55 protein-coding genes and 2 other annotated features (1 of these 57 running past the window's edge) are annotated in these 57671 nt (G+C 36.7%); of the genes, 38 read left to right on the top strand and 17 right to left on the bottom strand.

Annotated elements, in window-relative coordinates; translation table 11 throughout:
* A protein-coding gene (qoxB, locus tag KI343_RS15115; protein ID WP_212927256.1) for a cytochrome aa3 quinol oxidase subunit I crosses the window boundary here: on the bottom strand, positions 1–724 show its beginning. 1226 nt of this gene lie to the left of the window's left edge; only the first 724 of its 1950 coding nucleotides appear in the window; it begins with the start codon at positions 722–724; its stop codon lies beyond the left edge, outside the window.
* A gap of 75 nt (positions 725–799) precedes the next feature.
* Positions 800–1687, bottom strand: coding sequence for a cytochrome aa3 quinol oxidase subunit II (gene qoxA / locus KI343_RS15110; RefSeq protein ID WP_212927255.1), 888 nt, complete (start codon positions 1685–1687; stop codon positions 800–802).
* 524 nt (positions 1688–2211) lie between these two features.
* Between qoxA and KI343_RS15105 the strand changes: the two genes are divergently transcribed.
* From KI343_RS15105 to KI343_RS15080, 6 genes are all read left to right on the top strand, one after another.
* Positions 2212–3426 carry an EAL domain-containing protein gene (locus KI343_RS15105; RefSeq protein WP_212927254.1) on the top strand — a complete coding sequence of 405 codons (1215 nt, stop codon included), beginning with the start codon at positions 2212–2214 and terminating at the stop codon, positions 3424–3426.
* A 29-nt stretch (positions 3427–3455) separates the two neighbouring features.
* Entirely contained in the window at positions 3456–4610 is a 1155-nt protein-coding gene (locus KI343_RS15100; protein ID WP_212927253.1) for an exonuclease SbcCD subunit D, read from the top strand.
* A gap of 28 nt (positions 4611–4638) precedes the next feature.
* Entirely contained in the window at positions 4639–7725 is a 3087-nt protein-coding gene (locus KI343_RS15095; protein WP_212927252.1) for an AAA family ATPase, read from the top strand.
* Between the two features lie 154 nt (positions 7726–7879).
* A complete protein-coding gene (locus KI343_RS15090) occupies positions 7880–9046 on the top strand; it encodes a hydroxymethylglutaryl-CoA synthase (RefSeq protein WP_212927251.1) in 1167 nt (388 codons plus the stop codon).
* 492 nt (positions 9047–9538) lie between these two features.
* Positions 9539–10588 carry an FUSC family protein gene (locus tag KI343_RS15085; RefSeq protein WP_212927250.1) on the top strand — a complete coding sequence of 350 codons (1050 nt, stop codon included), beginning with the start codon at positions 9539–9541 and terminating at the stop codon, positions 10586–10588.
* A gap of 255 nt (positions 10589–10843) precedes the next feature.
* Positions 10844–11032 (top strand): hypothetical protein, encoded by a 189-nt coding sequence (locus KI343_RS15080; protein ID WP_212927249.1) that lies wholly within the window; start codon positions 10844–10846, stop codon positions 11030–11032.
* Positions 11033–11122: 90 nt separating this feature from the next.
* Here the strand turns inward: KI343_RS15080 and KI343_RS15075 are convergent, their stop codons facing one another.
* Complete coding sequence (locus KI343_RS15075) at positions 11123–12598, bottom strand: sodium:solute symporter family protein (protein ID WP_212927248.1); 1476 nt, start codon at positions 12596–12598, stop codon at positions 11123–11125.
* Positions 12595–12777: a hypothetical protein gene (locus KI343_RS15070; protein WP_212927247.1), complete on the bottom strand. Its 183-nt coding sequence runs from the start codon at positions 12775–12777 to the stop codon at positions 12595–12597. Before KI343_RS15070 ends, KI343_RS15075 begins: the two co-directional genes overlap by 4 nt.
* 179 nt (positions 12778–12956) lie before the next feature.
* Here KI343_RS15070 and KI343_RS15065 point away from each other — a divergent pair, with 179 nt between their 5' ends.
* Positions 12957–13814, top strand: a complete 858-nt coding sequence (locus tag KI343_RS15065) for a YtnP family quorum-quenching lactonase (protein WP_212927246.1) — start codon at positions 12957–12959, stop codon at positions 13812–13814.
* 123 nt (positions 13815–13937) lie between these two features.
* On the opposite strand, the gene KI343_RS15060 is transcribed toward KI343_RS15065, so the two are convergent.
* Positions 13938–14252, bottom strand: coding sequence for a PepSY domain-containing protein (locus KI343_RS15060; RefSeq protein ID WP_212927245.1), 315 nt, complete (start codon positions 14250–14252; stop codon positions 13938–13940).
* A 178-nt stretch (positions 14253–14430) separates the two neighbouring features.
* Between KI343_RS15060 and KI343_RS15055 the strand changes: the two genes are divergently transcribed.
* Positions 14431–15495: a M42 family metallopeptidase gene (locus KI343_RS15055; protein ID WP_212927244.1), complete on the top strand. Its 1065-nt coding sequence runs from the start codon at positions 14431–14433 to the stop codon at positions 15493–15495.
* 3 nt (positions 15496–15498) lie between these two features.
* Positions 15499–16008, top strand: a complete 510-nt coding sequence (locus KI343_RS15050) for a DUF84 family protein (RefSeq protein WP_212927243.1) — start codon at positions 15499–15501, stop codon at positions 16006–16008.
* 62 nt (positions 16009–16070) lie between these two features.
* Here KI343_RS15050 and KI343_RS15045 read toward each other — a convergent pair whose 3' ends face one another.
* Positions 16071–16511 (bottom strand): YtoQ family protein, encoded by a 441-nt coding sequence (locus KI343_RS15045; RefSeq protein WP_212927242.1) that lies wholly within the window; start codon positions 16509–16511, stop codon positions 16071–16073.
* 150 nt (positions 16512–16661) lie between these two features.
* On the opposite strand from KI343_RS15045, the gene KI343_RS15040 reads away from it, so the two are divergent.
* The 9 genes from KI343_RS15040 to ccpA all read left to right on the top strand — a co-directional run bounded on the left by KI343_RS15040 (position 16662) and on the right by ccpA (position 27222).
* A complete protein-coding gene (locus KI343_RS15040; RefSeq protein WP_374705446.1) occupies positions 16662–17018 on the top strand; it encodes a thioredoxin family protein in 357 nt (118 codons plus the stop codon).
* A gap of 15 nt (positions 17019–17033) precedes the next feature.
* Positions 17034–17843 carry a DUF1444 domain-containing protein gene (locus tag KI343_RS15035; RefSeq protein ID WP_212927240.1) on the top strand — a complete coding sequence of 270 codons (810 nt, stop codon included), beginning with the start codon at positions 17034–17036 and terminating at the stop codon, positions 17841–17843.
* 11 nt (positions 17844–17854) lie between these two features.
* Entirely contained in the window at positions 17855–18460 is a 606-nt protein-coding gene (gene ytpR / locus KI343_RS15030; protein WP_212927239.1) for a YtpR family tRNA-binding protein, read from the top strand.
* A gap of 290 nt (positions 18461–18750) precedes the next feature.
* A complete protein-coding gene (locus KI343_RS15025; protein ID WP_244856991.1) occupies positions 18751–21255 on the top strand; it encodes a DNA translocase FtsK in 2505 nt (834 codons plus the stop codon).
* Positions 21256–21760: 505 nt separating this feature from the next.
* Entirely contained in the window at positions 21761–23056 is a 1296-nt protein-coding gene (murC, locus tag KI343_RS15020; RefSeq protein ID WP_212927238.1) for a UDP-N-acetylmuramate--L-alanine ligase, read from the top strand.
* Between the two features lie 573 nt (positions 23057–23629).
* On the top strand, positions 23630–24043 hold the full coding sequence (locus KI343_RS15015) for a DUF948 domain-containing protein (RefSeq protein WP_212927237.1): 414 nt from the start codon (positions 23630–23632) through the stop codon (positions 24041–24043).
* Positions 24044–24062: 19 nt separating this feature from the next.
* A complete protein-coding gene (locus KI343_RS15010; protein ID WP_212927236.1) occupies positions 24063–24602 on the top strand; it encodes a YtxH domain-containing protein in 540 nt (179 codons plus the stop codon).
* Between the two features lie 289 nt (positions 24603–24891).
* Complete coding sequence (locus tag KI343_RS15005; protein ID WP_212927235.1) at positions 24892–25968, top strand: bifunctional 3-deoxy-7-phosphoheptulonate synthase/chorismate mutase; 1077 nt, start codon at positions 24892–24894, stop codon at positions 25966–25968.
* Between the two features lie 258 nt (positions 25969–26226).
* The gene (gene ccpA / locus KI343_RS15000) at positions 26227–27222 is read left to right on the top strand and encodes a catabolite control protein A (RefSeq protein ID WP_212927234.1); all 996 of its coding nucleotides are present in this window, start codon (positions 26227–26229) and stop codon (positions 27220–27222) included.
* Positions 27223–27480: 258 nt separating this feature from the next.
* Here ccpA and KI343_RS14995 read toward each other — a convergent pair whose 3' ends face one another.
* From KI343_RS14995 to KI343_RS14980, 4 genes are all read right to left on the bottom strand, one after another.
* Entirely contained in the window at positions 27481–28635 is a 1155-nt protein-coding gene (locus tag KI343_RS14995) for an acetoin utilization protein AcuC (RefSeq protein WP_212927233.1), read from the bottom strand.
* On the bottom strand, positions 28632–29279 hold the full coding sequence (locus KI343_RS14990) for an acetoin utilization AcuB family protein (RefSeq protein ID WP_212927232.1): 648 nt from the start codon (positions 29277–29279) through the stop codon (positions 28632–28634). The genes KI343_RS14995 and KI343_RS14990 overlap by 4 nt, the downstream gene beginning before the upstream one ends.
* A 29-nt stretch (positions 29280–29308) precedes the next feature.
* A complete protein-coding gene (locus KI343_RS14985) occupies positions 29309–29941 on the bottom strand; it encodes a GNAT family N-acetyltransferase (protein WP_212927231.1) in 633 nt (210 codons plus the stop codon).
* A gap of 178 nt (positions 29942–30119) precedes the next feature.
* Positions 30120–32615: a transglycosylase domain-containing protein gene (locus KI343_RS14980; protein WP_212927230.1), complete on the bottom strand. Its 2496-nt coding sequence runs from the start codon at positions 32613–32615 to the stop codon at positions 30120–30122.
* 129 nt (positions 32616–32744) lie between these two features.
* Positions 32745–32977 (top strand) — a binding site (T-box leader).
* A 107-nt stretch (positions 32978–33084) separates the two neighbouring features.
* Between KI343_RS14980 and tyrS the strand changes: the two genes are divergently transcribed.
* A complete protein-coding gene (tyrS, locus tag KI343_RS14975) occupies positions 33085–34362 on the top strand; it encodes a tyrosine--tRNA ligase (protein WP_212927229.1) in 1278 nt (425 codons plus the stop codon).
* 146 nt (positions 34363–34508) lie between these two features.
* Here the strand turns inward: tyrS and KI343_RS14970 are convergent, their stop codons facing one another.
* Positions 34509–35366 carry a DegV family protein gene (locus KI343_RS14970; RefSeq protein ID WP_212927228.1) on the bottom strand — a complete coding sequence of 286 codons (858 nt, stop codon included), beginning with the start codon at positions 35364–35366 and terminating at the stop codon, positions 34509–34511.
* Positions 35367–35462: 96 nt separating this feature from the next.
* Between KI343_RS14970 and KI343_RS14965 the strand changes: the two genes are divergently transcribed.
* The 5 genes from KI343_RS14965 to KI343_RS14945 all read left to right on the top strand — a co-directional run bounded on the left by KI343_RS14965 (position 35463) and on the right by KI343_RS14945 (position 38159).
* Positions 35463–36305, top strand: a complete 843-nt coding sequence (locus tag KI343_RS14965) for a YitT family protein (protein ID WP_212927227.1) — start codon at positions 35463–35465, stop codon at positions 36303–36305.
* Positions 36306–36320: 15 nt separating this feature from the next.
* Entirely contained in the window at positions 36321–36752 is a 432-nt protein-coding gene (locus KI343_RS14960; RefSeq protein WP_212927226.1) for an LptM family lipoprotein, read from the top strand.
* A 117-nt stretch (positions 36753–36869) separates the two neighbouring features.
* Positions 36870–37520: a TetR/AcrR family transcriptional regulator gene (locus KI343_RS14955; RefSeq protein ID WP_212927225.1), complete on the top strand. Its 651-nt coding sequence runs from the start codon at positions 36870–36872 to the stop codon at positions 37518–37520.
* Complete coding sequence (locus KI343_RS14950) at positions 37513–37851, top strand: DMT family transporter (protein WP_244856982.1); 339 nt, start codon at positions 37513–37515, stop codon at positions 37849–37851. Before KI343_RS14955 ends, KI343_RS14950 begins: the two co-directional genes overlap by 8 nt.
* Complete coding sequence (locus tag KI343_RS14945; protein ID WP_212927223.1) at positions 37848–38159, top strand: DMT family transporter; 312 nt, start codon at positions 37848–37850, stop codon at positions 38157–38159. The genes KI343_RS14950 and KI343_RS14945 overlap by 4 nt, the downstream gene beginning before the upstream one ends.
* A 60-nt stretch (positions 38160–38219) precedes the next feature.
* On the opposite strand, the gene KI343_RS14940 is transcribed toward KI343_RS14945, so the two are convergent.
* Both KI343_RS14940 and KI343_RS14935 read right to left on the bottom strand, forming a co-directional pair.
* Positions 38220–38483 (bottom strand): NifU N-terminal domain-containing protein, encoded by a 264-nt coding sequence (locus KI343_RS14940; RefSeq protein WP_212927222.1) that lies wholly within the window; start codon positions 38481–38483, stop codon positions 38220–38222.
* 110 nt (positions 38484–38593) lie between these two features.
* Entirely contained in the window at positions 38594–39436 is an 843-nt protein-coding gene (locus tag KI343_RS14935) for an HAD family hydrolase (protein ID WP_212927221.1), read from the bottom strand.
* A gap of 151 nt (positions 39437–39587) precedes the next feature.
* Here KI343_RS14935 and yjfP point away from each other — a divergent pair, with 151 nt between their 5' ends.
* Both yjfP and KI343_RS14925 read left to right on the top strand, forming a co-directional pair.
* Complete coding sequence (gene yjfP / locus KI343_RS14930; protein ID WP_212927220.1) at positions 39588–40352, top strand: esterase; 765 nt, start codon at positions 39588–39590, stop codon at positions 40350–40352.
* A 59-nt stretch (positions 40353–40411) separates the two neighbouring features.
* Positions 40412–40723, top strand: coding sequence for a metal-sulfur cluster assembly factor (locus tag KI343_RS14925; RefSeq protein ID WP_212927219.1), 312 nt, complete (start codon positions 40412–40414; stop codon positions 40721–40723).
* 151 nt (positions 40724–40874) lie between these two features.
* Here KI343_RS14925 and KI343_RS14920 read toward each other — a convergent pair whose 3' ends face one another.
* Entirely contained in the window at positions 40875–41696 is an 822-nt protein-coding gene (locus tag KI343_RS14920; protein WP_212927218.1) for an undecaprenyl-diphosphate phosphatase, read from the bottom strand.
* A 311-nt stretch (positions 41697–42007) separates the two neighbouring features.
* A complete protein-coding gene (locus tag KI343_RS14915) occupies positions 42008–42184 on the bottom strand; it encodes a DUF2929 family protein (protein WP_212927217.1) in 177 nt (58 codons plus the stop codon).
* A gap of 148 nt (positions 42185–42332) precedes the next feature.
* On the opposite strand from KI343_RS14915, the gene KI343_RS14910 reads away from it, so the two are divergent.
* From KI343_RS14910 to KI343_RS14890, 6 genes are all read left to right on the top strand, one after another.
* Positions 42333–42941: a hypothetical protein gene (locus KI343_RS14910; protein WP_212927216.1), complete on the top strand. Its 609-nt coding sequence runs from the start codon at positions 42333–42335 to the stop codon at positions 42939–42941.
* A 19-nt stretch (positions 42942–42960) separates the two neighbouring features.
* Positions 42961–43917, top strand: a complete 957-nt coding sequence (locus tag KI343_RS14905; RefSeq protein WP_212927215.1) for a BMP family ABC transporter substrate-binding protein — start codon at positions 42961–42963, stop codon at positions 43915–43917.
* Between the two features lie 132 nt (positions 43918–44049).
* Positions 44050–44988 (top strand): beta-ketoacyl-ACP synthase III, encoded by a 939-nt coding sequence (locus KI343_RS14900; protein WP_212927214.1) that lies wholly within the window; start codon positions 44050–44052, stop codon positions 44986–44988.
* A gap of 30 nt (positions 44989–45018) precedes the next feature.
* Positions 45019–46257, top strand: coding sequence for a beta-ketoacyl-ACP synthase II (fabF, locus tag KI343_RS14895; protein WP_212927213.1), 1239 nt, complete (start codon positions 45019–45021; stop codon positions 46255–46257).
* A 116-nt stretch (positions 46258–46373) separates the two neighbouring features.
* Positions 46374–46616, top strand: a complete 243-nt coding sequence (locus KI343_RS20715) for a YuzI family membrane protein (protein WP_483874253.1) — start codon at positions 46374–46376, stop codon at positions 46614–46616.
* 213 nt (positions 46617–46829) lie between these two features.
* Complete coding sequence (locus KI343_RS14890; protein WP_212927212.1) at positions 46830–47591, top strand: YjbA family protein; 762 nt, start codon at positions 46830–46832, stop codon at positions 47589–47591.
* A 46-nt stretch (positions 47592–47637) separates the two neighbouring features.
* Here the strand turns inward: KI343_RS14890 and trpS are convergent, their stop codons facing one another.
* A complete protein-coding gene (gene trpS, locus KI343_RS14885) occupies positions 47638–48627 on the bottom strand; it encodes a tryptophan--tRNA ligase (protein ID WP_212927211.1) in 990 nt (329 codons plus the stop codon).
* A 229-nt stretch (positions 48628–48856) separates the two neighbouring features.
* Positions 48857–49034, bottom strand: a binding site (T-box leader).
* Positions 49035–49269: 235 nt separating this feature from the next.
* Between trpS and KI343_RS14880 the strand changes: the two genes are divergently transcribed.
* The 6 genes from KI343_RS14880 (at position 49270) to pepF (ending at position 56736) form a co-directional block, all read left to right on the top strand.
* Positions 49270–50493 carry a putative glycoside hydrolase gene (locus KI343_RS14880; RefSeq protein ID WP_212927210.1) on the top strand — a complete coding sequence of 408 codons (1224 nt, stop codon included), beginning with the start codon at positions 49270–49272 and terminating at the stop codon, positions 50491–50493.
* Between the two features lie 209 nt (positions 50494–50702).
* A complete protein-coding gene (locus KI343_RS14875; RefSeq protein ID WP_212927209.1) occupies positions 50703–51299 on the top strand; it encodes a GNAT family N-acetyltransferase in 597 nt (198 codons plus the stop codon).
* Between the two features lie 369 nt (positions 51300–51668).
* Positions 51669–52064, top strand: a complete 396-nt coding sequence (gene spxA / locus KI343_RS14870; RefSeq protein ID WP_040979700.1) for a transcriptional regulator SpxA — start codon at positions 51669–51671, stop codon at positions 52062–52064.
* A 665-nt stretch (positions 52065–52729) separates the two neighbouring features.
* Positions 52730–53422 (top strand): adaptor protein MecA, encoded by a 693-nt coding sequence (gene mecA / locus KI343_RS14865; protein WP_212927208.1) that lies wholly within the window; start codon positions 52730–52732, stop codon positions 53420–53422.
* A gap of 220 nt (positions 53423–53642) precedes the next feature.
* Positions 53643–54824, top strand: a complete 1182-nt coding sequence (locus KI343_RS14860; protein WP_212927207.1) for a competence protein CoiA family protein — start codon at positions 53643–53645, stop codon at positions 54822–54824.
* 100 nt (positions 54825–54924) lie between these two features.
* Positions 54925–56736 carry an oligoendopeptidase F gene (gene pepF / locus KI343_RS14855; protein WP_212927206.1) on the top strand — a complete coding sequence of 604 codons (1812 nt, stop codon included), beginning with the start codon at positions 54925–54927 and terminating at the stop codon, positions 56734–56736.
* A gap of 256 nt (positions 56737–56992) precedes the next feature.
* Here the strand turns inward: pepF and KI343_RS14850 are convergent, their stop codons facing one another.
* Positions 56993–57172, bottom strand: coding sequence for a hypothetical protein (locus KI343_RS14850; RefSeq protein ID WP_212927205.1), 180 nt, complete (start codon positions 57170–57172; stop codon positions 56993–56995).
* Positions 57173–57671 lie beyond the last annotated feature (499 nt).

The following is a 57671-nucleotide window of genomic DNA, read 5'->3' as shown; positions in this document are numbered from 1 at the left end:
CAGGGAACGCAAATACGATAATTAAGTTTGTAATTAATGCAGACCAAGTAAACATTGGCATTTTCATTAATTTCATACCAGGCGCACGCATTTTCATAATCGTGGCAATAAAGTTAATTCCTGTCATCAGTGTCCCGATACCGGAAATTTGCAGTGCCCAGTTATAGTAGTTTACACCAACGTGTTCACTGAAATCCGTACCTGCTAGTGGATAATAGTTCGTCCATCCAGCATCTGGAGATCCTCCGACAACGAAAGAAAGATTGAATAACATTGCTCCAGCAAAATATAACCAGAAGCTAAGTGCATTCAGACGAGGAAAAGCAACGTCTCTTGCACCGATTTGTAAAGGAACAACAAAGTTCATCATACCGATAATAAATGCCATTGCCATGAAAATAATCATAACAACACCATGTGTGGTAAAGACTTCATTGTAGTGCTGTGCATCTAAAAATGTATTATCAGGAACTGCGGTTTGTAATCGCATCATAACAGCGTCTGCGCCACCTCTGAAGAGCATGAGCAATGCTGAAATAATGTACATGATTCCAATTCGTTTGTGGTCAACAGTTGTTAACCATTCATTCCAAAGGTAGCCCCATTTCTTAAAATAGGTAAGGCCTACAACAATCGCAATACTTACAATAGCAATGGCCACGATAGACGCATAAAGCATTGGATCGTCATGGGGTGGAATAGAAAATCTATCGAAAAAATCCATAATGATAAAACTCCTTTCTAGAGCTGAAAAATGTTTAGGCATTTCTCCCAAAGTACATTTGCCCAAACGGCTTTATTAATGATGATGGTGTTCTCCGTCATCTTCAGAATCAGATGATCCGTGATGATGAGGGCTGTTTTCTCCTTCTGGTGCAGGCTTGAAATCTTGATGTGTACCAGTAAAAGTCATTCGGCCTAAATGTCCAGGCTCTAATAATTCTTCAAATTTTTCTTCTGTCAATGGTTCGGCAGTATTATGAATATCTTCTACCCAAGAATCAAATTCGCTTGGTGCCATGGCTGTTACAGTAAAATCATTTTCTGCAAAGCCTTCTCCATTAAAGTTAGAATTTCTTCCGACATATTCTCCAGGCTCTTCTGCTACAACGTTAAGGTAGTTTGTCATATCAGCCATTGCATATTTTTGTCCTGCGAGTTGCGGAACCCAAAAACTACTAATCGTTCCATGAGAATATAAACGGAACTCTACATTTTGATTTGTTGGAATGAAAACATAGTTGACTGTTTCAATATCTTGTTCTGGATAGCTAAAATGCCATTTCCAGTTAGACGATGAAGCATAAATAACGAGTGGTTCGTCTGCGTCATATCCTTCTGGAGGATTTTCCACTTGATGAGTTGACGTAGCGGAAACCACAGATAAAAAGGCAACAATGATAATTGGAATTCCAACAATAATACCTTCCAAATACTTATTTCCCTCAATATGCGGAGGCTCGTAATCTGGATCTTGCTTAGATGCTCTATATTTTAATAAAATAACTGTCAGCATTACTAGGACAACAATGACAATAACTGACATTGTAATAATTGAAATCCAAATCACATTTGCAGTCGTCTCTGCTTGAGGACCTTTTGGATTAAGTACGAGTAATGGTTCACAGCCTGCTAGTAAGCTAGCGATACCTGCTAAGAATGCTAAATAGGTCCACTTCAACTTCATATTGATACCCCTTCCTTGGATTGTGTATAAAAATGTTTGTTTCTATTAAGAGGTTGTTCAAACAAGCTCGAAAAGGACTTTTTCTTGTTTTTTGAACACACAATTAAATAGTATTATGTTATAGCAGAGATAATGTTAATACCGTTAGAAGAAAATTACAAGAGTTTGAGAAACACTTCACAAAATGTTCATGAAAACTTCTACATATTTTTGAATCCTGTTGAAAAATATGAAATGGCTATTGACAACATAGTTGAAAGGTAGTATGTATTTTCCAACGACTTGTTGATATTTTTTCACTATTTCATCTTGTATAGTTATAAGTGCTTTGATTTGATATTGAGGAATAGGAGAGAATAATTCAATTGTTTGAAAAAGACATCTCTACACAGCGTATTCAAAAATCAATATTTAATTTGTGAATTTTAGATTTTTGATAAGAACCGATTTATTATGATTGCCAACAGAAAGATCAAAAAGGCTTGAAATAGAATATGGTATAATAAAACTAAGGGGGAGTTAGTATGGATCCATTAGATATATTAATAGATTTGGAACAATTACTTCCTTATTATAAGCCGATTATCCGTGCGGATAACCAGTTGATCAGCGGCTATGAAGTGATTGCTTATTACCTCGATGAAAATAATAAAGAACAACGTTTGGATTGGCTCTTTGATGATACATCTATTCCCGACGAGTTTCGACTCGAAGTGAATAAATATATCCACCAAAATGCCATCGAAAAGAAATTAAAAGAAAATTATTCAGGTTGCCTTTCCTTTTACTACGATGCAGCATTATTAGTCCGTGATAATGGAGAAACCTTTATTAATTTATTACATGATTTTGAGGAACGGGGATTGGACTTACATACCATTATCCTGGAAATCAAAGATGTCAGTTTACCGAGCAATATGGATCGTTTAGGCCATATTATTAAATATTTAAAGACATTGGGTGTTAAAATTAGTATTGAATTAGCGTATCCAAACAGTGTCTTAAATCAATTAGCAATTTTACATCCTTCTTTTATCAAAGTAGACACCTCTTTTTTAAAGGACGATTTACTGCCGCATTTATATAAAGATGTTTATTTTGGGGTATCGATGTTATCAAGAAAAATAGGTGCCTCCTTATTATTTAAAGGGATTCGCTCTTATAATCAATTGAATTTTGCCTGGAGGAGCGGCGGTGAGTATTATCAAGGAAGCTATCTGGTTCATCCACAGCAGAATTTTATCGAGGAAGATTGCTGTAAGAACAAATTAACCGAGTATTTTAGAGAGTTTGTTAGTTATGAACAACAGAAAGCGAAGGCACAATTTGCATTATTAGATTCGATTCACGAGACAATAAATGGGCTGCTTTCCCATACAAAGCCTGCGAAGGATGACTCTTGGCTATTAAAACTGGCTAAGGGCTGTGAATCTTTTGTATTTCGAATATATATCTGTAACCATGTCGGGTTGCAAGTCTCTGCAAATGTGGAAAAAGATGACCAAGGGAATTGGGTATTAGTTCAAGAAAGCTTGTATAAAAATTGGAGCTGGCGTCCTTACTTTTTTGAAAATATCATGCGGATGGATATAGAGAAAAAAGGGATATTATCTGATTTGTATACAGATATTGAACGATCCGAACTCATCAGGACGTATGCTTACCCATTACCTCAGCAGCGTTATATATTTTTTGACATTCCATATAGTTATTTACTAGAAAAAGAGAGTTTACTATAAAGAAAGTAATTTAAAGAGGAGGGCACGAAATGAAATTAATTCATACAGCAGATTGGCATTTAGGTAAATTGGTTCAAGGAGTCTACATGACAGAAGATCAAGCATATATTCTAGATCAATTTGTGGAAAGGGTAGAACAAGAGAGCCCAGATGCTGTAATTATTGCAGGAGATTTATATGATCGGGCTGTCCCTCCCGTGGAAGCAGTTGATTTATTAGACAAAACATTAGACAGGATTATTCATCAATTAGGAATTCCGGTCATAGCTATCGCCGGTAATCATGATAGTCCCGGGAGAATTCACTTTGGAAGCCGATTAATGAAGGGAAAAGGATATCACATTGTTGGGCAGCTATCGAAAGAGCTGGAGCCGGTGGTTCTTTCAGATGATTTTGGCGAGGTTCATTTTCATCTTATACCTTACGCAGATCCAAGCGTAGTAAAAGCTTTATTTCAAGAAGAAGACATTCGGAATCATCAAGATGCAATGGCTTCCTTAGTTCATCAAATGAGAGAAAAAATGGACAAGCAGGCACGTCATGTATTTGTCGGACACGCGTTTGTAACGCCTTTTGGAGAAATAGAAGAAAATACAAGTGATTCCGAACGCCCACTGTCTATAGGTGGCGCGGAACATGTTGATGCGCATTTATTTAAAGATTTTCATTACACAGCTTTAGGACATTTACATCAAGCGCATCATGTGTTAAAAGAAAACATTCGCTACTCTGGATCGATTCTAAAATATTCTTTATCTGAGGAGCATCATCAAAAAGGTTATTTAGTAGTTGAATTGGATAAGAACGGGTCTGTCCAAGTGGAGAAAAAAAGACTTATCCCGAAACGTGAAATACGTTCGGTGAAAATGAAAATGGAAGATATTTATCAACAGCCGCGAAGCGAAGACTATGTATTTGTCCAATTGCTTGATGAAATGCCGATACTTTCTCCAATGGAAAAGGTCCGCTCTATTTTTCCAAATGCCATGCACGTAGAGAGAATGAGGACAACAACAGGGATAAATAACCGTGAAGAAAACCAAGCTCCAAAGACGAGTCTAAGTAAAATGGAGTTATTTGAATCCTTTTACCAAGAAATGACGGATCAGGAACCATCTGAAGAAGTCAATTTATTAATGAAAGAATTATTTCACGAAATCCAGAATGCAGCTCGTGAACGATAAGTATTAAGTGAAAGCAGGTGAAAAGAAAATGCAGCCATTACAATTAACATTAAATGCTTTTGGGCCGTATAAAGAAAAAGAAGTCATTGATTTCTCGGAACTCCAGGGGAATACACTCTTTGTGATTTCTGGAAAGACAGGTGCAGGGAAAACGACATTGTTTGATGGAATAGCATTTGCCTTATTTGGAAAAGCAAGCGGCTCTGACAGAGATGACCAGCGAATGCTACGCAGTGATTTCGCAGATGAAGATGTCCATACATCTGCTGAACTTGTCTTTCAAATACAGGATAAAACGTATCGGATTTTTCGCCAGCTTGGTCATGTTAAAAAAGGAAACAAGAGCAAAACAGGGGATAAATGTGAATTTTATGAAGTACGTGAAGAGGGAGAAGTCCCTTGTGTAGATAGGCAGATTGTGAGTGAAATTGACCAGAGAATAGAAGAGATTATTGGATTGACTCCTGACCAATTTAAGCAAATTGTTATGCTACCGCAGGGAGAATTTCGGAAATTACTTACCTCTGGAACGGAGAATAAAGAAGAAATTCTGAGGCGGTTATTCAAAACCGAGCATTATAAATATATGAATGATGTCCTTAGAGAAAAGAAATCTAAATTAGAAGCCGAAAATCAGCGTATTATAAATCGAATGGAACAGCTGCGTACGCAAATCTTCTCTTTAAATCTTCCAGATGATTCTTCTATACATGAATTAGCCAAAAGAGAGTATGTTAATACGAATCAAATTATAGAAGTTTTAGAAATAGAATTAAAAAAGAATGAACAAGCTATTTTAGAGATGGATGAATATTATAAAAAGGCAACAAAACAGCAAGAATCGACTCAAAATCAACTCTTTCAGGTCAAGCAGGTAAATGAACAATTTAGAGAATTAGAGATGTACCGGGACCGTTTATTAGAGTGGAAAGAACAAGCAAAGGAAATGGGCACGTTAAAAGAGGAGTTGTTTGCTGCAGAACAAGCAAAATTTATTATTCCTTATGAACAACAATTAAACGATGCACGTAAAGAATTTCAAGAAGGCAGCGAAGCATTGCGGCAGTTAGAAGCTCAACAAGAAAAGATGAAAAATCAGAAACAACAGGCAGAAGACGATTTTAAAAAGGAACAGGAAAATGCAGGGGAACGCGAGAAACTTTCCATAGAAGTAAACCGTTTAGAAGGATTCTTACCGGTTGTGAAAGAATTAGAGAAAAAAAGACAAGATATTCAGTTATTAGCCGGACAATTAAAGCAAGGGAAAGAACGTTTAGAAATAGCAAAGGTGCACCATGAAAAACGTAGTAGACATATTGATCAATTAGAGAAAGAAGAAAAGGTATTAGAAACAGATATAGAAAAGCTGGGTTCACTGAAAGATGAATTAAGAGTGCTCCGAGAACAAGCGATGTTAATGAAAAAATACGATACAAAATTAAAACAGATAAAAAAAGGGCAAGAAGAGCTCAGGCAAAAAGAAGCCATCTATCTGCAAGCCGAAGAAACGTATCGCCGGTTAGAACAAGCTTGGATGGCGAATCAGGCACATGTGCTGGCTGTACGCTTACACCAAGGAGAAGCATGTCCAGTCTGTGGGAGCTTCGAACATCCCTCTCCAGCAGTAACGAGGGAAGCAGAAGTTACAAAAGAGCAGTTAGAGCAAGCGAAGAAGTTTATGGAAGAGAAGGAATCTATTTGGCGCGAACAAAATGCAACAATTAAGTCTCACCAATCAGAAAGTAATGAATTAGAGCAGGAACTTATGCACCATCATCTTGAATTATCCAATCCAGAACAGAGCTATTCTGCAATGGTAGAAAAAGGGAAGAAGAAAAAAGCTGAAGAAGATCGTCTGGAGAAATCGAAAGTACGTTTAGCCGATTGTAAGAAAGAATTGGCGAAAGAGCGTGAAGAACAAAAGCAAAGTGACAAAGCACTTCAGGAACAAACGAACCAAGTCAGTCAACTCCAGTCCGATTATCAAAGTAACCAGGCAGTTTATCAGCAACAAATAATGCAGATACCTGAAAATTTACGTGTTCTTTCCGAACTAGAATCCGAAATTAACAAACTAATGGTGAAGAAACGACGTTTTGAACAGCGTTGGAATGATGTGCAAGAAAAGTACAGACAAGTGCATGAAGCATTTACAAAATGGACAACTGATTTACATCACCTGCGAGAAAATCAAGCAAAATCTAATCAAAAAGTGGAAGAATTACAGAAAATCTTTCAAGAAAAATTAGAGCAAGCAGCTTTTACCGAAAAAGGATATCAGGAAGCGAAATGGGACGAAGCAACTTACCAATCCGTAAAACAACAGCTGGTGGCCTATGAAAAACAAGGATATCAATTAGAGAAACAAATTGCTGAGCTGCAGAAAAAGCTAGAAAATAAGTCACAACAAGATGAATCACAAATAGAAGCAGCTTTGGATAAATGGAAGCAAGAAGTCAAAGAAAGTCTTGAAAAACTACAGCAGCTCCAGCAAGAGAAGAAGGATATGACTTTTTATTCAACGCAATTACAGGACTTTCATCTCCAATCTGCAGATATGGAGAAGAAGCGGATGGTGGTCACCGATTTATATGATACATTACGGGGGCAAAATCCAAGGAAAGTCTCTTTTGAACGATATTTGCAAATGGAGTATCTAGATCAAATTATTGAGGCGGCAAATCTCCGGTTAAATGATCTTTCCAATGGTCAATTTTACCTGACAAGAAGTGACCGCCAAGAAGCGCGAGGAAAACAGAGTGGTCTTGGATTAGACGTTTATGATCAATACACAGGGCAGGCAAGAGATGTTAAGACGATGTCTGGCGGTGAGAAATTTCATGCCTCTCTTTGCCTTGCGCTTGGTATGAGCGATGTCATTCAAAGCTTCCAAGGTAATATTGTAATTCAGACAATGTTTATTGATGAAGGTTTTGGTTCGCTGGACGAAGAGTCCCTGCGAAAAGCAATTGATGCACTTATTCAGTTGCAACGATCCGGAAGAATGATAGGCGTCATTTCTCACGTGCAAGAACTGAAAGATGTTTTCCCGGCAACAATCGAAGTTCATAAAACAAAGGAAGGTTATAGTAAAACAGAGATAGTGGTTAAATGATTGAGTTTTTAGCATGTCCTAGAGGTAATCTTAGATACACCGCTTTCTGGTTTGCTTTTTAAACGGCGTTTATATTAGTATTTAATTATTGTATTTTTCGACAGTATTCCTTTTTATATAGTTAATTATAGAAAGAAGAAGGGCAGGAATAATAGTGAAGATTGGAATTGACAAACTAGGATTTTACGCACCGCATCTTTATGTAGATATGAATGATTTAGCAATAGAACGAGGCATTGACCCAGGAAAATTTACAATTGGTCTTGGGCAAGATCAAATGGCTGTACCGCCGGTTACGCAAGACCCTGTTTCTTTAGCTGCTAATGCAGCGGCACAAATTTTAGATAACGAAGATAAGGATGCCATTGATTTAGTTATTTTTGGAACAGAATCTGGTGTCGATCATTCTAAATCAGCTGCTGTTTATGTACATCAATTATTAGAGCTAAATCCCAGAGCACGTTCTATCGAGTTAAAACAGGCATGTTATGGCGCGACAGCAGGAATACAAATGGCAAAAGGACATATTGCGCTGCACCCAGACAAGAAAGTACTGGTTTTAGCTTCGGATATTGCACGCTATGGTTTAAATACACCGGGCGAATCTACACAAGGGGCCGGTGCTGTTGCCATTTTACTAAGCGCTGATCCCAATTTAATAGAATTGGAAAGTGAAAGCACGTATTATACAGAAGATATTATGGATTTCTGGAGACCGGTATACTCTACAACAGCGTATGTAGATGGGAAATATTCAAATGAACAATATATCGCCTTCTTCCAAAAAGTATGGAAAGACTATCAAGAACAAACAGGTAGAAGCTTAGAAGATTTCGCTGCAATAGCCTTTCATTTACCATATACAAAAATGGGTTGGAAAGCGCTCCGCACGGTGATTGAAGATGCACCGGAGGAAGTACAGGAAAGACTAAAAAATAATTATCAAATTAGTACAATATATAACCGTAATGTAGGAAATATTTATACAGGTTCTCTTTATCTCAGCTTGCTCTCGCTGTTAGAGAATCAAGAGGAGTTAAAAGCAGGAGATAGAATTGGCTTGTATAGTTATGGATCTGGGGCGGTCGGCGAGTTTTTCTCTGGCAAGCTTCAGCCTGGATTTAAAAAACAGCTTCAAGTAACAGATCATAAAGCATTGTTTGAAAACAGAAAATGTATTCCTGTAGCAACTTATGAGAAAGTATTTGAAGAATCGTTACCTACAGATGGCAGCGAAAAACAGCTGAATGTTGAAGAAGATCCAGCAAAAATTTGTTTAGCTGGCGTAAGAGATCATATTCGCAGTTACGTCGTGAAATAATAACATAAAACATAAAGTGCGTGTTCAAAAAGGAGGATAAAAAGGACCGAGAAGTTCAAGGCGGCGCAGATTTGAGCACCGGAGTGTACATCAAAAGGTACATGAGGAGCGGAAAAGCAAGCCAACGAGCTTCCACAGGAGGTGGTGACTTCTACGTTGCCCACACGACGTGGGCGACTTTAGTAGAAGTTCCTTTTCCCGAAGTGTCATTTTTACCGGACTTTTTGAACTCCTCATAAAGACTCCTAAACAATGTGTTTAGGAGTTTTTGTTGTTTCAATAGGAAGGTCGTACCATTGAAATCCAAAAAGGTGGAATAGAAGATTTCAAAATGTATAATTAGGGTATAGTGAAGCATATCATGAAAGTTGGAGGGTATTCTAATGGTGAAAAATAAAAAATGGAGCATTTGTTAAAGGATGAGCAAATGCGAGTTTTCTAATGACACGTCTGATTGAAAGCTGTATACTACTTCTAGTGAGGTGCAGATGAATGGAATTTAATATTGGCCCTAGGATGTTAAAAACAGGGCTGGCAGTAACATTAACATTATTAATTACAAGCCTTTTTGAGATGCAATATGCTGTTATTGCAGCAATTGCATCTGTAGTAGCGATGCAGCCATCTATTATGCGATCGTTTAATTATATTAAAGAAGTAGTTGTTGGAAACTCTGTCGGGGCTGCACTAGCAATATTAGGAGTGTTTTTACTTGGCAGTCATCCTATCTCCGTCGGTGCAGTAGTTATTTTATCGATTGCGATTAATATAAAGCTGGGATTAACCAAAACAGTAAATTTAACGGTATTAACCATCGTCAGTATGATGGTAGCAAGTGAAGGAGATCATATTAATTTTATATATATTTTATCCCGTGTGTCGCTTGTAGCTATTGGAGTGCTTTCTGCATTTATTGTGAATGTATTCGTTAATCCTCCAAACCATCAAAAGATTCTGTTTCAGATGATTAAGGAAGCCAGCGAAAGCTCTCATTTTCTGTTGCGTGTGATACCGAGCAATACAATGAGTGTACCGCAAATACGTGATGAAGAAAGAAAAGTAGAGAAACAAATAAACAAAATAAGAGATTATTTTGATATTATTACGGACGAAAAAAATAGACTGTTTATTCGGAAGCGGAGAGCCTTTTTCAGAAATATCGTTATCTATAAGCAAATGATCCGAGTGCTGCGAAAAAAACATACGTTAATTGTGGAATTGGAGAAGAATCTGAAAGAAATTGAACAGCTGGCCAGCGGAAAGTCTTTTTTAATTAAGAAATTGGTTAGTGAAATTAATAACTATAGTGAAAATGTTTTTCTCATGTATGAAGACCGCATTGTGCTGGATAGAGATTTACAAAAAGAAACAAAGCAAGCAATGGGTGTAACCATTAATAATTTAATTGAGGCATTACAGGGAACAGATTATGAAAAATGGCATTATGTCTTTCCTGTGGCAAATAGTATTATTGAGCTATTTTACGAGTTAGATAAATTAGAGAAATACGTTCGAAAAAAAGAATTACATGAAGCGGAATAAATGAGCTGTACAGATGTAAAGCGAAAGAGACTGAGACAAAAGTATTTTTTATCCAGCAACTTCCGAACATACTTTGTGCCAATACCCGCTTCAAATAATTACTCCACTCGATCAGCATATTGTTCGACTTACAGATGATACACTTTCTTTTTGTTTCAACCTCTTTGCACATTAGGGGAAGTATAAAAAACAGGTATAGATTCTCCCACTTTTTCATATAATAATACTATATGATAAAAAAAGGGGGAGTATGTATTGGTGTGTTTTTTATCTCATCATGAGTTAGAAAATCTTTACTATATGTATGAAAGATGTGAGGAAGCTTATCAAACCCTCATGCAAAGAAAACAAGAGCAAATACATCCAACATTGCAAACGCAAATAGATGAGCAAATGGGAATCGTGAAGGAACGGCAACGTCAATTGCTTTCTTCCCTAACATAAAACAGCGTGTAGTATTTTTAACTACACGCTGTTTTTTTCCTTATTTTTAAGGCGCCTCAGCAAAATCTGTCGTTGCTATCGATTTTGATATTAACTCAAGTTTTTCTTATAAACATTATCTTGTATATAATCAATAAATTCATCTGCTTTTTGTTTTGGTGCTTTCGTAAATAAGCTAACACTAATGAATAGCAGGGAAGATAGTATAAGTCCCCATAGACCGGATGCTAATCCGAACGGTTTAATCTGGAAAAGTTCAATAATCAATACTGCTATCCCGGGGATGATAACACTTGCTAATACTGCAATGGCTGTTCCTTTTTTCCAAAAGAAGGCCCCGATTATTGCGGGGACAACAACAATTAAACCTGCAGAAGAAGCAACAGATAATACGGCGATTAAATTCAATTGTAAATTTGCGAAAAAATAGGCCATTATAGCAATAATTGGGATGACAATTTTTCCAAGCTTCAGCTGTGCGCGATCTGCAGATTCCTTCTTAATATTCCCATAAACATCTTTGGCAAACATCGATGATAAGGTAAGTAGAATGGAATCAATGGTTGAAACAGCTGCTGCAATAATACCTACCATAACAATGACACCAAGGACGGGAGGTATTGCAGAGGAAGTTAATACAACAGATGTTGCTAAATCAGGATTTCCTAAGCCGGGCTCTAATAAGAAGGCTGAATAGCCCCAGAAAATAGAAACAAATGTATAAATAAAGCCGAATATCATAAATCCTAGCAGCATATGACGCATGCTCTTTAAAGATGCAGGCATAAACAAACGCTGACTAACTTGAGGATTAGAAATACTAAAGAAGAACCACGGTATTGTTAATCCGATAAAAGTTAAAAAGCTGAAAAAGCCGTTTCCGGGTACAGTCAGCAGCTCAGGATGATTGGTTTCTAACTTTTGAACAAAAACGGTAAACCCGCCTAGTTCATGAATTAAAAAAAGTACAACGAAAGTGGAACCAATAATCATAAAGAGTGACTGCAGGGAATCTGTCCATGCCACAGAACGTATACCCGCGATGTAAGCAAAAATAATTGCTAAAACTGTGGCAATAATTACTCCAGTATGAAAGGAAATTTGTTGATTTGAAATGCCCTGCAGCAAGTAACCTACGCCGGCTAATTGTACTGCACTATATGGAATAAGAAAAAGACAGTTACTAATCGCAATGGTAATAGCTACAGCTTTACTTTGGTAGCGATTACCAATCATTTGAGATGGAGTTATGTAACCATATTTTTTCCCGACAATCCAAAAACGAGGACCAAAAAATGCGATTAACGATACACCCATTAAGTAAATTAGTTCAAAACCTAAGGCTCCTACACCTCCACTATAGGTAAGTCCCGCTAATCCAACTAACATAAACGCACTATATGTCGTCGCACTGTAACTTAAAGCAGAAACAAAGCCTCCAAGTTTACGATCTCCTAAAAAATAAGCCCCCATATTTGTCTGTTTGCCAGTTCGAGATAAAAAAGCGATAAATAGAGATATAACGAAATAAATTCCTAGCCCCCACCATATTAATGATACATTCATTCTTCATTGCTCCAATCTTTTGTCAGTATTGCGTTGCATGCGATTACAATTAAGGTTAATATCGGCCAAAAAAGCATGCTCCCGTACCATTTTTCCACGCTACTAAGAAACGTAAAAGGAATGATAAAGGCAGCGAGAACAATAGTACCAATAAGAATTGCCCAGTTTTTTTCCTTCATACCTATACCTCCGCTCATATATGTGATTTGATTCACAAGAAATGAAATGTGAATTCGTTAACAATCATAGCAGATAGTTTATTAATTTGCCATATTTTTTAAATAGTGAAAATCACTTTTTGACAGCGTTTGCAAATAAGGTTTCTATCAGATAAACTAAGGGGAAAGGGAGGGTGAAGATGGAAACCTTACAAGTTGGCAGAGCAAAACTTACATGGCTAAATGGTGGCGTAACACATCTTGACGGGGGAGCTATGTTTGGCGTCGTGCCCAAAGAGTTATGGGCGAAAAAATATCCGTATAATGAAAAAAATCAAATTGAACTGCGCACAGATCCTATTTTCTTGGAGCTGGATGGGTTCAATATACTGATTGATTCAGGAATTGGTTGGAATAAACTTTCTGACAAGCAGAAAAGAAACTTTGGTGTATTAGAGGAAACGAAAATAGAAAAGTCCTTATTAGAATTAGGGCTTACTGAAAATGATATTCATATGGTTTTAATGACGCATCTCCATTATGATCATGCAAATGGTTTAACGAAGGTTGCCGGTAAAGAAGCATATGAGTCTGTGTTTAAAAAAGCCAAAATTTATGTTTCGCAAACAGAATGGGATGAGATGCAGCATCCTAATATACGATCTGTGAATACCTACTGGGAGAAAAATTGGAAGCCGATCGTGAATCAAGTTCATTTATTTAGAGAGGAAATAGAGGTTCTGCCAGGATTATCGATGATTCATACAGGCGGGCATAGTGATGGGCATGCAATTATCCGTTTTCAGGATGGAGAGGATTGTTTTTTACATATGGCTGATATTATGCCAACGCATGCACATCAAAATAAGCTTTGGGTTCTTGCATATGATGATTATCCAGTACAGTCCGTGCTGCAAAAAGAATATTGGTTGGAGCAGGGCTATCGGAATAATACCTGGTTTACTTTTTATCATGATGCTTATTACCGGGCAATCCGATGCAATGAAGAAGGGAGAAAAATAGACCAAGTTGAACGTGTTCGCTATGCCTATAAATAAAATCAATATAAAAGAGCAGCTTGTCTTCAAAGAGAAAGCTGCTCTATATATAAATATGTGTCACACATTGATCAGGTTATTCTTCGCTCTATTAAAAAATACGGAAATCCGCAGGAATAGATATTAGACAGCTTCTTCTGTATCAATCACAGCGCCCGTTTCAACATCTACATAAAAATCATACTGCTTGTTCGTGCCATCAATATTTCTTGTTACTCCGCCACGGTATACATCATAAAGCAGACCATTTCTTTCTAATTCTTCTGGTTTCATATAAATCCAAGAACCGCTGATAGGTCCTTTACGTTTAAACATTTCTTTCGCATGATCTAATGCTTTTTCTGGTGTGACTTTCATTTGATTATTTACTTGTTCACGAGCAAGATAGCCGACTGCAACGCCAATTGCTGCTGCAAGTAATACCTTTTTTTTACTCAATTTATTCACCTCTATTAGTAAATTTCAATGTCTAGTATAAATGTAGTATATCGCACCCAGACGGAAAAATACAAACAATTGAACATTATTACTGGAAAGAATTTGACTTTTTCGAGTATACTTGCAGTAGTGACAATACCATTTTTCATGGGTGAAGTAATGCATAGGAGGCTTTTTAATGAATAAAGAAACATTAGCTTTATTTAAGAATTTAACCGAATTGCAAGGAGCTCCAGGAAATGAGCATGCTGTTCGTAATTTTATGAGGCAAGAGTTAGAAAAGTATTCGGATGAAATTATTCAAGATAATTTAGGCGGTATATTTGGCGTGAAAGATGGAAAAGGTCCTAGAGTAATGGTAGCTGGTCATATGGATGAAGTCGGCTTTATGGTAACGCAAATTACGGATAATGGAATGATTCGTTTTCAAACTCTAGGCGGCTGGTGGAATCAAGTGATGCTGGCTCAGCGTGTACAAGTTATGACAAAAAATGGACCGATTACAGGTGTTATTGGATCCATTCCTCCGCATTTATTGACAGATGCACAACGCAGGAAGCCGATGGAAATAAAAAATATGTTAATTGATATTGGAGCGGATGATAAGGAGGATGTAGCACGTATTGGTGTACGTCCAGGAGATACCATTGTTCCAATTACGCCATTTGAACCACTGGCTAATGAGAAAAAAATATTAGCAAAAGCTTGGGATAACCGCTACGGATGCGGGCTGGCTATTGAACTTTTAAAAGAACTGCAAGGGGAAACATTGCCTAACCAGCTTTATTCTGGTGCGACTGTACAGGAAGAAGTGGGATTACGCGGAGCTCAAGTAGCAGCTAATATGATAAAACCGGATATTTTTTATGCATTAGATGCTTCTCCAGCAAATGATGCATCAGGAGATAAGAAAGCATTTGGCCAATTAGGGAAGGGAGCATTATTGCGTATCTTTGACGGGACGATGGTTACACATAAAGGAATGCGAGAATTCGTATTAGATACTGCTGAATCAAACGATATTCCTTATCAATATTTTGTTTCTCCAGGCGGAACGGATGCAGGGAGGGTTCATTTGACTGGTGACGGTGTCCCTTCTGCGGTTGTTGGCATTTGTTCAAGATATATTCATACGTCAGCGTCTATTATTCATGTAGATGATTATGCAGCTGCCAAAGAATTATTGATTAAGCTTGTTAAATCTACAGATGACCAGCTTATATCTCAATTAAAAGAGGCTTAAAACGTGGCATCTATTATTATTGGCTCGGAAAATCCAACAAAAGTACAGGCAGCAAGAAACGTTTTTTCAACTTATGAAGTAAAAGCTTTAAACGTTCCTTCTCTTGTTTCTGCGCAACCTTTTTCTGATGAAGAAACACGTATCGGTGCAATCAACCGTGCGAAGGCGTGCGTATCTAGTCAGTCTCATGCGATAGGGATTGGCCTAGAAGGAGGAGTGATGTATATAGACGATACGTTATTCCTCTGTAACTGGGGTGCTTTAGCCACAGCGGACGGCCAGCTATTCACAGCCAGTGGAGCAAGGATTGCCCTTCCTAAAGAGATTGAGTACGAACTTGAAAAAGCCGGCGAATTAAGCATTGTGATGGACGCATATACCAAAAAAGCAAATGTCCGCAAACATGAAGGGGCAATTGGGATATTTACGGATAATCTTGTATCAAGAGAAAATATGTTTACGCATGTTGTACAGCTTTTAAAAGGTCAATTTGATTTTGTAAATAAAAAATAAACGGACAAAAAACAGGCTGGAAGGCCTGTTTTTTTGCACTGTTCGTTCTCTAAGTCTAACGATTATTCATAAATATAGGAAATAACGTCTAATGCTTGCTCTACCGTCTCCACTGTAATATTTGCTTTATTCGAAAGTTCTTTTAAAGGATGGATTAATTTTTCCGGGCGAATAATGATGGTTGGTTTTCCTAAAGATATAGCTGTACTAGCATCCATCGCTGTGTTCCATTGTTTATATGATTCTCCAAATAATGCGATTACCACATCTGATTTTTGCATTAAAACCTGTGTCCGAAAGTTATTGACACTTGAAGCAGCATCATCGCGATGAAAGTTGGTCGGTTGTTTTCCTAAAATAGCTTCCCCAATGTCATCGGAACGATCATGATTCGTTTGTGGGGAAACAAAAGTAAGCGGCAGATTTTTTTCTTCGGCAAGCTTTTTAACTTCCTCTCTCCAATTATCATGAATTTGTCCGGCTAGGTATACAGTTAAATTCATTCCAATCCCTCCAAATCAATGTTATCTTATATAGTATATAGTAAATGTTTTTCTTGGTATTGTTAAGTTTTTTGACTAATATAAATTAAAAAACTATTTTTAAGTGGATTTTCTATATTTGGAGAAGGTAACATTATTGAAACAATACCAATAGAAAGCTATGATAGAGAAAAAGAAAGGATGTTTAAAATGAAAGAATTACGATCAAAAGAACAATTTAACGAATATATTCAAGAAGGACCTGTTGTCTTTTTATTTACTGCAGGATGGTGCCCAGATTGCCGCGTGATTGAGCCTGTATTACCTGAAATAGAAGAAGCATATGCTCAATTTGAATTTGTGGAAGTGAATCGAGATAATTTTATAGAATTATGTCAGGAACATGATATTTATGGTATACCAAGTTTTCTTGCTTTTGAAAAAGGAGAAGAGCTTGGCAGGTTTGTAAGTAAAGATCGTAAAACAAAAGAAGAAATTGAATCCTTTTTAGACGGGCTCAAGAAGTAGGTAGGAGGCAATTTTATGGCAAAAATGACAAGCATCAAGATGAAGCGCCTGCTAGAGGATGAGCTGAAAAATCCAAATTATCGAATTGTGTACAAGCGTGATGATGATGCTTTACGTATTGAGTGGAAAGAATCTAATGAAGGAATGACTGTTGCTCTCCCTAATCTAATTGCTAAGTACAACGAGCGTGGGCAAGAAGCTGTAGATGAGATCGTGGAGCATGTCAATGAAGCACTGAATATCATGAATGATACGCAGCATCTAAAAGGGATGGAGAAGCAAATCTTTCCTGTATTGCGTTCTCCTTCTTTTCCAACGGAAACAAAATCTAAGAAGAAGCTGGTTTTTAAAGAGCATACTGCGGAAACCAGAATTTTCTATGCGCTAGATTTAGGAAAGTCCTATCGATTGATTGATGAGGATTTATTGGAGGAAGAAGGCTGGTCTAACACGCGATTAGATGAAATAGCGAGTTTTAATATCCGCTCTTTATCGCATGAACCGAAATTAGATCAGGTTGCAGGAAATGACTTTTATTTTTTAGCAACACAAGATGGTTATGATGCAAGCAGAATCTTAAATGAAGCATTTTTAGAAGAGATGCTTGCAAATGCGAAAGGGGAATTAACGGTTGCTGTTCCCCATCAGGACGTTCTTATTTTGGCTGATATTCAAAATAAAGCTGGATATGATATTTTAGCACAAATGACAATGAAGTTTTTTGCAGAAGGAAGAATACCAATTACTTCTTTACCATTTGTTTATGAGAATAAAAAATTAGAGCCAATATTCATATTGGCAAAAAATAGACCGGAAAAGAATTAGGAGTGAAAGAAATGGATGTTTTTTATAATCATCAAGGAATTGGAGATGTACTCATTATTCCAATTAAAGAAGGAAACCGATATGAAATAAAGAAAGAAACAAATGACGTTGTTACGAAAATAACTTCCACAGATGGCGAAGTGCTTGGCTATAATATCTTCCAGGCTTCCAAATACTTTGAGTTAGATGGAAAAAATGGTGCTATCCCTTTAACGGAGGAGTTCCTAGAAGAAATTCGTACATTATTTGAGCAAAAAGGAATCGATGACCCCCTCGAATTTGATTTGAGCCCGAAATTTGTAGTAGGATTTGTAAAATCCAAACAGGCTCATGAAAATGCGGATAAATTAAGCGTATGTCAAATTGATGTTGGAGAAGAGACCTTGCAAATTGTTTGTGGAGCTCCAAATATTGCGGAAGGTCAAAAGGTTGTTGTTGCCAAAGTAGGTGCTACCATGCCAAGCGGTATGAAAATAAAAGCATCTGAGTTAAGAGGCGTACCATCATACGGAATGGTTTGTTCACAAAAAGAGTTAGGTTTACCTAATGCACCGCAAGAAAAAGGTATCTATGTATTGGACGACGCTTATCGTATCGGTGATGAATTTACATTTTAACTTGCCTAATTCTATGGTGGTCAACTAATCGCGTTTATAGAAAGAAATTTGACGCAGTAAAAATTGTACAGTGCTAAGTGTAAGAAAATATAAACGTTTTGCGGCAGGGCGAGAAGTCGCAACTCTAAAACGGGCGCTTTGCGCTTTTAGTTCAAAATCCCTTGTGCCTGCAGGGGATTTTTTACAGCAATAGAAGCGGAAAACGAATTTGAAATTTATAGCAGTGAGAATGTAAATGTCTTTTAAAAACTGCTAAAATAAACAGTATGAACAATTAAGGAAATGAGTGAATGCATATGTGGTGGGAGCAATGGAAAGAACGGCTCAAAAACATATTTACAAAGGAAATAGAAGTAGAGGAAATGATTGAGGTTGAAGTAGAAGACGCTGAAAAACAACCAAATATCCAAACAAAAATGACATACCATTATCCTTCTAGCCAGTCATTTAAGTTTCCGGTAATTCCAGATACTGTTGACCAAAAAAAAGAACAGGTAATAGATAAACAGCCTAGTTTTAAACGAAGAAGTCCAGATAGTGTGCGTAGAAGAAGAGAAACAGATACGGAAACAAATCAAGAAAGTAAACGTTCATTGCCACGGCAACGAAGAGAAAATCCTATGCGTAATTCATCACCAATAGAAGATACGCCTGGCAGAAAAATTTACAAGAAAAATCCAGATGTTCCTTTCCAGCCAACTGAGGTACCTTCTCCGATTTATGGTTTTCAACAAAGAGAATCTAAAATTATTCACGAAGTACCTGCTTATCAACGAAAGGAATCAAAATACCAAGAAAAAATGATAAATAATAATGAAGTAGCTAGTACTTTACAAAATACAACGATTCATCCAAAAGCTTCTCCTTCCACAATAAGAGAAGAGCCGGTTACTGAGAGCAAAGAGGTTTCCGATCATTCGAAGAAAGAAAATACGGTTATTTACACGAATGAAAAGAAAGATAAACTAGACAACCAGAATCATAGGATACGAAGGAATACATCGTCAGAGCCAGTAAACGAAGAACAGAGAGTGTCTAGCACTCCGGAAGAGAAGGAAACAAAAGAATACCCAGCGAAAGAGGTATCTTCTAAACGGGAAGAAAAATCAATCTCACAAAAAAGAAATCCAATTCATACAACTTCTAGGAACCGAACAACGCTATCTAATCAGCAAACAAATACCGCAAGTGCTTTTAATGTCATGATGACGCCGCGCGATAAAAAAAACCTATATGAGCAGAAGAAGCGGGAAGAAACCTTTCAACGTCTCCAAGAAGCACATCAAAAGCGGGAAGAAGAGTTGCGTAAAGTAGAGGAAAAAATAGACCGAACACAGATTGAAAAAGAAGATACAAAGAGAACTTCAGCTGAGGCAATGAGTGAACCGCAAACAAGAAATGTTCCTTTACACTTATTAAATGATCCACCCTCCAAAACAACAGGGGATGAAGAGTGGCTGATAGATCAACAAAATCTGCTTGAAGAAACATTGAAGCATTTTCAAGTGAAAGCAAAAGTTGTTAAAGCTACTCAGGGACCTTCTGTGACACGTTTTGAGGTGCATCCAGAGATGGGAGTAAAGGTAAGTAAAATTAAAAATCTAGCGGATGATTTAAAATTGAATATGTCAGCTAAAGATATTCGTATTGAGGCACCTATTCCTGGTAAGAATACAGTAGGAATCGAGGTTCCTAATCTTCATCCTGAAATGGTAGGAATCCAACGTATTATTGAATCAGACGATTTTAAAAATAGCCGTTCACCTTTGAATGTGGCCTTGGGTCTGACGATTGAAGGAATGCCTAAAGTCATCGATATTAATAAAATGCCACATGGTTTGATTGCAGGGGCAACTGGATCAGGAAAAAGTGTCTGTATTAATACAATTCTGGTAAGTTTAATTTATAATGCCAGCCATGAGGATGTCAGGATTCTTTTAATTGATCCCAAAATGGTCGAGCTTGCTCCGTATAATGGCATCCCGCACCTAGTTTCTCCAGTAATTACAGACGTAAAGGCTGCTACGCAAAGTCTTAAATGGGCTGTGGCAGAAATGGAGGATCGTTATGAGCGCTTTGTAAGTGAAGGGGTCAGAGATATAGGGCGGTACAACCAAAAGATGCTGCGTGAAGGGAAAACAGATCAAAAGATGCCGTTTATTGTGATTGTTATTGATGAATTAGCAGATTTGATGATGATGTCCCCTCAAGATGTGGAAGATGCAATTAGCAGGATTGCTCAAAAAGCCAGAGCATGCGGTATTCATTTACTGCTAGCAACACAACGTCCTTCCGTGGATGTTATTACAGGTTTGATTAAAGCAAATATTCCTACAAGAATTGCGTTTAGTGTATCTTCTCAAGTAGATTCACGAACCATAATTGATTCCAGCGGTGCAGAGAAATTACTTGGAAAAGGAGATATGCTTCTTGTAGAGAATGGTGCTGGAAAAAGTGTTCGATTACAAGGGCCATTTGTGTCCGATGAAGAAATCGAACGTGTAGCAAATTATGCAAAATCTATGGCTGAACCACAGTATCTATTTGAACAAGAAGAACTGTTGGAGCAAATACAGATAGATGAAGAGGAAGATGAACTTCTGGAAGATGCCATTGACTTTGTATTACAACAGAATAGTGCCAGTACGTCTTCCTTGCAAAGACACTTTAAAATAGGTTATAACCGTGCAGCTAGATTAATTGATTCGTTAGAACAGCGCGGAATTATTTCTGGACAAAATGGAAGCCGGGCTCGGGAAGTCTTGATTACGAAAACACAGAGAGACAGTATGTAAACTGTCTCTTATTTCGTGGCTTTATCTCCTAAGTAAAGGAAGTTCGACTAATGTCGAATCACCCCCAAAGAACGGGGGCGCAATCTCTACGTTTTTAAACGGGCGCTCTGCGCTTTTTGTTTTTATGTAGCTGATAATGGTGAAAAAAGTTGCCATAATCCTTAAAAGTTACTAAAATATAAAGGGAGCTTTCAAAAAAAGGAAGACGATATTAGACAGAAGCACATTTAATACATTATCTGTATAGAATGAGATAGAAGTATCCGTTTGTGCAGGGAAGTATATTTCTTATTTGAGTATGTTTCAAAGAATGAATAAGTGATCGAAAGCAAAATTTCGATGTAACATTTTTATTGGCTTTTTGAACATTCTCTTTAAAAGAAGGTATTTATTTGTTATAATCCACTGAATGGGACTACGGTTACTCGTCCCCAAAGAGCAGCTGTTAATAACAGATTAAATGATATGAAAATGAATAGATGAAAAAACGTTGGAGGTTCGTTTTATGACAACTTACCATTTTATCGGTATAAAAGGAACAGGGATGAGCGCGTTAGCACAAATCCTTTATGATTCAGGTGAAAAGGTGCAGGGATCAGATATAGATAATCGTATCTTTACCCAAGTGTCTTTAGAAGAAAAAAATATCCCTATTCTTTCTTTCTCAAAGGATAATATTCAACCAGATTATACGATTATTGCTGGGAATGCTTTTTCTGAAGAGCATGTAGAAATAAAAGAAGCAAAAGAGCAGGGCTGTAAATTTTATTGGTATCATGAATTTTTAGGTGAATGGCTGAAACAATATACAAGTATTGCAGTCACAGGTGCGCATGGGAAAACAACAACTACAGGATTATTATCGCATGTTTTAGAAAGTGCTTATCCAATTTCTTATTTAATCGGGGATGGTACAGGACGTGGACATGTTGATAGTAAATATTTTGTTTTCGAAGCATGCGAATATCGCCGACACTTTTTAAGCTATGAACCAGACTATGCTATTATGACAAATATTGATTTTGATCATCCTGACTATTTTACAAGTTTAGGTGACGTTGTTGATGCTTTTCAATCGATGGCTGATCGCGTCAAAAAAGGAATTGTTGCCTGTGGTGATGATGAAGAGTTGCAAGGCATACACACAAAAGTTCCAATTATTTATTATGGATTTAATGAAACAAATGATTTTCAAGCGAAAAATATTGTAGAGACAGAGCATGGTACAGAATTCGATGTCTATGTTCGTAGCACCTACTATGAACATTTCTTTATTCCTACATTTGGGAACCATACTATCTTAAATTCACTTGCAGTAATTGCGATTTGTCATTATGAAGGCATCCCGGTAGAATGTATGAAGGAAATAGGCAATTTTAAAGGAGTAAAGCGCCGCTTCACAGAGAAGGAAATAGGTTCTCAAGTGGTAGTAGACGACTATGCGCATCATCCCAAAGAAATTGCAGTAACCATTGAAACAGCCCGAAAAAAATATCCGAATAAAGAAGTGGTTGCTATTTTTCAGCCGCATACATTTACGCGAACAAAAACATTTTTACAAGAATTTGCAGACAGCTTAAATCAAGCTGATAAAGTTTATTTATGCGATATTTTTGGATCGGCTCGTGAGCAATCCGGGCAATTAACAATTGAAGACTTACAGAACCTTATTTCCGATAGTGATATTTTAAATTTAGAGCATACGAGTGTTCTACAAGAATATAAAGATAGTGTGTTAATCTTTATGGGTGCGGGAGATATTCAAAAATTCCAGAAATCCTATGAAGAGACATTTGCGTAATAAATATAAAACAAGAAAAAGCAGTGATGTAACATATCCCTGCTTTTTCTTATAATACAGGAAATTCGATGCGCTCTATTTTTGATCAACAAAGAAACTCCTTTTTATGGGTGAAGTTTAGGATACCCAAACCCAACCGTCCAGCAACTTACTTAGCTTTTTCAGCTTCGAGCAATAGGAAGACTTTGTGACTGACTGCCAAGCTAACAGGCACAAATAAGGCCACAGGCGCACTCATGCTTGTGCTGAAATCAAACATCCGTCCGAAGTAATGGCAGGCCGACTAAACCTTAGCTAAGGCCTATCGTCGCCATACCGTCGCTATACCCTTAAAAGGACATGTTTTCTTGATTACGAGTAAATAGATTCAAGTTGTATTTAAACGGAAAAATAAGATACAATAGAGATAAGGATTAAATCTTTTTAAGTGAAAGGTAGTTTATGCCGAGAAAATTCCGGGTAAAAATAAACTATAGTGCGTGTTGGACAAGCAAGCCCTAAAAATACATACTATCCCTTATGAAGAATTTAATCGACACAGACGAACAAGTAAAAAAGGAGTTGATATAGCTTATGGAAGTTATCCTTTATAGTGCACTAGCGATTGCGATAATAGCCTTGCTTATTTTAATTATTTACTTAGTTATATTATTAGTTAATACAAAAAAAACGATGGATCAAGTTCTTGAAACTTTAGGCAGGATTAATCATCAAGTTAAAGACGTTGCTGCTGATGCAAATCAGGTCGTTGACAGATCAAAAGGATTAGTAGACGATTTAACTCAAAAATCGAGTCAACTCGATGGTTTAATTCTGGGAGCAAAGGGAATAGGTGATACAGTAGAAGACTTTAATAAGTCATTACAGCAATTATCCAATATTATTTCTAAGCACTCAAAAGAAGATCAAGAAAAAGCTGCCCAAGCTGTAAAATGGGGGGCTTCTATCTTTGAGTATTGGAATAGAAGAAAAACGAACTCTAATTAAATCTTAGGAGGTTATGGGGATGGCGGATAATCAAATTAACACGAAAGATTTTATTATTGGAACACTTGTAGGCAGTTTTGTAGGGGCTGCGACAGCATTATTACTCGCGCCAAAATCGGGGAAAGAACTGCGCAGTGATCTTAATGATGGAGCAGTTCAGGTGAAAAACCGTGCTACAGAATTAGCAGGAGCAGCTCAAGAAAAAGGACTGGAATTAAAAGACAAAGCGTATTCTACAACTTCTGATTTGACACAAAAGGCTGTAGACGCAACTTCTGATTTAACGAAAACAGTTGCTAATAAATCCCAAGAAGTTACAGAAAACGTAAAGCAAAAAACAGCTGATTTTAAAGAAACGGCTGAAGATAAACTGCATGATGCAAAAGATACAGCTGACGAATTAAAAGTTGAAGCTTCTAACAAAGTTGAAGATGTAAAAAAAGATGTTGCAGATAAAAAAGCAGAAACAGAAGAAAAAGTTTCTCAAAAAAAAGCTGAAGTAAAAAAAGAAACGAAAAAAGCAGCTAATCAAGCAAAAAAAGAAGTAAACAAGAAATAATAATATTTAAAACATTGATGGGTCAAGCACTCATCGATGTTTTTTTATGTGTGAAAACGATATGGCACTTTTATGGACCAGCACCGAAATAATGTGGTTGGAATGTTGAAATCAATAAGATAATAAGGTGGCTGCCTAAGCGGGAATTTATAAAAATAATAGTTCCTTTTTTCGAATTTTCATCAAGAGTTATAATTTTACATTAATTAAGTCGTGACAAATAGAAGAAATTTAGCTATAATTGTCACTAATTATTCTATATGATTAAGGACTTTGAGGAGAGTGTAAAATGAGCAACGATATGGATAAGTTAAGACATCAAATGGACGAGGTTAATCTGGAGATATTAGAATTGATTAATCAGAGAGCAAACATTGTACAAGAGATTGGGGAATTAAAAACCAAGCAAAGCATCAAACGTTTTGACCCAGTTCGTGAGCGGGAAATGCTAGATGAAATTTTAAACAATAATAATGGTCCTTTTCAGGATTCAACGATAGAACATATTTTTAAAGAAATCTTTAAAGCTAGTCTTGAGCTTCAAGAAGATGATAATAGTAAGGAACTTCTTGTATCCAGAAAAAAACATCCTGAAAATACAGTAGTTGATCTAAAAGGCGAAAAAGTCGGCGATGGGGGAATCAGCTATGTATTTGGACCATGTGCCGTAGAAGGTTATGAGCAAGTTGCTGCTGTAGCTGCTTCTGTAAAAGAAAAAGGTTTAAAATTACTTCGTGGCGGAGCATTTAAACCGAGAACTTCTCCATATGATTTCCAAGGGCTTGGATTAGAAGGATTAGAAATTCTTAAGAAAGTCGCAGATGAATATGATTTAGCTGTGATTAGTGAAATTGTAAACCCGGCTGATTTGGAAACTGCAATAGATTTCATTGATGTGGTTCAAATTGGTGCAAGAAACATGCAGAACTTTGAATTATTAAAAGCTGCTGGGGATGCTGGAAAGCCCGTGTTATTAAAACGTGGATTATCAGCAACGATTCAAGAATTCATTAATGCAGCAGAATACATTATGTCTAGAGGAAACGGAAATATTATGCTATGTGAACGCGGAATTCGTACATACGAAAAAGCAACACGTAATACACTAGATATTTCTGCGGTACCTATTTTAAAACAAGAAACGCATTTACCAGTCTTTGTCGATGTAACGCATTCAACTGGTAGAAGAGATTTACTATTACCTACTGCAAAAGCAGCAGTAGCTATCGGAGCAGATGGTGTTATGGCAGAGGTTCATCCAGACCCTGCAGTCGCTTTATCCGATTCAGCTCAGCAAATGGATATACCTACTTTCGATCAATTCTACAAAGAAATTAAAGAAGTTGAAAATCGTTTAAGTAAATAATAGAGACTACCTCAAAAGTTAGTGGTATAATTTTTGAGGTAGTTTTTTTTGTCTACTTATATATCGTCATGTGTAAAGGGTTTTCAAAGGTTTCGAATTGGATATAATGATAAAAGGTATGTTATATTTAAGTGTGTTTATGAAAATTTTCATTTTGTTTTCATGAAAGTTTTGTAATTTTTTTCATGGTAGCGTATGATAAATAAATAGATGTAACCACAGTCCTTGTATGAATTGAAATTTAGGAGGTAGATAAACATGACTGTTACAATTTATGATGTAGCAAGAGAAGCAAACGTTTCTATGGCAACAGTGTCACGCGTTGTCAACGGAAACCCAAATGTAAAACCAACAACACGAAAGAAAGTATTAGCAACGATAGAACAATTAGGTTATCGACCGAATGCCGTTGCACGTGGACTTGCAAGTAAGAAAACAACAACAATTGGTGCGATTATTCCTGACATATCTAATATTTTCTTTTCGGAGCTTGCACGTGGAATTGAAGATATAGCTACCATGTACAAGTATAATATTATTTTAAGCAGTTCTGATCAAAATAAGGACAAAGAAATAGAATTAATTAATACAATGCTCGAAAAACAAGTAGACGGTATTTTATTTATGGGCGGAAATATAACGGAGGATCATATCCATCAGTTCAAGACAAGTTCTGTTCCTGTCGTGCTTGCTTCTACGTATGATCCAACAGATACAATCCCTTCTGTTAATATTGATTATGAGTTAGCTGCTTATGAAGCTACCAAATCGTTAATTGAAAAGACGAACCAACAGCCTGCTTTAGTAGGAAGTAAAGCAGATACAAGTGTGAATACCTTAAAAACAAATGGCTATTTGCGTGCGCTCAAAGAAGCAAATATCGATGTGAATGAAGATTATATTTATAAAGAATCCTATGCTTATTCAACTGGTATTGATGCAGTGGAGCATTTTCTAAAATTAGAGAATAGCCCAGCCTCTGTATTTGTTATGTACGATGAAATTGCTTTAGGTGTTATTCATGGTGCACAAGATAACGGACTGCGTGTACCTGAAGATTTAGAGGTATTTGGCTTTGATAATATTCGTTTAGCAAGCATGGTACGTCCAAAACTAACAACGGTTGTTCAGCCTACGTACGATATTGGAGCAGTAGGTATGAGACTTTTAACAAAATATATGAATGATGAGGAAGTTGAAGAGAAAAACGTTGTCTTACCGCATCGTATGGAAATTAGAGATTCTACAAAATAAAGTGCATAACTAAGGTTCTCTTATGAAAAATAGACAAAGAAGTTATTAGAGATAACAACTAATAACTTGCTTTGTCTTTTATTTTAGTAGTAAGAAAGCACAGCCGCATTTTTCCTGCATAGGTGCAGCTTGAGGCATACACCTAAAGGTTTGTCGTCTGCCAAGTTTATTAATGACGAATGTAATTGTAAGCCCCCCTTGCAAAGAGGAGAAATTAAATGGAGTTCAGAGACTTCTGTGCGCATAGTGCTAACTGGGTCAAATAATAGCTGTATACTTTAGCATATCTTCTAATAATAATTTGTTTTTTTCCGTAATTTCGGGTCTCCTAGGGATGTTTGGTTGAATATCTGCTCCGTCTTCCCAGTTCTTCGGAAGTAGTACAGGAGACTCATTCTGCCATTTTGATATCCATTTTTCAGGTAATGCTCCTTTACAGTAAGTTCCTGTTTTCATGACATTCCATACCTGTCCCCAAGCCCGAGGAACAACCCGCCACATATCATAACCGCCGCCGCCAACAGCCAACCATTTTCCATCACAATACGTATCAGCAATTTCTGCAGCGAGGAGCGGTATTTTTTCAAAAATCCTCATGGTTCCACAAAGATGTGTTAAAGGATCGAGACAATGGCTATCTGCTCCGTTCTGGGTCATAATAATGTCCGGTTTAAAGAAAGCAGCGATTTTGCGTAAAGCTGTTTCATACAATTCTAAGAAGGAATCATCTTCTGTAAATGCATCGATAGGTAAATTAAAACTGTACCCATGCCCGCTTTTTATACCTCTTTCACTAACGTTACCCGTGCCAGGGAATAAATAACGGCCTGTTTCGTGTATCGATAAGGTGCATACATTTGGATCATCATAGAAAGCAGATTGTACACCATCCCCATGATGTGCATCTGTATCGACATAAAGAACCTTTAAATCTGCTTTTTTGCGTAAATATTTAATCGCAATGGCACAATCATTATAAATGCAAAACCCGGAAGCTTTCCGCTGGAATCCGTGGTGAAGTCCACCTCCTATATTTGCCATTTTTTTATATTCTCCGTTTAATATTTTTTCAACAGCAGTAAGTGTTCCGCCAACCAATTGACAAGATGCTTGATGCATATTTGGAAAAATAGGGGTGTCTTCTGTACCTAAACCATATTCCTGTGCCCGCTCTTTTTTCGAATTCCCATTACTTGCTCTCTTTACTGCTTCTATATAAGCTGTATCGTGAAAAATTGCAATTTCCTCATCCGTTGCTATACGCGGTGTAACCAGATCTTCTGCCATCAGGGTAGATTGTGCTTCTAATAATTCCTTCGTAAGCAAGACTCTCTGCTGATTAAATGGATGATCTTCGGAAAAGTGGTAATCTAAAAAATTTGGAGTGTAAATAAAACCTGCTGCCTTTGTCATTTTTTTGGCTCCATAATATTATTAGGCCAGAGAAGCGCATAGCCAGCCTCGCGAAGATCATTTATAATCGGCATTGGGTTTAATGTTTTTACACGAAATACAAGTACTTTATACTCCGGATCTTTATAAGGATAGAGGAGTACAGAAACAATATTTACATTATGGTTACCAAATACACTGGCAACTCTTGGAAGCTGACCTGGTTGATCTGGTACTTTGACTTCAATGAGAGAGCTCTGTTCGTGTGTTCCGGTTAACTGGATTAATTTATAAAGCATATCTTTTTCTGTCACGACACCGACTAATCTATTTTGGCTAACAACTGGTAAACAAGCAATCTCCTTGTCATAAAAAATATAAGCAATTTCTTCCACAAAATCCATCGGATGAATGGTTATAACAGGGCTGCTCATAATTGTACTAATTTCTTTATTAAGAATAGAGAAATCACTTGCATCCAGAAATATAGAAGGGCTGGCATCACGAACGTCTCGGTCAGATACGATACCCAGCACTTGCATCTCTTCATCAACAATGGTGATATGTCTAATTTTATATTTTTCTAATAATTGCAATGCCTCCCTAATTGTTGCGTTTGGTGGAAGCGTTATCATATTTCTGTTCATTAATTCTTCAACTAACATCGTAAAATCCCCCTTTATTAATTGCTCTATTAGTAATGCTTTGTGCCTAAAAAACGCAACTTATCAAATAATTCAATTGATTTTTGAGGAACATTGCTTCCAATACGCACCATTAAACAGTTCGCTGGATGAGAGGTTATTTCAGGCTCATCTGTAGGTGCGGGTAGCAGGCCGCCAGCAGCCATCATTTTTTCCATCACTTTTCGATAATCCCAGATACTTAACTGACTGTAATCAAGATCCCAGTGCCAATAATATTCTGTAGAAATAACAATGTAATTTTCCATGTAAGGGTCTTTCATGGATTGTCGAAGCAGGGTAGATCCGATACCTGCGCCTCGATACTCCCGAATAATCTCAATAGCGCCTAGTTCAATTAAATCCTCCATTTCAAATTTTGACCATCTTTCTAAGGGGTCTGGATGCAGGTAAGTGACATAACCAATAATGGTATCAGCTGTCCGGGCAATTAAAATTCTTGATTCTTTTAATTCAGCAATGTCTAAAAGTGCTTCAAACTGTTTATCTGCCGGTCGAAATGCAATTAATTCTTCATGAAAATGATATTGTTCTAGCTGAGATCGTGAAACAGGTCCTTCAATTGTTAGTTTGCCTGCATCGGTTTCTACAATGATTGACTCATATTCCTTTGTGTGTTTCATTTATCCACCACCTTTAGGAGATAACACAATGCTCTTGGTATCTATTATACAGAAAATAGCGCCGTTTTTTTAGTGTTTTTTGAGAATTGTAGGAGACTGTATCTATAATAAAAAAGTGAAACTTCATCCAAGGCGTATTTGCCTAGAATAAAGTTTCACTTCATAATCGTGTCCTTAGTTAATTGCCATCATTGTTTGCTGAAGATGACATACTTGCTGGTATTCCTATTTTCAACCATTTATCACGCTCTGTTCTTGGATAGAGCATGGAAAAGTCACTCATACTATCATAGCCATTTTCTCTCATCCAATCCGGATTAAACATAATTCCATTTCCATTACTAAATGAACTTCCGTTGTCATCTGATGTGAGGATAAGTCTCCTTCCTCTCGTTAGACTATTATCTGTCTCTGTCGGTACATACCTTGCGTCAAATAGGTCTGTTTTAACGAGGCCTACCTCATTACATAAATCAGATGGCAGTTTACCGGAAACGGCACAATAACTTCTCTCGACAATGCCATCTGGACGTTCAAATGGTGTTTCTGGTGTTACTAAGACTGGATCTACTTGTGCAGACGCATTAATTAATTCCGCCCATAGTTTGATATTTCGTTGACTATAGGATAAGTGATAAGAATGGTTAATAGGTGCTGGTGTTTCGTAACCAATCCATGTACCGAATGTTATATTTGGATTTGACGCGACAAACCAAGCATCTTTATAGTCTTGGGATGTTCCTGTTTTTCCTGCCCAATCCACATTTGAATTTTGAAGCAGGGAATTAACATAAGTTGCTGTCCCATTATGAATAACATCTCGCATCATATCTATCGTCAAATAAGTCGTTTGCGGAGAGAAAACCTCTACAGGCTCTGTCTCATGCTCATAAATAACCTCACCGTCTGCATTTGTGATTTTATCAATCATATAAGCATCTGCAAATTTTCCGTTATTCCCAAACGTAGAAAAAGCATTCACGTTTTCTTCTACCGAAATACCATGGTCCATTCCGCCAATAGCAAGAGATGGGATTTGATGATCACTTGGTGTTAAAGAAGTGATGCCCATCTTTTCTAAATATTCAGCAGCAGGATCATTATGAATTATTTTCATATACGTATCTACAGCTGGAATATTATACGAATTGGCAAGAGCTGTCCGAGCAGAGACAATTCCATAATAACCGCCGCCGTAGTTGCCAGGAGCATAACCCCCAGCAAATGTTCTTGGGTAGTCAGCGATAGGTGTTCCTGGCTGAATGATACCTGCTTCCATTGCTGGCGCATAGTCTAGTAAAGGTTTAATGGTACTGCCGATAGGACGTTTTGTTTCTGTAGCGAAGTTCACTTGGTGTTCTTCATCAAATCCACGACCGCCGACGAAAGAAATTATTCTTCCTGAGCTATTTTCAATCATGATAGCTCCTGTTTGAATTGGTTCGGTTACTTCATATTCTTCTCCTTCACTATTTGTTTTCACAACGGTTCTAGAATAACCGTAGTCAGAATAATTTTCGGCGACTTCTTGCATCTTGTCATAAATTTCTTTGCTAATTGTTGTATGAATTTGATAACCGCCATCACGTAATTCTTTTTCGGCACGCTGTGCATATTCAGCCCGGAGGTCTTCATCTTCTCTTAAATCTTCTTCCGTAACGCCATCCTCTTCCATTAATAATTCTTGAATAATAGCTTGTGTACGTTTTTCAACTTCATAAGTAATATAAGGATATTGGTCCGTTGAAGAAGGTATTGCATCAATAAAATCACCGGCAATATCATAGGCTGCAGCTTCCTCTAATTCTTCTTTACTGATATATTTCATTTCATACATACGATTTAAAACGGTCTTCATTCGATTAATTCCAGGCTGTAATTCTTCCTCGGGCTTTAGCTCTCCTGCAGCTGTAAAAGGCGTATAAGTTGAAGGCCCCTGTGGAAGTCCTGCCAAATAAGCTGCCTGAGGAAGATTTAACTCTGCTGCATCAACACCAAAAATACCTTTAGATGCTGTCTGTATGCCAGCAATATTACGACCAGAAGAGTTACGGCCATAAGGGATAATATTTAAATAAGCTTCCATAATTTCATCTTTTGTAAAGAAATGCTCCAGTCGCATTGCTAATAATATTTCTTTAGCCTTTCGATCAAAGGATACTTCGTCTGTTAGAATTTGGTTCTTAATTAGCTGCTGTGTCAGGGTGCTTCCCCCTGTTTGTACAGAAGCATTTAGAAATTCTTGTGACATCGCCCGCAGGATTGCTTTTGGTACGACACCATTGTGAACATTAAAATATTCATCTTCCGTAGCAATGACAGCTTTAATAAGTGTAGGCGAGATATTTTCAAGTTCTACTTCTTCGCGGTATAGGTCGCTTCTGATATCTCCTAAATAGATGTCATTTGAAAAATAAATACTGGATGTTTCGGAATAATTGTAAATATCTTCAGCCATCGATGCTTCACTTCTTAATGGCTCATCATGGACTAAAGAGGCAAAATAACCAAGTCCAATACCGCCGACAAAAACACCGCCAATAATACAAATAATAGCTATAAATAACACAACATTCCAAACAACGTCATAAGTAATTCGTGAAGCGCGCTGTATAACGCCTTGTTTCCACCATTTTTTAATATTATTGAAAAAACGTTGTAGGTTTTCTTTCATAATTGACATTAGACCTCCTAATTCTGCATCTATTATAACATAGAGAAAATAAGCTTTGGTAGTCGGAAGAAAAGAAAATAGTTGCATAGAAAGCTTTTTTATGCTATGAATAGTATCAGTATCATACAGGAATAAGCATTGAAGGATCGAAGTAGCATTGTGAATCCCTATCCTAGAGAGCTGGCGGTTGGTGCGAGTCAGTATATATTCACATGCGAATTACAATCTGGAGTTTTTCTTCTTGGGCAGCAGCTTTTATGTTCTGTTAACAAGAAGAACGGTGGAAACATCGTTAACAAACCTTGAGTGGCTATATCGATATAGCAACAAGGGTGGTACCGCGAATTCAACTCGTCCCTTTCTTTTTTGAGAGGAGGCGAGTTTTTTTATTTTCCCTCTAAAAAGAAGGGTTTCCTGACAGTGGAAGTTGCCAGTAGAACGAAAATATCAATTAGTAGGAGGAAGCATTATGAATATTTTGAAAGACTTAGAGAATAGAGGATTAATCAATCAAGTAACGGACCGGGAAGGATTAGAAAAGCATCTCGAAAATAATCAAGTAACTCTATACTGTGGATTTGATCCTACAGCAGATAGTTTGCATATCGGCCACTTAGTTCCTCTAACCATGCTGCGCAGATTTCAGCGGGCGGGCCATAAGCCAATTGCTTTAGTTGGTGGAGGTACAGGAATGATTGGAGATCCAAGTGGACGTTCAAGTGAACGCAGCTTGAATACAGAAGAAGTGGTATTTGGTTTTACAGAAAGCATTCAAAAGCAAATCGCAAAAATAGTCGATATGGATGAGACGTCAAATGACAATCAGGTAGTTTCTCGTAATAACCATGACTGGTTAGGGAATATGACAATTATTGATTTTCTTCGTGGTGCTGGGAAACATTTCGGCATTAATTACATGCTGTCAAAGGACTCTGTTTCAGCAAGGCTTGAGCAGGGTATAACATTTACAGAGTTCAGTTATATGATTCTTCAATCATTAGACTTTCTGCGGCTGTATGAAGAAGAAAATTGTACATTGCAAATTGGCGGAAGTGATCAGTGGGGAAATATTACGGCTGGATTAGAGCTGATTCGCCGTTCTAGGGAAAACCAAAATGAAACAGCAGAGGCATACGGTTTAACAGTACCTCTCATTACAAAAGCAGATGGAACAAAATTCGGAAAAACTGCCGGTAACGCAATATGGTTAGACCCTGAAAAAACATCACCTTATGAGTTTTACCAGTTCTGGATTAATGTAGATGATCGTGATGTTATTCGTTTCATCAAATACTTTACATTCTTATCTGATGAAGAAATTGCAGAGTTAGAAAAAGAGGTAGAGAATGAACCAGAAAAACGTGTTGCCCAGCGACGTTTAGCAGAGGAAATGACTCGCAGTATCCATGATGAAGAAGCTTTGGAGCAGGCGAAAAGAATTTCTGAGGCGCTATTTAGCGGCGATATAAAGCAACTTAATGTAGAGGAAGTACAACAAGCGTTTAAAGATGTTCCAAATTATGATATAGCAAAAGAACCTGTTGGTTTAATTGATTTATTAGTAAATGCTTCTATTTCATCATCTAAACGACAGGCAAGAGAAGATGTGAAAAATGGAGCGATTTATATTAACGGAGAACGTGTGCAGGATTTGAATTACAAAGTTGATGAAGCTGATCGTTTAGGCGATGCTTTTACAGTGATTCGCAGAGGAAAGAAAAAATATTTCCTAATTCGTTTTCAATAAAAAGGGAGAACAAAGAAAAAATAGATTTGACGCTATTTTGTCGTCAAATCTATTTTTCATCCATTTTAGCACCTGAGAGTGCAGATATATTTGAAGCGGAAAGCGTAACCACTGTTACAAAGAAGCATTCGAGGAAGTATATATTATCACTGATTGTAGAAGAATAAGGCGAGGGTTCCTGGACCGGAATGAGCGCCGATCACTGATCCCACCATTTCAATAACGATATTTTCTTCTTTTACTCCAAATCTATCTTGTATCATTTTCGAGAGTTCTTTTGCTCGAGGCAGATCGTCACCGTGACTAATTCCAATAACTTGGTTTTCTAAATTTTCTCCTCGTTTATCCATCACATCGATCATTCGTTTGAGTACTTTCTTAGAACCTCGAATTTTTTCTAAAGGAACGAGTTTTCCATCTGCAACATGTAAAAGAGGTTTGATATTTAACAAGCCGCCAACAAAAGCTGCTGTTTTACTTACACGACCGCCGCGGTATAAATACTCTAAATTATCGACTGTAAAAATATGCTCCATCTTTGCAGCATTTTTGCTGGTTTGTTCTGCGATTTCATCAAATGTAAGTTGTTGCTGTGTCATTTTGGCAGCAGCCAGTACAACTAAACCATATCCAAGTGAGGCACACTTAGAATCAACGATATGTAGCTGTGCATCCGGATACGCTTCTTTTATCTCTTGTTCAACCATCTTTGCTGCTTGATAGGTTCCTGATAGTTCTGATGAGAAAGCGATATAGAGTAAAGGCTTTTTTGCTTCCGCGTAGGATGTGAATATTTCTTTAAATTGTTTGGCAGAAGCTTGTGATGTTTTTGGTCCATGACCTTCTCGCATTGCATCATAAATTGTCTTTGGATGAATATCGATGCTATCTCGATATTCTTTGTCGTCTAGATGAACAGTTAATGGTATCATTTCAATGTTATATTCGTTATAATAATGTTCGGATAAATCGCATGCACTATCCGCTAAAATTGTGGTAGCCATGTTTAATCACATCCATTTCTTTAAAAATAAGATTGTATGTCAAGTTTACGTTTTATTGAATATTTAGTCAAAAATTTTAATAAAGGAGGCTGTTCTGTGTTTTATATTGAAGCAAAAAGGATAGGTATCGTTATATTCGGAGCATTATTAAATGCGATCTCATTAAACTTCTTCCTCATCGGAGCAAATGTTTATGCTAGTGGATTTACTGGAGCAGCTCAGCTATTATCTAGTATTTTTAATGATTTCTTAGGTATTGGTCTGTCTACAGGTATCTTATTAGCGCTATTAAATATTCCCGTCCTGATTTTAGGTTGGTTAAAGGTTGGAAAGGGATTTACAATTTATAGTTTGGTATCCGTGTTTTTCTCTACTTTATTCTTAGAAATCCTGCCACTCATTTCTTTCTCGAATGATATTATTTTAAATGCGGTATTTGGCGGAGTAATTGCTGGCTGTGCAGTTGGGTTGACGTTAAAGGCAGGAGCTTCTACAGGCGGTATGGATATTGTGGCGATGGTTTTATCTCGTCTAAAAGATAAGCCAATCGGAACCTATTTTTTAATTATGAATTCCTTGATTATTATCATTGCTGGTATAATGTACGAGCCTGAAAATGCCTTATATACAATGTTAACATTATATGTAACAACTCGTGTTATTGATACAATTCATACACGTTATGAAAAAGTTACAGCAATGATCGTAACGAAGAAAACAGATGAGCTGCAAAAAGCAATCCATGAAACAATGGTACGGGGAATTACGATTTTACCTGCTAAAGGCGCTTATACAAAAACAGATAAAAGTCTTATGTACCTTGTTGTAACGCGTTATGAATTGTATGATTTGGAAAGAATAATAAATGAGGTAGACCCGGAAGCATTTACGAATATTGTAGAAACTGCTGGGATCTATGGACTCTTTAGAAATGACTAAAAAGGTGTGTATGGAATGAAACGTTGGTTTGTTGTTATTGCAATAGCAGTACTGCTAGCAGGCTGTGGGAATAGAGGGGAAGAAGTCATTGAGCCGGCTGACCCTGAATCAGACAATGTAACAAAAAATCAAACCTCAGACTCTGTCGTGTTCCAAGAAATTGATGTAACAGCAGAAGGGGAACAATTTCATATCATTGGCCAAGTGAAAACCACCAGTGATATTTTCTTCTATAGAATTGAACAAGACGGTGAAGTTATTCAAGAGGAAGAGAGTGTAGAACTGGAAGAAGGGGAAACAGATTCCTTTCAAAACTTTGAAATCATGAAGACTTTTTCAGGGGACATATTAGAACATGAGGAACCGCCAATTGTTGTTATGTATGTGAAAGATAAAGATAATAATGAAATCAATCCTAACTATGTCCTAATAGATACAAAACAATAATTTTGTTAATAGAATAAATAAAATCAAAGGTCCGAACTATTTTCCAATTCCTATAGAAAACGGGAAAGTTGTTCGGACCTTTCTTTGTATTTAAGAAAGCATCGTTGGGAGATACATTTGACCATTAATAAAGGATTTGATATATTAGGCTTACGACCGTTAGGAAGGATGAGCGGGTTGAAAAGAAAAATAATGGATGCCGGACTGGCTGCTTTTGCTGCAAGTGGATATGAAGGTGCTTCGTTGTCCCAGATAGCAAAAGAAGTAGGCATTAAAAAACCGTCTATTTATACACACTTTGCTAGTAAAGAAGCTCTATATATAACGATTGTGAAAGAGGCTCTTAAGAAGCAAAAACGATCCATTTTTAATTACTTTGAGAAAAATAAAGAAAAGAAATTAGAAGAGCAGCTGTACGGTTTTTTGGAATGGATTGCTTTGGAGATTGAACAACATCCTGATGTTCATTTCATCTATCGAATAACGTATTTTCCGCCAGCTTCATTAGAAAGAGAAATTTTTCAACTGATTGATCCGTTTTTAAATGATTTGCAGAGGCTGTTAACACGCTATATAAAGCGGTATGCAGCTAAAATACAATGGGAATTAACAGAGGAGCCTGCCACAATTGCCTTAACTTATATGACGATTTTGGATGGAAGTATTCTTGAATTATTTTTTACAGGAAAGAAATCCTATGAACGCAGAAAAAAAGCATCATGGGTTATTTTTTGGAAGGGTGTTAAAGGAGGAACCAGCATTGGCTAGTCATTGGATATACGTTATATTAGCAGGTATTATTGAAATAATCTGGGTAACCGGATTAAATTATTCCACAACGATTTTGCAATATACTGGAACGGGAATAGCAATCATTTTTAGTTTTATCGTATTAATTAAAGCAACACAATATCTTCCGGTAGGGACGGTGTATGCAGTTTTTGCAGGAATTGGAGCTGTGGGCACGGTGCTAGTGGATAGTATTATTTTCGGAGCCCCCTTTAAACTGACAAAGATTATTTTTATCGCTTTGATAATCTTAGGCGTTATCGGCTTAAAGCTTTTAGGAGATCGTCCAGAGAGAGGTGAAGCATCATGAATTGGCTCGCTTTAGTGGTTGCCGGTTTCTTTGAAATTTTTGGCGTGCTTCACTTGAAAAAAGTAGCAATGGGAAACTATTTTTCGGTTATCTTTCTTGTCCTATTTTTTGGTTTAAGTTTTAGTTTGTTAGGCTACGCTATGGAAGAAATTCCAATGGGGACGGCTTATGCGATTTGGACAGGAATCGGAACAGCAGGATCGGCGCTGCTCGGGATGTTTTATTATGGAGAATCTCGTGACTGGAAGCGAATGGTTTGTATTGCTTTCATCATCGCTGGCGCCATTGGCTTAAAATTATTTGAATAAAGAAAAACAACAAGCTCTTCGTGAACTGGAGGGCTTGTTGTTTGTGTTTGGACATATAAATTAATAACCAAACTTTACAAAGATTTCTTCTACCTTAGGATTGATACTGTCCCAGTCAGCGTCGAAATGTTTGTTAACCGTAATAAAGTTTTGATAACCAAATACATTATCTACTTCTTCTAATTTCATTAATTCGTTTAAAATTTCATATTCACTTACATCACCAGGCATAACAGAAATGCTGCTTGTCCCGGAAAATATAACCTTATCCGATGTGTATTTCATTGCGTTTGGATTCGGTGTCGGGGAAATATGTACCGCCATATGCGTGCCTCCTCATGTATTTATTCGTAAGTTCATATTAACAGAAATTCCGAAATAGATAAAGAAGGGAAGACTACCTATGTTTAATAGATGTAGTCCTCCTATCCGCTTTAAATAATTATTTTTTTCGGTTTGAGATTTAAATATTCCTCTAAAAAGACGCTGATCCCATCTTCTTCATTTGTTAAAGTTTGATGATTTGAAACAGATACAAGTTCCTCAATGGCATTTCCCATAGAAACACCAACTCCGGCATAATCAATCATTTCTAAGTCATTGTCTTCGTCGCCAAAGGCAATAATGTTTTCCTTGGGTATATTATATTCTTCAGCGATACGCTTCAGGCCAACTGCTTTATTCATTCCTTTTTTGATGATTTCAATCATATTCCAAGGTGCTCCCCAGTTCCGATGTTCAATAACTTCCGCATGATAATCGTTTAAATGCGAACGCAGTTCCTGAACCTGTGAAGCATCTGGGTAAATCAGGACAGAAGTTGGGTCATGCTGTAATTTTGACTTAATATCGCCAACAATGTATGGAGATTCATCAGTGGAATCTTTAAAAATACTCATGATATCTTCACTATACTGTTCTAAATAAACCTGGTCCTGTACCTCAGCCAATATATTTTTCACTTCAATTTCATTGGAAATATCAATGATACGATGTGCAGTTGAAAGGGGCATCGGTGTATGGAATCCCTTCCAATTGGTGTTTAGTGGATGGTGAACAAGCGCCCCATTGAAGTTTACCATAGGTGTTTTTAATTGCAGTTCTTGGTAGTATTGGATACTTGCGCGCCCTGGTCGGCCAGTGGCAATGACAACAATATGTCCTTCTTCCATCGCTTGATTTATTGTTTGTTTATTTTTCGCACTTATTTTTTTATCATCTGACAGCAATGTACCGTCTAAATCGAGTGCAATCAAGTGTTTATTTTTATTCTTCATTCCGTCACCTCTCATCTGTCATTATATTAACATGATTTGAAAATATGTAAAGTAAAGAAAATTAAATAAAAGCTGCTTTGTTTGCGAAATATATTACAGAAACTTTACAATAGAACTAGTATGTTGATAAGTGAAAGGAAGCGTGTTGTGGATGATAGGAATATATCAAGAATCGATTGAAGAAATACCTTGCTTACATGTCATTAATCAAAAATTTGCAGGGAAAGAACGTCCGACGGTTATTTACTTCCATGGGTTTACAAGTGCTAAAGAGCAAAATTTACCGATAGCTTATATGCTGGCTGAAAAAGGATTTCGTGTACTCTTGCCAGATGCGCTCCACCATGGAGAAAGAAAAATGGGATTATCAGATGAAGAACGACAATTAGCCTTCTTTGAAATTGTACTAAAGAATATCAGTGAACTAAATACAATTCATAACTATTTATTGGAAAAGAAGCTTTTAGCAGAAGGTGCACTTGGCATAGCAGGAACAAGCATGGGCGGTATCACAACAAGTGCTGCGCTTGTAAAATATCCTTGGGTTAATGCTGCAGCAGTGATGATGGGGACACCTAAACTGCAAGAATACGCGAGACAATTGCTGCAATATGTTGAGGGTAATGGCCATTCTCCATTTTCAAAAGAAGACCTAGACAGTTTATTCCAAGAACTGGCTGAAATTGACCTGTCTGTTCATATGGAATCTCTTAACGATCGTCCATTAATGTTTTGGCATGGTGAAAAGGATAAAGTAGTTCCATTTGAGCATTCCCACTCTTTTTATCAAGCAGTTAAGCCACTCTATAAAAATACAGATCATCTTCAATTTATTGGCGAAAAGGGCAGGGAGCATAAAGTAAGTGTTCCAGCGATGCACAGTGCAACGGAATGGTTTAGACGGCATCTCTTGTAAAATAATTTTATTACATGTTAAAGTATGGTTTAATAACATTAGGGAAAGGAGGATGACATATGGACGAAGCAATGAAAGAGAATCTAATGGGGGCATTAGAAAATGTGATTGATCCAGAGTTAGGAATTGATATTGTTAATCTTGGTTTAATATATGATGTAGACCTAGATGATGATGGTTTATGTGAAGTTACGATGACATTGACTGCTATGGGTTGTCCTTTATCAGCGCATATTGAAGCAGATATCAAGCATGCTTTATCAGATATTCCAGAAGTAAAAGAAACAAAAGTAAACATTGTCTGGGATCCGCCTTGGGGCAAAGAAAATATGTCTCGTTACGCTAAAATCGCTTTGGGAATTCCTGATTGATAGAAAGAAAAGGGACAAAGCGCATCTTAATAACGAATTGAATTAGAATAAACCCTTATAGGCTCCTTTCTCTGCAGAAAGATAAAAACTGCTGCTTGAAAGGAGCTATTTATGGTTCAGCAAAGGTAGCGGGAAGTTCTGAGAATAAAAGCTATAAGAAAATCAATACAAGGATACCAACCACAACACAATAATATGCAAAATATTCTAGTTTTCCATGGCGCATAATATTCATAAACCATTTTAATGCAAAGTAGCTGGCAATAAATGCGGTAATAAATGCTATGAGATATGGTGCCCATAGTTGGTTCATCGCGGGGTCCTTCACAATTTCAGGAATTTCAAGAATACCTGTCCCGAGACTTACTGGAATATAGAGCAGAAAAGAGAATCGTAATGCTGTTTCCTTCTTCATTCCGACGAGCATGGAAGCAACAATGGTCGCTCCAGACCTGCTTATTCCTGGAGTTACGGCAATAGATTGCGCAAGTCCGACAAGGATAGCATCCTTTGTTGATAAATCACCATCTTGTTTGCGCCCGCGTAAGTTACGAATGATCCAAAGCGCGATAGCCGTAATCAGAAGCGTAACTCCGACAACGTTAGTTCCGCTTAGTGCTTCCCCAAGTACATCCCCGAATAGCAAACCAATAATCCCGACAGGAATCGTTGCAATAACTAAGTAGACAACAAACATAAAATCACTTTTGACGGTTTTATCACCTTTCATCAAAAACTTCCATGTATTTGCGATCAATCGTATAATATCGCTGCGGTAAATTAGCATAACAGCCAGCAGAGAAGCAAAATTAACAAAGATTTCAAATGAAAGTCCTCTGGCTTCAATATTAAATAGCTCTCTGACAATAATTAAATGACCGCTGGAGGATACTGGAATTGGTTCGGTAACTCCTTGGACAGTCCCAAGAACAAAATACTGTATCAATGTCCATAAATTATTTAAAGCATTCATTTTTTAAATACCTTCCTTTATTTTAGAATGATTGAACGGTTATTCATTAAATTAAATAGGATACAGCTGATGTACAACCGCTTACAAAATGGAGTTACGTCTTGCTTAATTCTAGATTTCCATCTATGTCTTGTAATAAGCATGTCCTTTTATGTAAATATGTTATAAAGTATAGAAATAGACCTTTTATTTTGTTTTACACAAAAATCGAGATGAGAATAAAAATTAATGCAGGGTCCCTGTAGGCGAATACTTGACGTTTTTAGAAATATAGAACCCCTTGCCGCATATATTTAGACAAGGGGTTCTACTTACTTGGAGTCTTCTTTTAGAACAAGACCGCTTAGAGCAAAAATGGTTACACAAAAGATACCTGCTAAAATAAGTGCATCACGAATAATGAATGGCTCTGCACCCATGCTTGTTAGTACATAAGAGATTGCTAATGAAATAGCAACAGCCCAAAAAATTGTCATAATATAACGCATACGTCCACCTCACTTTACTAACTTGTCTCCAAACATCATAAATATTATTTTAACATGAAAACCGTTTCGTTGCTTTAATTCCATGTGAAAATATCGTGAAAAATGCTGGCCTGAAAAAATAAATTAAAATAGAAAGGAGCGTTTTTTAGTGTGTATACTAGTTAAACCCTGTAATCACTGGGTTGGTTATCATATCGTTACAAGATTACTGGATGAGGGTTATCAGGTTGATGGAATTTTGGATAAACAGATCGATACCGGATTGGAAGATTTTTTTGGTCGAAACAGTCATTTTCAAAAAGTGCATAAAGTGAAAAATGATTATGATTTTGCAATTATTATTGATAGCCTGGAGACAGAGGAATTGAAACAAAGTGCAAAAAAGGTATTACGAATTGAGACAGATTCAAACCAGAGGAAAACTTCAGATAATGATAATGCTTGTATATCTGTAATTTCTGTACCCTACCTTATTGGTGAAGGAATGAAAATAAACGAGACAGGATTATTTATTGATGGCCAGTTTATCCCATTCGAAAACAATGATTGGAAAGACAAAGCAATTTATATAGAGGGTTTTTTGAATGTTTTCATACAGTGGATAAAAAGGAGTAATCCACCCAAATGGATAGAGGTTATTTCTACGAACAATCGTACACCAAACACAAAAGTTGAAAAAAAACAGATTCTGCTAGAAAATAGAGATATTAATGAAGTCGTAAAAAAAATACAGCTATTTAATAAGCGACTTCCGTAACAGAATGGGTGTGCTCTGGGTGAAATATGTCTACTATCCAATAATCCTTTTAATCATGATTTGCGCTCTATCTGCTTGTTCGTATTTTGAAACAGGTCAAATACAAAATGTTGGCTTTATTACAGATGCAGAAATAGATAGTAATCCATGGATAAAACAAGGGTATCAAGCAATGCAGGAGATTGGTGACGAATATGATATAGATGTTTTTTATGAAGAAAATATACAAACGATGCATGAAGTACAGCAAATAGTAGATCAATTTGTTGGTGATGGAGTCAACTTAATCTATGGGCATAGCAATATTTATGGTGAGTACTTTATGTCCTTGGCTGAAAGTTATCCAGATGTTCAATTTGTTTATGTAAATGGAGGAGAGTCAAGTGAAAATGTAACTTCTCTTAATTTCAATGCGCATGCTATGGGATTCTTTGCAGGTATGGTTGCAGGGGAAATGACAGACAGTAATCAAATAGGAATTATTGCAGCCTATTCTTGGCAGCCGGAAATAGAAGGGTTCTTTGAAGGCGTTAATTATGTAAACAAGAATGCAGAGGTAAAATTAAATTATTTAAATGATTGGAATAACATTGATCTTGCACTCGACAACTATAGGGAGATGCAGGAAAAAGGAGTAGATGTTTTTTACCCAATTGGGGATGGCTTTGGGGAAGCTGTCTTGAAAGAGGCAGAAGAAGATAATCTTTTTGCAATTGGTTATATGGCGGATCAAATGGATATTGCTCCTGATGCTGTATTAACAAGTACCATTCAACATATTGGGGAATTATATCAATCAGTAGCTGAGGATTTCGATAAACAAGAATTAGAGGGCGGTATCTATACTTATGACTTTGAAGATGGTTTTATATCACTCGGTGAATTTCAATCGTCCGTCCCCAGTTATGTAAAGCTTGAAATAGAAGAGGATATTAAAAAGTATATTAAGACAGGTTTATTACCTAATGAATATTGATGATAAGATTAAAATAATGGATAGTTCGGTTAATTGATACTCTAACTTGCTATCCTATACATTTTATTTTAAAATTAGTACCAAGTCATAATGTTTGATAGTAATGTTGATATAGAAGGGGAGCGCAAAGAAATGAGCATCGGTATTTTAGGAACCGGCCATTATTTACCTACAAATGTAATTACGAATCATGATATGGAGAAAATTGTCGATACGAATGATGAATGGATTCGAACTAGGACAGGAATCCGTGAAAGAAGGTTAGCTACAGACGATATTGATACTTCAGATATGGCATATTACGCATCCTTAGATGCTTTAAAAGAAGCCAATGTAAAAGCAGAAGATATCGATTTAATTCTAGTAGCGACGGTAACACCCGATACAAATTTCCCGTCGATAGCCTGTCTAATCCAAGATAGATTAGGGGCTACCAATGCAGCAGCAATGGATTTAAGCGCTGCTTGTGCTGGATTTATGTACGGTGTGATTACTGCAAACCAATTTATTGCTACCGGAACTTATAAAAATGTTCTCGTTGTTGGAGCAGAAAAGCTGTCTAAAATTACCGACTGGACAGACCGTTCCACGTGTGTTCTATTCGGTGATGGCGCTGGAGCAGCTGTTGTTGGCGAAGTATCTGAAGGAAAAGGAATCTTATCCTTTGAACTAGGAGCAAATGGAGCTGGAGGCAAAGAGCTTTACTTAAATAAAGAAGACCATATAATAATGAATGGGAGAGAAGTGTTTAAATTTGCAGTGAGACAAATGCCGCAATCTACGATAAATGTTGTTGAAAAGATTGGGCTTTCTGGGGAAGATGTAGACTATCTGGTTCCTCATCAAGCAAATATTCGAATAATGGAAGCTGCAAGGGAACGGTTAGGAATTTCCAAGGATAGAATGGCGAAATCCATCGAACGGTTTGGAAATAATTCTTCCGCTTCCATCCCTATGGCTTTATCTGAAGCAGTAAAAGAAGGTAAAATAAAAGATAATGATTTAGTTGTATTAGTAGGATTTGGGGGAGGCTTAACCTGGGGCGCGGTTGCTATGCGCTGGGGCAGGTAGGTCTTAACTAATTAAAGGAGGATATAACGCGTGGAAAAAAGAGTCGTAATAACTGGACTAGGGGCTGTAACTCCCGTTGGTAATGATGTTTCTACGATGTGGGAGAGTATTATTAATGGAAAATCGGGTATTGATTTTGTAACAAAGGTAGATAAAGAGCTGTTTACAGCAAAAGCGGCAGCGGAGATAAAAGATTTTGATCCTACTGCATATATCGAGAAAAAAGATGTGCGAAAGATGGATCCATTTACGCAGTATGCTGTTGCAGCTGCAAAAATGGCAGTTGAGGATGCAAAATTAGAAATTACAGAAGAAAATGCAGATCGTATTGGAGTTTGGATTGGATCTGGGATTGGCGGAATGAAAACATGGGAAGAACAGCACTCTAAATTTTTAGAGAAAGGCGCTAAGCGTGTCAGCCCGTTCTTTGTACCAATGATGATTCCTGATATGGCGGCCGGTCAAGTATCCATTCAATTGGGAGCCAAGGGCATTAATTCTTGTACGGTAACAGCTTGTTCTTCCGGCGCAAACTCGATTGGAGATGCTTTCAAAGCAGTTCAGCGTGGAGATGCTGATGTGATGATTACAGGTGGTACAGAAGCGCCAATTAGTAATATGGCATTTGCAGGATTCACTTCAGCAAAAGCACTATCCACTACTGATGACCCGAAAAAAGCAAGTCGTCCATTTGACAAAGAAAGAAATGGTTTTGTCATGGGAGAAGGATCGGGTATTCTAATTATAGAATCTCTTGAATCTGCACAAAATAGAGGGGCAGACATCTACGCAGAAATTGTTGGATATGGAGCAACAGGTGATGCGTATCATATTACTGCACCTGCAGAAAATGGAGAAGGTGCAACGAGGGCTATGCAGCATGCTATAGACGATGCAAAGTTAGATCCAAATGAGATTGATTATGTGAATGCACATGGTACAAGTACTGACTTGAATGATAAATTTGAAACACAAGCAATTAAAGCGGTCTTTGGCGAAAAAGCATCCAGCTTAGCCGTATCTTCAACGAAATCGATGACAGGTCACTTACTAGGTGCTGCAGGAGCTATTGAAGCAATTATTTCTGTGAAAGCAATTGTTGATGGAATTGTTCCTCCAACGATTAACTATGAAACACCAGACCCGGAATGTGATTTAGATTATGTTCCGAATGAAGCTAGAAAACAAGCGGTCAACGCCGTATTAAGTAACTCGTTAGGTTTTGGCGGGCATAATGTAGCACTTGTGTTTAAAAAGTTTGAAGCGTAAATAAAAAAGAAGCTTATCTCTTTATAAAGGGCTAAGCTTCTTTCTTTATTGGTAAAAAATTTAATTTCAAGCTATGACGAAAAAAGCTTGTATTTTATGATGAATGCTTTCATAGAATGATACTATATTGGACAAGCAAGCGAGGCGAAACAATGGGTTCTTTCTTTTTATTTTTAGTTGGATTCGGGATGACCGTCACAGGAAGCGTCACTATAATAGCCTATTTTAACTTCTTACCCGCTGGATTAACCTGGGCAGATTATTTCACGTTTATAGCAGGTCGGCTAGAATGTTATTTTCTACCATTAGGATTGTTATTGCTAATTATTTCACTCCACCGTTTTGGCATAGAAAAATAAGTGGTTATCGCATAAAAAAACGTGAGATGGTCATAATGTATTTTAACCCTCAAGTTCAAGAAGAATGGATTAGATGTTATAGGCAGGCCTTAAAAATATGTGTTCGAAAATGAAAAGTACAAGGTATCATTTTCGGAGACTTTTTGAACATCCTCTCCAATACACTTCTTTGAACTAAGAGATATTAAATGATAGATAAGGTGGGGTTATTAGATGTTATATTTACATGATGTTTGGGTAAATTGGTTTGAAGGGGAAGAGAATGGATATAATGTATGCCCCTTTCATGAATGGCGGAAGTCTGACACAATTGAATTATTAGACCAAGTGCCGTTACTGTACATATCGAGTGAACTTTTCAAATACATTGAAAATGACATTCGTGAACTTCCAAAAGACTTACTCGATAGCATTTACAAAAGAGCGACAATACGAAAAGGTCAAAAAAGAACGGTACTGGAGTACGCTTGTGTGGTAACAGACGGGAAAGAAATACTTGCTTTTGATACGGCGGGATATTATATCCCTGTACGCAAAAGCCGGTTGATTCCAAGGCAGGAACAACTAGTATATGGCATGATTGAAAAAACAGAGGCCAAAACGTATGACTTTAAAGAAGCAAATTATCAAAAGGACTATCATATGTTGTCAATGCCTCCGTCCTTTGTGTATGGGTTAACAAGAAAGGAACGCCAGCTTAAACAGTTATTAATGATTGGATTGGATCAATTAAAAACAACAAATAACAAGGAAGAATTAAGGTACTGGCTGACGGAATGGGATCCGAAAAAATATCCTTTTATTAAGTACATGAATGAAGAGGAAGTTTGGGAAGCACTTTATAATGGTTTGAAAAATGGCTGGAGCAAAGCACATGAAGAACTTTGCAGAAAATTAATCCGTGGACAGGCCTTTTTAGAAAAAATGTGGGAAGCAGAAATGGAATCTGAGGAAAGTACTTCTAAACAGAATTAAAAAACCCAAGGAAGCGGTCTAGATCCGTTTCCTTGGGTTTTCTTCATTACTTTCTGACCCTGCCTAACCCTACAGCTTTTTTTGCTTTTTTTAATGTCTTTCCAGCTGTAAGAGAAGCTTTTTCAGCTCCTTGATCAAGAATAATATCAAGTTCTTCAGAGTCAATTAATTCCTTGTATTTCTCTTGAATTGGCTCTAAAACTTGGATGACAGCATCTGCTACACCCTGTTTAAAGTCTCCGTATCCTTTATCTGCATATTTTTCCTCGAGACTTTCAATAGATTCTCCTGAACAAACAGAATGAATGGTTAACAAATTAGAGACACCAGGTTTATTTTCTTTATCAAATTTTACGATACCTTCTGAATCTGTTACAGCACTTTTGATTTTCTTCTCGATTTGCTTAGGCTCATCAAGCATAGAAATAAAGCCTTTTTGGTTCGTATCAGATTTGCTCATTTTTTTAGTTGGATCCTGTAAAGACATAATACGTGCACCAACTTTAGGGATGCGTATCTCTGGAATAGTGAATATGTCGTTGAAACGATGATTGAAACGCTGTGCTAAATTACGAGTCAGCTCTAGATGCTGCTTCTGATCATCTCCAACGGGAACAACATTCGTATTATACAGCAAAATGTCTGCTGCCATAAGAGAAGGATATGTCAGCAAGGCAGAAGAAACAGCTTCTTTTCCTTTTGATTTGTCTTTATATTGAGTCATTCTTTCCAACTCACCGACATAATTAATGGATTGCAAAATCCAAGCTAACTGTGTATGTTCTGGAACTTCAGATTGAACGAAAAGTGTTACTTTATTTGAATCGATTCCTGAAGCTAAATAAAGTGCAGCTAATGATCTGATATTCTTCCTTAGTGCTAATCGGTCTTGCGGGACAGTAATGGCATGCTCATCAACAATACAGAAATAACAATCATATTCATCTTGTAATTCGACAAATTGTTGGAGTGCGCCTAAATAATTTCCTAACGTCAATGTACCACTAGGTTGGATTCCTGAAAAAATAGTTTGCAATGTCTTCACCTCGTCAATTATTTTGAAAGCAGAAGGAGATTTTTGGAAACAAAAGCTCTTGGACTAAGGAACGTCTTTTTATACAAGGGCAAATCCCTTTTGAATAGAAAACAAAGGCTTATTCGGAATTAGTTTTCGCTAAATTATACGAATGTCCTTGTTTTATGGAAAATATCAAACCGTCTAGGCTTATTTCCCGGGCAATAAAAAAAGCCCATCCAATCCCTAAACTAGGGACGAATGAACCGCGTTGCCACCCTGATTATTCTATAATAAATAGAATCACTTCATTATCAAAATAAAGCTCCAAAGCCCAATTCCGTCTCACCTTGATACTTGTTTCCAGCACCACAAGCTCTCTAAAAATCAGCGGGAGAGATGTACTATATCTTCTTCATTGCTTTTAATATTAAATTAACTTCATTATAAATTCATTTTCAGTAATTTGCAAGTGATTGGAGACATACAAAAAAGTTAGAATAAAATTACGCTTTATCCCAGTGCAATTTTGCGAATTCGACAATATTAGAGAATATATTTTAAAATAGAACTTTTTCCTGTTTTTATCGAGTTTTCCTTTTAAAAATTACTAGTATTCCTTTATACTAGTAGTAACAATATAAATGCTAGGAGATTGATTGGATGAAAAAATGGAAAGGCTTATTACTGAGCTTTGCTGTCGCCGGTGCGGCATTTGTTGGCGTTGGTCAAGCAGACGAAGTTCACGCGGAGGATAGCATAGATGTTGTAGCGAAATCCCATAAAGAACGAACTACTAGTTTGAAAGAAATTGATACTTCCAAAAAATTAAGGCGTTTTGTCATTACCTCGGATTATAATTTTACATATCCAGATGCAGTAAGGGGAATCTATGTTACTGGGAATTCTGCTGGAGGAGAAAAACTTGAAAGTTTAATAGATTTTGTATCCTCTACAGATTTAAACACCATGGTTATTGACGTAAAAGAGGACCATGGGCATATTACTTTTTCTCCTGAAGAAGGATCTGTGTACGAGGATATAGGCACGACATATATTTCTAATCCAGAAGCGATGATGGAACGGCTGGAAGAAGAAGAAATTTATCCGATTGCACGAGTCGTTGTTTTTAAAGATAGTATGTTAGCAGAGGCACGTCCAGACCTTTCATTTAAACAAAACGGGAAAGTGTGGAAAAACGGGAAAGGTGAAGCTTTTGTAAATCCCTTTGAAAAAGAAGTTTGGGAGTATAACGTAGAAATTGCAAAAATGGCAGCGGAAATGGGTTTTAAAGAAATTCAATTTGACTATGTTCGCTTCCCGGAAGGTTTTGAAACAAAAGATGAGGAGTTAGAGTATTCATTAGGTGATTATGCAGACCTTGATATGGATAATGTTCAAAAACGTGTCGAAGCAGTAACGGATTTTGTGGGCTATGCTCGTAAAGAATTAAGTGAATATGATGTGGATGTATCCGTAGATATCTTTGGTTATGCTGCAACCATTGAAGAAGCACCGGGAATTGGTCAAAACTTCTCGAAAATCTCGGAAAACGTGGATATTATCTCATCTATGATTTATCCAAGTCATTGGACATCCTATTTTGGAATTGCTAATCCTGATGAGGAACCATATAATCTTGTTAATGAATATTCGAAAGTAGAGAATGAAGTATTAGGGGCGTTGGAGGAACCTCCAGTATCTCGGCCTTGGTTACAAGATTTCAGTGCTCCTTGGTTATATAGCGGTCCGACATTCCAGTATGGTAAAGAAGAAGTAGAAGCACAAATTAAAGCATTATATGAAAATGGTATTGACGAGTTTTTATTATGGAATGCAGGGAATAATTACACGAAAAATGTTGATTACTTGATTGGTAAAGAATAAATATGGAAGTCGCAGGGGTGAAGGTCTCTGTGGCTTTTTTTTATGTAAAGACAGTATAAAGCATGGGGTAATTTCATTTGGCTTTAGTCGTAACGGTCTAGTTTCGATTAAAATCCGTTATTGTATTCAATAGTGATTTATGTATCGTTTCACAATTGTATGGATATCGGTTATAATTACCAACAATAATCGAAAAAGGAGCAACCTAAATGAATTGGTATGAAAAACTGAACGATTATTTTCCGGTAGAAGAGATGAAGTCGAAGCAACATATGGAGCTTTTGCTGGAAGAGAAGGGCGATGTTTATTTTAAGGATGAAAGCCCGGAACATGTGTTAATGTATGCGGAATTTGATACTTTTATTTTTATTGACTATCTTTGGGTGTCAGCTAATACTCGAGGGAAGGGTATTGGTCATCAACTTATGAACAAGCTTAAAGAAAAAAATAAGGCAATTATTCTGGAAGTTGAGCCGATTGATTACGAGGATACGGATACAGAAAAACGATTGAAATTTTATTCTCGAGAAGGGTTTCGCCATGCCAGATCGATTGGTTATAATCGCAGATCACTAGCAACAAACGAAGAGACGCCGATGGAAATTTTGTATTGGTCACCGCAAGATGATTCAGAAGAGGTAATTTATAGCCAAATGAAAAAAATGTATGAAGATATTCATACATACAAGGATAAAGAAGTTTATGGAAAAAAATATCAGCCTACCGAAGAGGTGTTGAGTTATAATGAAGATAAGAAAGCTCATAACCTCTTAGAAAATATGCAAAAACGAAAAGAATCAAAGTGAGTGAAAAGGGAATAAACATACGAAAAAGATATCATCTTCTAAATTGGAGTGGTATCTTTTTCATTTCAAGTTCTTATTTCAGACTTGGGAATTAACGCATAATTGTTAGCACGCACCAGCATTCTCGTAACTTTATTTGTGAGCGTTTCATAATTAATTTATAAAAATGGGTTTATTATCAATTGGTTAAGGGAATCTTAAAACTGACAGGCGATATACAAATTAAATGAATCATTTTATCGCGAACCCCCTACCTTTAATTAGATATTTGTTGTATAATAGGTACATATGAATAGATTAGACTTATTATTATTTAATAAAGTCAGGTAGGTTGTCGAAAATATAAAATAGATTGAGGAGTGAAGTTTTATGGTAACACTTTATACCTCACCAAGCTGTACTTCATGTAGAAAAGCGAAAGCATGGCTGGAAGAGCATAATATTCCTTTTACAGAACGTAATATCTTTTCTGAGCCTTTATCTCTTGATGAAATCAAAGAGATATTGCGCATGACAGAAGATGGAACAGATGAGATTATTTCTACAAGATCAAAAGTTTTTCAAAAGTTGAATGTTAATATTGATCAACTTCCAATGAAAGATTTATTTAATTTAATTCAAGATAATCCTGGCTTATTGCGTCGCCCCATTATTTTAGATGAGAAACGATTGCAAGTTGGTTATAATGAAGACGAGATTCGGCGCTTCTTACCTAGGACAGTTAGAACATTCCAATTGCGTGAGGCGCAACGAATGGTTAATTAATAATAAATAAGTGAAGACGTGGATTTTTTCTACGTCTTTCTTTGTGGTCTCTAAAATTAAATTGATAAGATGATTTTTCAGGGGAAAACTCAGACAAAAGCTGCATTTAACTCAAAATACCTCGAAAAGTGTTAATTCTACACCTGTAACGTTAGGATGCCCTAAGAATGCCTGCTCCATTTGACGTTACCGTTTGCAGTTGATGAAAGTGTGACTGATAAGAACGCATTTGCATAAATAACAAGGCATTTTTCAATGAAAACACCCCGCTTAGTAATCGCATTACAAATTCCAATTTTCTAAACCGCGTTTTCCTGTAGTATCTTGTGATATTTAAATTGAAATAAGCTCTGATAAATGACAAACTACTTGAAATACGTTAGAATAACTAACTAAATAAAGGGTGTAAAATCATCAAGGTGTATGAGTATGCTATCGAGGAGAACATCACCTATTTTTCTGAAAATAAATGAGAACTGGGTGTATTCATTTCTTCTGGATTGCATTTTTGCATACAATATGGTAAATAGGATTAGTGATTAGGATTATACTGATTTGGGTACATCTAATATATATAGATATTCCTTACATGCTGTATACTTCGGCAATATGTAGGATGAATATGCAGGAGAAGATTCTATCTTAATAAGAAGGGGGAGCTTACTGTGGAGATAGAAAGAATTAATGAAAATACCATTAAATTTTATATTTCTTATGTTGATATAGAAGAATTAGGCTTTGAAAAAGAAGAAATTTGGTATAACCGTGAGAGAAGTGAACAGCTATTTTGGCAAATGATGGACGAAGTAAATTATCGTGAGGATTTTAATCCCGAAGGACCGCTTTGGATCCAAGTTCAAGCAATGGAAAAAGGTCTTGAAATCATTGTCACAAAAGCAAAAGTTTCTAAGAATGGCGAGCACCTTGAACTTGAAACGGAAGATGGAAACATTGATTTGCCGGTAGATGATCAACTTGAAAATATTTTAGACGAGAAATTTGGCAGTAGTAAAAAAGAAACCGAAGATGAAAAAACAGACGAGTTGATGGAAGAGAACTTGTGGATAATTGTAGAATTTGATGAATTTGAAAATCTGATTCAACTTAGCCATCAGCTTGAAGACGTGACTGATTTTGGAGAAGAAACACTGTATTCCTATAATGATAAATACTATTTATATATTGAATTCTCCTATGATGTTTTGGACGATCATCGCCAAGAAGACGTTATTAGCCAAGTGTTAGAATTTGCAACCGATTCTTCTATTTCGATCCATTTATTGGAAGAGTACGGCAAGAAAATTATGGAAAGTGATACGTTTGAGCAGGTGCGTAAGTATTTTCCTAAAGATGTATAGTAAAAAACCTACAAGAAATCATGCGATAAAACGATTTGTTGTAGGTTTTTTGTTTATAGAATTATTACCATGTATCATCAGGCCCGATATCAATGTTAAAACAATATCCACACCGCCAACGAACTGCAGCATCGTTTTTTTATTCTAAATAACTTCTTTAAAATTTTAGCAGGAAAAAAAGAGATATTATCGAACTAGTATAAATAGAGGTGATGCAAAATTGCAGCGAGCTATAAATAAAACAGGTGAGTCTATATTGTTGTTTCGACATTCACAACGAGACATTATGACTTGGAAGCAGGAAAAAAGTATATTTTATTGCCCGATGTGTAAGGAAAGAGTCATTATTCGATCAGGTGAAAAGGTAGTCCCGCATTTTTCTCATTTACCTAATGCAGATTGTCTTTTATCGGGAGGCGGTGAAGGACTTTATCATGAAAATGGGAAGCTGCAGTTATTTAAATGGTTATCACGCTTTAATATGCAAGTTGAATTAGAATTTTATTTTCCGGAAATTTCTCAACGCGCTGATATTTTTGTTCGAATTGGTCGAAAGAAAATTGCTGTTGAATTTCAATGTTCGAGAGTATCACAAGAAGAAATTTGGCAACGTATACAGGGCTATAAGTCATTGGGTATAGAGTCACTATGGATTTTAGGAGCACAGCATTTAAAACGTAAATCGGCCTATACTTTTCAGGTGAATCAATTTTTAGATACGTTTGTTCGTTCTTCGCCGCAAAGGGATTATCAGCAATTATTTTTTTATGACCCTTTCCTATCACAAATCGTTATTCTTCATCATTTATATCCACTTCAAACCTCAAGACTTTTCGCCAAGCAATTAATATATCCGCTTCACAGACTTCATTTTAAGCATTTGTTTCAAAGAGAAAAGCTCCCTTATGAATTCCGGTCAGTTTGGCTAAAAGAAGTGTATCGTTTGCGTACACAAGCAGCATCTTCTTATGGAGAAAAATTTAAACTGCGCAGATGGCTGTATGATAAAGGTTATTTGCTTCAACACTTACCAAGTATTTGTTTTTTGCCAATGCCGTATCAGGCTTCTCTAAATGTCCCTTACTTTAAGTGGCAATCAGAGCTATTTGTATGCTGTTTAGCAGATTTAAAAACAGGCGATGTCATAAAAAGGGACCAGTTAAAGAAATTTCTCTATAGACTCTATGGGAAAGATGCCCCTGATTTTTCAAAGGCACTACAGATTTACCTTCAATTATTACAACAGCTAGGCTATGTTGATATAAAATCCTCCTCCATTATTCGGACAAAGCAAAAGATTACCTGCTATACATCTTCAGAACAAGCAATCCTGGGAGATCAATCTTTTTTTAAGCACTTTTTTACGCGAAAAAAGCAAAATACGAGCATGATTACCACTTAGTTCGTTATACTAAATAAGAAGGATAAAAACAGTATAGCTTTTTTTAGCCCGAAAGCGAGAATAACTAAAAACTGTTGATTTGTAAAAGGGAGGCAATCATATGGCAAAAGCAACAAAGCAATTACCAAAACGTGACGAAATACCAGAAGAGTTAACTTGGCGGTTAGAGGATATTTTTGAAACCGATGAACAGTGGAAAGAAGAATTTCAAAGCTTGAAAAATGATATTTCCCAAATGGCAGCTTATAAAGGCAAATTAAATACATCCTCAGAGACTTTGCTGGAAGCTTTTCAGCTGCAAGATCAGCTATCAGAGCGATTAAGTAAGCTTTATGTTTATGCACATCTGCGTACAGACCAAGATACAACAAATTCGTTTTATCAAGGTTTAAATGCCCAAGCTGAAAATTTACTTACAGCTGCGTCTAGTCAATTTAGCTTTCTCGTACCAGAAATTCTAGAAATACCTGAAAAACAGCTTCAACAATTTCTAGAAGAAAATAAAGAGCTTCAAATTTATCGCAAAGTCTTGGATGATATTAATCACAGTCGTCCACATATATTAAGTGAGAAGGAAGAAGTATTGCTTGCAGAAGCAGATGAACCGATGGGCGCGATATCACAAACGTTCAGCATGCTTAATAATGCAGATTTAACTTTCCCGGTCATTACTAATGAAGATGGGGAAGAAGTAGAACTGACACATGGCAGATATTCTACGTTTTTAGAATCGAAAGACCGTAATGTACGTGAACAGGCCTTTAATGCAATGTATGATACGTATGGTTCATTTAAAAACACATTTGCTTCCACACTGAGTGGAGAAGTAAAATCACATAATTTTAATGCGAAAGTTCGAAATTATGAGAGTGCACGTCAGGCTGCTTTAGATAATAACCGTATTCCGGAAGAAGTGTATGATAATTTAGTTGAAGCTGTCAATGAAAAATTGCCTCTACTGCATCGCTATGCGAAATTAAGAAAGAAAATTCTTGGTGTAGATGAACTGCATATGTATGATTTATATACACCACTTGTTAAAGATGTGAAAATGCCTGTTACTTATGAAGAAGCGAAGAAATATGTTAAGGAAGGTCTTAAACCACTAGGGGAGGATTATGCTAAGATCCTAGAAGAAGCTTTCAATGAACGCTGGATTGATGTAGAAGAAAATAAAGGAAAACGCAGTGGAGCATATTCTTCCGGAACCTATGGAACGAATCCATATGTCCTGTTGAACTGGCAAGATGATATAAACAATACATTTACTTTAGCGCATGAACTTGGACACTCTGTGCATAGTTATTACTCAAGAAAGTACCAACCATTCCGTTATGGCAACTATTCCATTTTTGTAGCTGAGGTTGCTTCCACTACAAATGAAGCTTTATTAAATGATTACTTATTAAAACATCTGGATGATGAAAAGGAAAAGCTTTATATTTTGAATCACTTTTTAGAAGGTTTCCGAGGAACAGTATTCCGCCAAACGATGTTTGCCGAATTTGAGCATGACATTCATGTATTAGCTCAAAATGGCGAGGCGTTAACTGCGGAGAAACTGACAGAAGTCTATTATGATTTAAATAAAAAGTATTATGGCGAAGATGTTGTAAGTGATGAAAAAATAGGTTTAGAATGGGCGCGCATCCCCCATTTTTATATGAATTATTATGTATATCAATATGCAACAGGATATTCTGCAGCAACTGCATTATCCAAGCAGGTTCTGGACGGAGAAGACGGGGCGGTAGATCGTTATTTAGACTTTTTGAAATCAGGAAGCAGTGAAGATCCAATCGACGTATTGAAAAAAGCTGGCGTAGATATGACTCAAAAACAATCTATTCTGGATGCCCTGGATGTCTTTGAAGAGAAGCTAACAGAGATGGAACAGTTATTGAACAAATAAGACAGAAGTTAAATGTAGCGGTGTATTCTATTTTGTAATTGTTTCATGTGTGAATAGGATAAAGAATTAATTTTGCGTTACACTACAATAAACGAGGCTAGACAATAAAGTGGATAATTCCGAAGCGGATATTGCACAAATTATGTTAGGTATTTGCTAGATAAAAAACAAAGGATATCAATGGGGCGAGTAATCCTAGCCCCAGGTTTCAATGGTGGCAATTCTGGGCCTTTAAGGCTAGGATTGCCAGTTTTCTTTATCGGCGATAACCTTTTGTGTTCTGATAAGCTATAGAAGAAAGCATACAGTAGATAGATGCGAGTAATAAAGGAAGAGTTATAAAAACTGGTACCAATTTCATAAAGCCTAGTAAGTTGAAAAAAAAGGCAAGAATAGCTAGCAGGACAAATAAGAGAGGGAAGAAATTACGTTTCATAAGTAGTCCTCCTTGAATGATAATAGAATGGGTTTGGATCCTCCGTAGTAATTTATATGTGACAAATGATTTTCCTAGAAGTGAAGATTTTGTGAAAAGATGAACATATTTATTGAAAACTGGAGCCGAACTTGCTAGAATATAATTGTAAGTTGATTACAAACAAATACCCCTTTTGTTTGATCATGAAACTTTCTCCCATCCCCCCTTTGTAATTATACAAAGTCGGTTAAAAAAGATACACGCTGCCCCGTGTATCTTTTTTATTTATAGAAACATATTTTTAGGAATGCTTTTGATGGGGCGTATAATCATAGAGAAGTGATTGACTTTTCATCTATTTTTTTATCACCGGAAGAAATATCAATGAGAGATGACGTACAATAGTCTGTGTAAGCTGAATAAATAGGAAAGGTAAGGTTATCCTACCCATTAGTTAATCATCACAAAAACTAAGAAGAGGAGACCTTACCTATGTCTACTAGTATAACTGATAATG

Source organism: Oceanobacillus sp. J11TS1, assembly GCF_018333215.1.
Classification (GTDB): domain Bacteria; phylum Bacillota; class Bacilli; order Bacillales; family Amphibacillaceae; genus Oceanobacillus.
This window is presented reverse-complemented; position numbering and strand designations above follow the sequence as displayed.

Coding starts and splice junctions, on each gene's coding strand:
- KI343_RS20715 (WP_483874253.1), top strand. CDS start 46,374: ATGATACTATATTGGACAAGCAAGCGAGGCGAAACAATGGGTTCTTTC.
- KI343_RS15070 (WP_212927247.1), bottom strand. CDS start 12,777: ATGAAGGAAAAAAACTGGGCAATTCTTATTGGTACTATTGTTCTCGCT.
- pepF (WP_212927206.1), top strand. CDS start 54,925: ATGGCAAAAGCAACAAAGCAATTACCAAAACGTGACGAAATACCAGAA.
- KI343_RS14920 (WP_212927218.1), bottom strand. CDS start 41,696: ATGAATGCTTTAAATAATTTATGGACATTGATACAGTATTTTGTTCTT.
- KI343_RS14900 (WP_212927214.1), top strand. CDS start 44,050: ATGAGCATCGGTATTTTAGGAACCGGCCATTATTTACCTACAAATGTA.
- KI343_RS14995 (WP_212927233.1), bottom strand. CDS start 28,635: ATGACAAAGGCAGCAGGTTTTATTTACACTCCAAATTTTTTAGATTAC.
- KI343_RS15065 (WP_212927246.1), top strand. CDS start 12,957: ATGGAAACCTTACAAGTTGGCAGAGCAAAACTTACATGGCTAAATGGT.
- KI343_RS14880 (WP_212927210.1), top strand. CDS start 49,270: ATGAAAAAATGGAAAGGCTTATTACTGAGCTTTGCTGTCGCCGGTGCG.
- murC (WP_212927238.1), top strand. CDS start 21,761: ATGACAACTTACCATTTTATCGGTATAAAAGGAACAGGGATGAGCGCG.
- spxA (WP_040979700.1), top strand. CDS start 51,669: ATGGTAACACTTTATACCTCACCAAGCTGTACTTCATGTAGAAAAGCG.
- KI343_RS14850 (WP_212927205.1), bottom strand. CDS start 57,172: ATGAAACGTAATTTCTTCCCTCTCTTATTTGTCCTGCTAGCTATTCTT.
- KI343_RS15045 (WP_212927242.1), bottom strand. CDS start 16,511: ATGAATTTAACTGTATACCTAGCCGGACAAATTCATGATAATTGGAGA.
- KI343_RS14985 (WP_212927231.1), bottom strand. CDS start 29,941: ATGAAACACACAAAGGAATATGAGTCAATCATTGTAGAAACCGATGCA.
- KI343_RS14890 (WP_212927212.1), top strand. CDS start 46,830: ATGTTATATTTACATGATGTTTGGGTAAATTGGTTTGAAGGGGAAGAG.
- KI343_RS15095 (WP_212927252.1), top strand. CDS start 4,639: ATGCAGCCATTACAATTAACATTAAATGCTTTTGGGCCGTATAAAGAA.
- KI343_RS15075 (WP_212927248.1), bottom strand. CDS start 12,598: ATGAATGTATCATTAATATGGTGGGGGCTAGGAATTTATTTCGTTATA.
- tyrS (WP_212927229.1), top strand. CDS start 33,085: ATGAATATTTTGAAAGACTTAGAGAATAGAGGATTAATCAATCAAGTA.
- ccpA (WP_212927234.1), top strand. CDS start 26,227: ATGACTGTTACAATTTATGATGTAGCAAGAGAAGCAAACGTTTCTATG.
- KI343_RS14935 (WP_212927221.1), bottom strand. CDS start 39,436: ATGAAGAATAAAAATAAACACTTGATTGCACTCGATTTAGACGGTACA.
- KI343_RS15015 (WP_212927237.1), top strand. CDS start 23,630: ATGGAAGTTATCCTTTATAGTGCACTAGCGATTGCGATAATAGCCTTG.
- KI343_RS15025 (WP_244856991.1), top strand. CDS start 18,751: ATGCATATGTGGTGGGAGCAATGGAAAGAACGGCTCAAAAACATATTT.
- KI343_RS15105 (WP_212927254.1), top strand. CDS start 2,212: ATGGATCCATTAGATATATTAATAGATTTGGAACAATTACTTCCTTAT.
- KI343_RS14925 (WP_212927219.1), top strand. CDS start 40,412: ATGGACGAAGCAATGAAAGAGAATCTAATGGGGGCATTAGAAAATGTG.
- qoxA (WP_212927255.1), bottom strand. CDS start 1,687: ATGAAGTTGAAGTGGACCTATTTAGCATTCTTAGCAGGTATCGCTAGC.
- KI343_RS14875 (WP_212927209.1), top strand. CDS start 50,703: ATGAATTGGTATGAAAAACTGAACGATTATTTTCCGGTAGAAGAGATG.
- KI343_RS15005 (WP_212927235.1), top strand. CDS start 24,892: ATGAGCAACGATATGGATAAGTTAAGACATCAAATGGACGAGGTTAAT.
- KI343_RS14970 (WP_212927228.1), bottom strand. CDS start 35,366: ATGGCTACCACAATTTTAGCGGATAGTGCATGCGATTTATCCGAACAT.
- ytpR (WP_212927239.1), top strand. CDS start 17,855: ATGGATGTTTTTTATAATCATCAAGGAATTGGAGATGTACTCATTATT.
- KI343_RS15010 (WP_212927236.1), top strand. CDS start 24,063: ATGGCGGATAATCAAATTAACACGAAAGATTTTATTATTGGAACACTT.
- KI343_RS15055 (WP_212927244.1), top strand. CDS start 14,431: ATGAATAAAGAAACATTAGCTTTATTTAAGAATTTAACCGAATTGCAA.
- KI343_RS14990 (WP_212927232.1), bottom strand. CDS start 29,279: ATGTTAGTTGAAGAATTAATGAACAGAAATATGATAACGCTTCCACCA.
- KI343_RS14980 (WP_212927230.1), bottom strand. CDS start 32,615: ATGAAAGAAAACCTACAACGTTTTTTCAATAATATTAAAAAATGGTGG.
- KI343_RS15035 (WP_212927240.1), top strand. CDS start 17,034: ATGGCAAAAATGACAAGCATCAAGATGAAGCGCCTGCTAGAGGATGAG.
- KI343_RS15085 (WP_212927250.1), top strand. CDS start 9,539: ATGGAATTTAATATTGGCCCTAGGATGTTAAAAACAGGGCTGGCAGTA.
- KI343_RS14915 (WP_212927217.1), bottom strand. CDS start 42,184: ATGCGTTATATTATGACAATTTTTTGGGCTGTTGCTATTTCATTAGCA.
- KI343_RS15100 (WP_212927253.1), top strand. CDS start 3,456: ATGAAATTAATTCATACAGCAGATTGGCATTTAGGTAAATTGGTTCAA.
- KI343_RS14960 (WP_212927226.1), top strand. CDS start 36,321: ATGAAACGTTGGTTTGTTGTTATTGCAATAGCAGTACTGCTAGCAGGC.
- KI343_RS14940 (WP_212927222.1), bottom strand. CDS start 38,483: ATGGCGGTACATATTTCCCCGACACCGAATCCAAACGCAATGAAATAC.
- yjfP (WP_212927220.1), top strand. CDS start 39,588: ATGATAGGAATATATCAAGAATCGATTGAAGAAATACCTTGCTTACAT.
- KI343_RS14945 (WP_212927223.1), top strand. CDS start 37,848: ATGAATTGGCTCGCTTTAGTGGTTGCCGGTTTCTTTGAAATTTTTGGC.